Raw genomic sequence first — 57,671 nt, 5'->3', positions numbered from 1 at the left:
AGGGCGCGAGCACCCAGTCGAAGTGCGTGGACTTGCTCAGCGCCGCCATGGCGGCGGCCGGTCCGGACTCGAACCGACCGCCCCAGAGGGCGCCTTCGTTGGTGCCGTGCGCGTCGCTCATGACCTAGAGACCCAGGTCGCGCTTCGCCGCGACCTTGGAGGACAGGCCGTGGATGTTGACGAAGCCCTTGGCGTAGGACTGGTCGAAGGTGTCGCCCTCGTCGTAGGTCGCGAGGTTGAAGTCGTACAGCGACTGCGAGCTGCGACGACCGTTGACGGTGATCGCGCCGCCGTGCAGGAACAGCCGGATGTCGCCGGTGACCTTCTCCTGCGTCTTCTGGACGAAGGTGTCGAGGGCTTCCTTGAGCGGGGAGAACCAGAGGCCGTCGTAGACCAGCTCGGACCAGCGCTGCTCCATCTGCCGCTTGTAGCGACCGAGTTCACGCTCGAGGGTCACGTGCTCGAGTTCCTGGTGCGCGGTGATGAGGACCATCGCGCCCGGTGCCTCGTAGATCTCGCGGCTCTTGATGCCGACGAGACGGTCCTCGACGACGTCGAGGCGGCCGACGCCCTGCGCGCCCGCGCGGGTGTTGAGCTCCTGGATCGCCTCGAGCACGGTGACGGGCCTGCCGTCGATCGCGACCGGCTTACCGGCCTCGAAGCTGATGATCAGCTCGTCGGGGGTGTTCCAGTTCAGCGTCGGGTCCTGCGTGTAGTCGTAGACGTCCTTGGTCGGCGCGTTCCACAGGTCCTCGAGGAAGCCCGTCTCGACGGCGCGGCCCCACACGTTCTGGTCGATCGAGAACGGCGAACGCTTGCTCACGTTGATCGGGATGTTGTTCTCCTCGGCGAAGGAGATGGCCTTCTCGCGGGTCCACGCGTAGTCGCGGACCGGGGCGATGACCTCGAGGTCGGGGGCGAGGGCGCCGAAGCCGACCTCGAAGCGGACCTGGTCGTTGCCCTTGCCGGTGCAGCCGTGGGAGACGACGGTACCGCCGTGCGCACGGGCAGCCTCGACGATGTGCTTGACGATCAGCGGGCGGCTGATCGCGGACACCAGCGGGTACCGGTCCATGTAGAGGGCGTTGGCCTGGATGGTGGGCAGGCAGTACTGCTCCGCGAACTCGTCGCGAGCGTCGACCACGACCGACTCGACGGCGCCGCAGTCGAGGGCACGCTGACGCACGACCTCCATGTCCTCGCCGCCCTGGCCGAGGTCGATGGCGACGGCGACGACCTCTTTGCCGGTCTCCTTGCCGATCCAGCTGATGGCCACCGAGGTGTCAAGCCCGCCCGAGTACGCGAGTACGACGCGTTCAGCCATGGTCTGTGTGCTCCTTCAAGGTTGTAACTGTTTCTGATATTCGATTGTTCGATCGCGCGCCACCGAACCTGGGGTGTCCCACCAGGTCAGGCCAGTTTCTCGATCATCTCGGCGAGCTGGGTACCCGTCAGCGGCTCGCGGGCCACTACGAGAATGGTGTCATCCCCGGCGATGGTTCCCACAACCTCGGGTAGCGAGGCCCGGTCCAGCGCGCTCGCGAGGTACTGCGCGGCACCGGGTGGTGTCCGCAGCACGGCCAGGTTCCCGCTGGCGTCGGTCGAGACCAGCAGCTCCCCGAGGAGCCTCGACAGCCGGTCGGTGCCGCCCGAGACGCCCCGGACGGGGCTGCCGTCCTCGGGGACGACATACACGCCCGCTCCCCCGTCCGCGGCCCGCAGTTTCACCGCTCCGAGTTCTTCGAGATCCCTCGACAGCGTCGCGTGGGACACCTCGATGCCCTCGGCGGCGAGGAGTGCGGCCAGTTCGGGCTGACTACGCACCTCGGTCGACGCGAGCAGTGTGGTGATGCGCGCCTGCCTGCCCGCGCGGGTCTGTGCGACCGCGACGGCCTTCGGCGTGCCCGCCCGAGCGGTGGTCACGGCCGTGCCCGGTCCTGGTTCTCGAGCAGCCACACGAGCAGTGCCTTCTGCGCGTGCAATCGGTTCTCCGCCTCGTCCCACACCGCCGACTGGGGTCCGTCGAGCACCTCGTCGGTGACCTCTTCCCCGCGGTGGGCGGGAAGGCAGTGCAGGACGACGGCGTCCGCGGCGGCCGTGGCGAGGAGTTCGCTGTTGATCTGGAACGGCCGGAACGGTCCGACCCGGTCCAGTCCGTCGTTCTCCTGCCCCATCGACGTCCAGGTGTCGGTGACGAGCGCGTCGGCGCCCTTCGCCGCGGCCCTGGGGTCCGTGGTCAGGGTGATCGATGCTCCGGTCTCGTCGGCGCGGGCGCGGGCGGCGTCGAGGACCCACGACAGCGGCGCGAATCCCTCGGGTGCGGCGATGGTGACGTCGACGCCCGCGGTGACGCCACCGAGGAGCAGCGAGTGCGCCATGTTGTTGGCGCCGTCGCCGAGGTAGGTCAGCTTGAGTCCCTTGAGGTCGCCCTTGCGCTCCCTCAGCGTCTGCAGGTCGGCGAGGACCTGGCAGGGATGGAACTCGTCGGACAGGGCGTTGACGATGGGAACCGTTGCACCGGAAGCCATCTGCTCGAGGCGCCTCTGCCCGAACGTCCGCCACACGACGGCGTCGACGTAGCGCGAGAGCACGCGGCCGGTGTCCTGCAGCGTCTCCTCCCGTCCCAACTGGGTGCTGCGCCCGTCGACCACGACGGCGTGTCCGCCGAGTTGGGCGATGCCGACCTCGAAGGAGAACCGGGTGCGGGTCGAGTTCTTCTCGAAGATGACGCCGACCGCGCGGGGCCCGGCCAGTGTCTGCTTCGCGAAGGGGTCCTTCTTCAGCTCGGCGGCGAGATCGAGGACCTCGGCCTGCTGCGAGGGCGTCAGGTCGTCGTCCCTCAGATAGTGCTTCACGGTCATGGCGTCACTTTCCTTCCGCGGCAGCAGTGTCGAGGATCGCCGGGAGCGCCGACACGAAACCCTGCGCCTGCTCCTCGGTGATGATCAGCGGCGGCGCGAGGCGTATCACGTCCGGCGCAGCGGCGTTGACGAGGTAGCCGGCATTCCGCGCGGCGGCCTCGACGGCGGGGGCAACGGTGTCGGTCAGGACGACGCCGAGGAGCAGACCCGAGCCGCGGACGTGGTCGACCAGCGGGTGCCCGAGCGCCTCGATGCCGGCGGCGATCGACTTGCCGACGGCGTCGGCATGGCTGATCAGGTCCTCCTGCTCGACGGTCCGGAGCACGGCGAGCGCCGCGGCCGCACACACGGGATTGCCGCCGAAGGTGGTGCCGTGCTTGCCGGGTGTCAGCAGGTCGGCCGTCGCCCCGGTGGCGATGCAGGCGCCGATCGGCATCCCGCCGCCGAGACCCTTCGCGAGGGTCATCACGTCGGGCACGATGCCTGCCGCCTGGTGGGCATAGAACCAGCCCGTGCGTGCGATGCCCGTCTGGACCTCGTCGAGGACCAGGAGTGCGCCACGCTCGGCGGTGATCCGCCGGGCCTCGGCGAGATAACTCTCCGGCGGCACGACGACACCCGATTCGCCCATGATCGGTTCCAGGAAGACCGCGGCCGTGTCGGAGTCGACGGCGGCGTCGAGTGCCTCGATGTCGCCGTAGGGCACGAACTCGACCCCCGCGGGCATCGGTTCGAACGGCGCCCGCTTCTCGGGCTGTCCGGTCAGCGCGAGTGCGCCCATCGTCCGGCCGTGGAAGGCCCTCTCGGCGGCGATGATCTTCGGCCGGCCGGTGAGCCGGGCGATCTTGAACGCCGCCTCGTTGGCCTCGGTGCCGGAATTGCAGAGGAACACGCGACCGGGGTGACCCAGGTGGTGCAGCAACTGCTCCGCCAGCGCGACGGCCGGTTCGCTGGCGTACAGGTTGGACACGTGGCCGAGCGTGTTCAGCTGGGCCGTCACCGCGTCGATGATCGCGGGGTGACGGTGGCCGAGGATGTTGACGGCGATGCCGCCGAGCAGATCCAGGTACTGCTTGCCGTCGACGTCGGTGACGACGGCACCGTCCCCGGAGGCGAGCGCGACCCGCGGGACGCCGTAGTTGTTCATCAGAGCGCCGGACCAGCGCTGCTGCAGGGCCGAGGTGCCGGTCATGCGGTGCCTTCTTTCGTGGAGACCGGTGAGGGTACGGACGGGGTGACCATGGTGCCGATGCCTGCGGTGGTGAGCAGTTCGAGCAACACTGCGTGCGCCACGCGGCCGTCGATCACGTGGGCGGTCGGGACACCGCCGCGGACGGCACGCAGGCACGCCTCCATCTTCGGGACCATGCCCGCATCGAGCGACGGCAGAAGTTCTTCCAACGCGGCGATGTCGATGACCGAGGCGAGCGAGCTGCGGTCGGGCCAGTCGGTGTACAGACCCTCGACGTCGGTGAGGACGACCAACTTCTCCGCGCCGAGCGCCTCCGCCAGTGCGGCGGCCGCGGTGTCGGCGTTGATGTTGTGGACGACGCCGTCGGCATCCGGCGCGATCGTCGACACGACCGGAATGCGTCCCGCGGCAATGAGATCGAGCACGGCAGCGGGGTTGACGGTGGTGACGTCGCCGACCAGTCCGATGTCGGTGGGCTCACCGTCGACCACCACGGTGCGGCGGGTGGCGGTGAAGAGGTGCGCATCTTCCCCGGAGATGCCGACCGCGTACGGGCCGTGCGCGTTGATCAGCCCGACGAGCTCCCGCCCGACCTGACCGAAGAGCACCATCCGGACGACGTCCATCACCTCGGGGGTGGTGACGCGGAAACCACCGCGGAACTCGCCCTCCATACCGAGGCGCCCGAGCATCGCGTTGATCTGCGGCCCGCCGCCGTGCACGACGACGGGATGGATGCCGACGGTCCGCAGGAACGCCATGTCCTCCGCGAACGCCGCCTTGAGCTCGTCGTCGATCATCGCGTTGCCGCCGTACTTGACGACGACGATCTTGCCGTGGAACAGCTGCAGCCAGGGCAGCGCCTCCGCGAGGACGTACGCCTTCTGACTGGAGGTCAGGTCGAGGATGCTGTCGGTCATGACGAGTACGCCGAGTTCTCTTCGACGTACGCGTGCGAGAGGTCGGTGGTGCGGATGGAGACCTCCGCGTCGCCGACACCGAGTTCGATCCTCAGCGCGATGTCCTCACCGCTCAGGTCGACCTCGCGGGCGCCGGGCGCCCCGACACCGTCGATGCACACGGGATTCCCGTTGAACGACACCGAGATCCGGTTCGGGTCGAGTTCGATCGGCGCGACACCGACGGCGGCGAGGACTCGGCCCCAGTTGGGGTCGGATCCGAACAGCGCGGTCTTCACGAGGCTGTCGCGCGCGACGGTGCGGGCCCCGATCAGGGCGTCGGACTCGCTGGCTGCACCCGCGACGGTGACGGTGACGCGCTTGGTGACGCCCTCGGCGTCGGCCATCATCTGGTCGGCCAGGTCGTCGCAGACCGCGAGCACGGCCGCGTTGAGTTCCGCCTGCGTCGGGCTGACCCCACTCGCGCCCGACGACAGCAGCAGCACGGTGTCGTTGGTGGAGGTGGCGCCGTCGACGTCGAGCCGATCGAACGAGAGCCGGGTCGCCGCGCGCAGCGCCTCGTCGAGCTGAGCGGCGGTGGCGACGGCGTCGGTGGTGATCACCGACAGCATCGTCGCGAGTGCGGGCGCGAGCATGCCCGCGCCCTTGGCCATTCCGCCGACGTTCCACTTGTCCGCATGGTGCAGCGCGGCCTGCTTCGGCACGGTGTCGGTGGTCATGATCGCGTAGGCGGCGTCGGTGCCGCCGGTGATACCGCCCGCCAGCTCGTGCACGATCTCGGTCACGCCTGCGAGCAGCTTGTCCATCGGCAGCCGGTCACCGATCAGACCGGTCGAGCACACCGCTACCTCGCCGGCACCCGTCTCGGTGCCCCAGTCGCTGAGCGTCGCGGCGACGTGTTCCGCGGTGGCGTGCGTGTCCTGGAATCCGGGGGCGCCCGTGCAGGCGTTGGCGCCGCCGGAGTTGAGGACGACCGCGCGCAACGCACCGGCGGTGAGCACCTGCTGCGACCACAGCACCGGCGCGGCCTTGACCTTGTTGGTCGTGAACACTCCCGCGGCGGCCGTGTCGGGCCCCTCGTTGAAGACGAGCGCGAGGTCGGGCCTACCGCTGACCTTGATGCCCGCCGCGATCCCGGCGCCGCGGAACCCGGCCGGCGCGGTGACCCCCTGGGTCCGGATCAGGCGGCCACCGGCGATCTCGACTGCATGCGGCGCGGCGAATTCGGATTCGGTTGTCACGGAGCAACTCCCACGGTCGAGAGACCATCGGTCTCGGGCAGGCCAAGGGCCAGGTTCATGGACTGGACGGCACCACCGGCGGTGCCCTTGGTGAGATTGTCGATCGCTGCGATCACGACGAGCAGGCCCGCGGCCTCGTCGACGGTGACGCCGATCTGCGCGGCGTTCGACCCGACGACGGCACCGGTCTGCGGGTAGACGTTCTCGGGCAGCACGTGCACGAACGGCTCGTCCGCGTAGGCCTTCTCGTAGACCTCGCGGGCGCGCGCCACGTCGACGCTCGTCGGTGCGGTGCAGGTCGCGAGGATGCCGCGGGGCATCGGGGCGAGGACCGGCGTGAACGACACCGCGACGCGGGTGTCGGTCAACGCCGACAGGTTCTGGATGATCTCGGGGGTGTGCCGATGCACGCCGCCGACGCCGTAGGCCTTGACCGACCCCATCACCTCGGAGCCGAGGAGGTCCGCCTTCGGGGCACGACCGGCTCCGGAGGTGCCGCTGACCGCGACGACGTTGACCCGCGGCTCGACGATGCCCGCGGCGACGGCGGGCGCGAGGGCCAGGCTCGCCGCGGTCGGATAGCAGCCGGGGACCGCGATCCGGGTGGCCCCGACGAGTTTGTCGCGGTTGCCGGGCAGTTCGGGCAGTCCGTAGGGCCAGGTTCCCGCGTGGGCGCTGCCGTAGTACTTCTCCCAGTCGGCCGCGTCGGCGAGCCGGAAGTCGGCGCCGCAGTCGATGATGACGGTGCTCTCGGGCAGCGCCGTCGCGATCTCCGCGGAGTTGCCGTGCGGCAACCCGAGGAACACGACGTCGTGGCCGGCGAGGACGTCGAGAGTTGTCGGCTCGAGCACTCGGTCGGCGAGCGGGAGCAGGTGCGGGTGGAACCCGCCGAGGACGGCTCCGGCGTTACCGCCTGCCGTGAGTGCTCCGATGACGAGACGTCCGTCGCGGTACGCCGGATGTCCGAGCAGCAGGCGCAGGATCTCGCCGCCCGCATACCCGCTGGCTCCGGCAATCGCGACCCGGATCGGACCGGTGGTGGCTGCTGTGGGGACCATATGGACGATTATGCACCATCATGCAAGCCCATTCACAGTCGGGACTGTGCCGCGATCGCGCTCCCCACCCATCGTGTCAGATACCGGCGCAGGTCGTCGCCTTCGCGGGGCGGGTCACCGGGCGAGACGAAGAACGACTGCATGGTGCGCAGCACGTACTCGACCAGCTCGTCGAGCGCGTCGTCGTCGTACCCGTGCCGCGCCCAGTCCACGTCGAATCGCCGGATCATCGTCGTTCCGAAAACCCGCGCCTCGGACGAGAGCATCCCGTCGGGATGAATGTCCGCGTACGCCCCAGTCAGGAGGATGCCGAGATGAGGGGTGCGACGCACCTCCTCGAGCGTGAAGACGATGCCCTCGACCATGGCCTCGACCGGGTCACCGAGACCCGCGACGGCGCGGTCGAGTCGATCGAGGAATCCGTCGACGGAGGCGATCGCCGCGGCCCTCATCAGGGCATCCGCACTCGGGAAGTACCGGTACACGGTCTGCCGGATGACTCCGAGCGACTCGGCGACGTCGGCGATCCCGATCGCCGCTCCGGTCTGCCCGATCAGGTCGACCGCCGCGGCGACGATGCGGCGCGACGCGTCCTCGTCACTGTCGGGCGGACTGCCACCCCATCCGCGTCTGCGCGCCACCGAGCGGACGCTATCACAGCCCCAGATGACAACAACTGCAACACGTTCTACCATCTCGGCGAAAGTGATCATACACAGAATTGATTCGGCGTATGTTCACGAGAAGAGTGCGACTGCCAGCCCGAACACACCAGACCACCCCGATATGCGAGGTACGGAAAGTGACCGACCTACACCCCCGAAAGATGGATTTCGGATTCGAGGACTCCGACGTCCCGTTCAACTGGAATCCCGACAACCCGGCGTGGTCGAGCATGTCCAACGCCGTCTCGTTCCTGGCAATCGGCTTCGAGAAGATGATCGTGAAGCTGATCATGCAGGCCAAGCCCCGCATCACCGATCCCGAAGTGGCCGCGGAGGCCGTCGCGTTCATGCGCCAGGAGGGCCACCACTCCACGGCACACCGTCAGCACGTCAACGCGCTCATCCGGCGATACCCCGGCCTGCAGAACACCCTCGACGCGGTGATCGGCGAATTCGACCTCCTCACCGAGCGGACCTCCATCGAGTACCGCCTCGCGTACACCGCGGACCTGGAGGCCACGTTCACCCCGGTCTTCAAGCTGATGCTCGACAACGAGGCCACCCTGTTCCGTCCCGGTGACGACCGCGTCGCGTCGCTGTTCCTGTGGCACTTCGTCGAGGAGGTCGAGCACCGCAGTTCGGCGCTGATCATCTACAACTCCATCGTCAGTAACGAGATGTACCGGATGCGGATGGCCGCGTCGATCTTCGCGCACGTCATGAAGTCGATCCGGATCGCCTGCCAGGGCTTCAACCAGCACGTTCCCCTGTCCGAGCGGAAGGTCGACTCGATGTCGATGTTCGCCCGGCATCGGGCCAAGCAGCGGGTGCTCACCGCCTTCGCCCCGTACCTGACCAAGGGGCCGATGCCGCGGGCGTTCGACGGACTGCCGATCCGTGAGCAGCTCACCGCACTGTCGGGCGCCGTCCGCAGCCAACTGCCCGGACACAACCCCGAACACGAGAACCTGCCCGTGCTCGCCGACCAGTGGTTCACCCGCTACGACGCGGGCTACGACTGCACCCGCTGGTACACGGCCGAAGCGCCTGAGGGCCAGGGCGAGCCGGTCACCTCGGGGGCGAACTGATGGCGGCCGGCTGCCCACCCACGTTCTCTGATCTCGCAACCCGACTCGGCTTCTCCTGCGAGGAGGCCGGCGGGCTCGTCGAGTTCCGAAACCCCGCCGCGCTGGAGAACTGGACGCTGCCGGTCCTCGAGTTCACCATCGTCCTCGGGGCCGTACTCGCACTCGTCTACGCGATCCTGCGACTGCGTAGGCACGGCGATCCCACCAACCTGGTGCTGTGGTTCGGCGCCACCGCGTTCCTGTTCGTGATCGAGCCGCCCATCTACTTCCCGGCGACGTTCGGCACCGAGGAGTACCTGGGCACGATGTTCGCGCACAACGTGTTCAGCGTGGAATTCCTCTGGGGCAGGCTTCCGCTGTACATCGTCGCGATCTATCCGCTGATGGCGACCATCGCGTTCGAGATCGTCCGGATGCTCGGTGTGTTCCGCCGCTACGGCATTCTCGTGGGTGCGGCGTCCGCCGGATTCGTGCACCACGCCTTCTACGAGATCTTCGACCACCTCGGACCGCAGCTGCGCTGGTGGGAGTGGACACTCGACAACAAGGTCAACCTGCCGTTCCTCGACTCCGTCCCGATTCCGAGCGTGGTCGTGTTCGCCGCACTCTGGCCGATGTCGCTCGCGCTGTGCGTCCAGTTCTTCGTCGGCAAGCACGTCGACGCGGGCCGACACTTCTCCGGCCTGCAGCTGGTGTGGCGCACCATCGTGATCGGACTCGTCGCCTCGGTCGGGGTGTTCGTGCTCCCGCTCCCCGCGACCGTCTTCGGCATGGGCAGCGACACCGTTCGCGGCGCGATCTACCTGGCGGAACTCGCGGTGGTCTCCGGCGTCGCCATCTGGGCGATGTCCCGGCAGTGGGCCGCACTTCGCAAGGGGACGAGCACCACGCCCGCGTACTCCAACGACTTCGTTCGGTGGTACGCCGTCGCGTATCTGGCGGTCTTCGGCGCGCTCTGGGCCACCGCGCTCCCCGACTGGTTCGACGCGGTGGACGGCGTCACCGCGAACGGCGATCCGATCGGGAGTCTCTGGTACGTGATCGGCTGCTTCGTGATCGCCATCCTCTGCGTCGCGGCAGTGTTCACGGTTCCACGGACGAGTGCGGACACCGATCCGAAGGCCGACGATCTCGAGACGGCCGCCGCCTGACAGTGCCCGCGGTCGGGGCGCGAGGTCGTTCGCGCCCCGACCACCTGGTCACGACAGCACGGTCTCGCGCAGGACGTGCTTGGTGAGCTTGCCGGACGGATTGCGCGGCAACTGATCCACCAGGACGATTTCGCGCGGAATCTTGTAGCGCGCCAACTTGTCCGACAGATCGTTCCGCAGGTCGTCCAGTTCGATCGACGCCCCGTCGACCGGCACGACCACCGCGACGACGGTCTCGCCCCATTCCGGATGCGGGCGACCGATCACCGCGACGTCGAGCACGTCGGCGCGCGGCCGGATCGCCTCCTCCACCTCCTGCGAGTACACGTTCTCACCGCCGGTGATGATGACGTCCTTGGTGCGGTCGACGATGTAGATGTAGCCGTCCTCGTCGAGGCGGGCGACGTCGCCGCTGCGGTACCAGCGGCCCTCGAACGCTTCCGCAGTGGCGTCGTCGTTGTCGAGGTACCCGACCATGCGGGTGTCGCCCGCGAGCCAGATCTCCCCCGTCTCACCCGGCGCGGCGTCGCCGCCGTCCGCCCTCACCACCCGCAGGTCGACTCCGGGCATGCCGCAGCGGCCGATCGATCCCGCCTTCGCGATCTGCTCGTGCGGATACAGGGCGGTGCCGGTCGGTCCCATCTCGCTCATCCCGTACACCTGATAGAACTTCTCCGACCGATACGCCTGCTGCAGCTGCCGGGCAACCTCGGCGCCGATCGGCGCACCGCCGTAGGTCCAGCGCCGCATGGTGGAGAAGTCGAAGTCGGCTAGGTCGATGCCCGCCGCCTTGGCGGCCTGAAGCGGCGCGAGATACGCGATCGGGGCACCGAAGAACGCGGTGATCCGCTCCCGCGGAATGGCCTTGAGGAATTCGATCGGGTGATACTCGCGCATCAGCACCACGGTCCCGCCGAGGAACATGGTCGGAACGAACCACACATTCAGCGGCGCCGCATGCCAGATCGGCATCGCGATGAGCACCCGCTCCTCGCGGTCGAGGCCGAGCGTCGTCGCGATGTAGGGCGCCACCGTCGTGATCGACCGGTGGGTGTGAAGGCACCCCTTCGGCGCGCTGGTGGTACCCGACGTGTAGAGCACCTGGGCGATGTCCGACTCGTCCACGTCGACGCCGTCCCACTCCTCTGCCGCGTCGACGAGCGCGTCGAAATCGTGGTCACCGCCCCCGGCTTCCTCACTCCCGAGGTCGGTGAGTAGCCACTCCACATGCGGCGCACCGGATTCCGCGTTGGCACGCAGGTCCGCCGACACCACGCCGACCGTCGCGCCGCAGTGGCCGACGGTGTATGCGACCTCGGGCGGGGCGAGCTTGTGGTTGACCGGAACCAACGCCGCGCCGGCGCGCCACGCACCGAACGCCGCAATCGCGAATCCGGGACTGTTGTAGGTCATGACCGCCACCCGGTCGCCACGTCCCACCCCGCGAGCACGGAAGACCTCCGCGGCACGCTTCGACGCCGCGAGCAGTTCCGCGTACGTGATCCGCTCGTCCCCGTAGACGATCGCGTCCTTGTCCGGATACTTGCGCGCCGTGCTCTCCAACATCGTGGTCAGGTTCATGGATTCTCCTCGTACTCGGCGCGATGACCGGCGGATTCGGGGGACGTTGCCGTGCGGCCCGAATCGTTCTACAGTTCAGACTCGAAAGATTGAATCACGATTCATAGTATTGGGGAAGGGGTCGACCACGTGGCGTACCGGCCGACCGAGAAGACGCGAGCAGCGAAGGCCCAGCGCCGCACCGCCCTGCTCACCGAGGCCACCAGGCTCGTCGCCGAAGGCGGATTCGCCGCGGCGACCGTCAAGGCCATCGCCGAGCGATGCCAGGTCAGCGTCGGCTCGGTGTACTCGCACTTCGACGGGAACGCCGATCTGCTGGCCTCCGTGTTCCGGGCGGGCGCAGATCAGGAGCTTGCCGCCGTGCGCACCGCCGTCGCCGAGGCCGACAGCGCAGCAGACCGACTCCGCGCGCTGGTGGAAACCTTCGCGCTGCGCGCCATCCGCGGCAGACAACTCGCCTGGTCACTCCTGTTCGAGCCGGTCGATCCCCGGATCGACGCCGAGCGCCTCAACTATCGCGCCGACTACCACGCCCTCACCTCGGACATCCTTCGAGACGGGATGGAGTCGGGCGAATTCCCCCGCCAGCACCTCGCGGTCACCGCTACCGCACTCATCGGCGCGATCAGCGAAGCCCTCACCGGACGCCTCTCCCCGACCCACGCCGTCGCCACCGACGCGGACGACGCCGACACCGTCGACGCCATCCTCCGGTTCTGTCTGCACGGCGTCGGCTACGTCGACACCGAACCTCGTTCCACCACAGCACCAGTGCGCCAATCACCCCGCGAAGGAAGCGACTCATGACCGCCACCGCCCCGACAGGATTCCGCACCCACGAGGTGTTCAACCAGGCACCGCCTCGCATCAACGTCAACGAGTACGCCACCAACATCCCCCTCGTCGAGGGCGTGGCCAGGTACGACGCCGACTGGGCGAACGACGAACTCAGCGCGGTCGGCGCCCTCGTCGGAACAGAGTCCTTCCAGCACGACGCCGAGCTCGCCAACACCATCACTCCGGAGTTCCACTCCCACGACCGTTACGGCAACCGGATCGACGAGGTCGAGTTCCACCCCGCGTACCACCGGATCATCGGGGCTGCCGTCGAACACGGTGCGCACACCTCCGCGTGGGCGGACCCGAAACCGGGCGCCAACGTGGCCCGAGCCGCCTCGTTCATGCTGTTCGCCCAGGTGGAGCCCGGGCACGCGTGCCCGATCTCGATGACTCACTCCGCGGTACCGGCGATCGGACTCTCCCCCGACCTCGCCGACGTGTGGCTGCCGCGGCTGTACGGCCGCGGGTACGACGGGAATCTCGTCGCACCCGGAGACAAGCCCGGTGTACTCCTCGGCATGGCGATGACAGAGAAGCAGGGCGGATCGGACGTCCGCGCGAACACCACACGCGCCGTACCCAATTCGGACGGAACCTGGTCGCTCACCGGTCACAAGTGGTTCTGTTCGGCGCCGATGTCCGACGGATTCCTGATCCTCGCCCAGACCGACCACGGCGGAGGATCGGCACTCTCCTGCTTCCTCGTGCCGCGCGTGCTCGAGGACGGCACCCGAAACGTCTTCCGAATCCAGCGCCTCAAGGACAAGCTCGGGAACAAGTCCAACGCGTCCTCGGAGATCGAACTCGACGGAACCATCGGTCACCTGGTCGGCGAACCCGGACGTGGGGTCCGCACCATCATCGAGATGGTCGCCCGCACCCGGCTCGACTGCGTCTACGGTTCGACCGCGGGGATGCGTCAGTCGGTCGCCGAGGCACTGTGGCATGTCCGCCACCGCTCCGCGTTCGGCGCGACCCTGATCGACCAGCCCGCGATGACCGCCGTCGCCGCGGATCTCGCCCTCGAATCGGAGGCCGCCACCGCGACCGCGCTGCGACTGGCCCGCGCACACGACGACGACGCCGACGAGACCGAGAAGGCGTTCCGCCGGCTGGCGACCGCCGTCGCGAAGTACTGGATCTGCAAGCGCGGCCCCCACCACGCGTACGAATCCCTCGAATGCCTCGGCGGGAACGGGTACACCGAGGCGTTCCCCCTCGCCCGCCGCTACCGCGAGCAGCCGGTCATGGCCGTGTGGGAGGGATCGGGCAACGTCATCGCCCTCGACGTGCTCCGCGCGATGACCCGCGAACCCGAGTCCGTCGCGGCCTTCGATGCCGAACTGGCGGGCGCCCGCGGGGCGTCGACGCTGTTCGACGCCCATCACGATCGCATGCGCGCCGCACTCACCGAACTCGCGACACTCGATCCGGCCCGGGCACAACTGCGAGCACGCCCGGTGGCGGCATCGATGGCACTCGGCCTGCAGGGCGCGCTGCTGCTGAAGACCGCTCCGACGGCCGTCGCGGAGGCATTCCTGGCCGCGCGTCTCGGGGAGGACCGTGACCTCGAGTACGGCTCGCTGCCCGCAGGCACCGACTTCGCGACGATCCTCGAGCGGCACTGACGGCTGTCATCGCCTTCCTGCCGTCAGTGCTACGCGAAATGGCCCATTCCGTCGGTTGACGGGATGGGCCATTTCGGAAGAGCAGATGATGCGGACCGCGCTGACCTATCGGATCGAGCGGGTGTCCTTCTCGAACCCTTCGGGCTGGGCCCCAGAAGAGGTAGGACTGCCCTTGATGGAGAGGATGAACAGCGCGACCACGCCGAACAGGACCACAGCGATCGTGGCAATCACCACGATGTAACCGAACACGACACCAATTTCCACCATCACGACCTCCGTAGATTGTTCCGTCCACCGTACCCAGGCCGGCTCAGTCCTTTCGCAGCGACCTGCGGATCTCGGCGAGCCTCTCCTGCGCCGCCTTCTCCCTGGCCGCGAACTGCTCCTCGACGCTGCGCCCGACACCGGACTCCGCATCGAGTTCGGCGGCACCGTCCGCTGTGCCCGCGCGGGTTTCGATGCGTTCCCGGACGGCGTCGAACGTCGGAACGCCTGCGTCGGTCCACCCTGTCGGGGGCGCGACGCCCGCGGTGCTCGGCGCGACGCCCGGGGTGCTCGGCGCGACGTCCGGGGCGCTCGGCGCGACGACCCCCGGATCGTCCACCACGTGCGCGTCCAGAATCTCCGGTGCCGACGGCACCGCGGGCGGGGGCATCGGGACCACGGATTCCGGGCCGTACCCGATCTGCAACGCCGCGGCGCGCAATGCCGCCAAAGCCGGTCTTCCGGTGGCGGCAGCGGCGACCACCGCGCGAAGCTCGTCATCGGTCAGGGAACTCATCGCATCAACGACGGCCTGCGTATCGGTCACAACGGCACCTCATTCGGGTCGGTGCCTCCAGGCTAGCCCGATCGGGTGACCGCAGACGGCGAAGGCCGCCCCACCGAGCGGTGGGACGGCCCTCGCAGGCGTTCGGTCGTTCAGGCCCGCAGCGTCGCGCCGACGGCGGCACCGGCGGCCGCCACCGCCGCATCGCGCGCGGCACTCGCCTCGTCCTCGGTGAGGGTCCGATCCGCCGCGCGGAACCTCAGCGCGAAGGCAAGCGACTTGCGTCCCGCACCGACCTGCTCACCCGTGAACACGTCGAACAGGCGGATGTCCTCGAGAAGGTCGCCCGCACCGCCGCGCAGCGCCGCCTCGACCGACGCCGCCGCGACGGAGTCGTCGACGACGACCGCGACGTCCTGCAGCACCGCGGGGAACGGTGACACACGCGGAGCGGGAAGCGATTCCGCGATGGGAAGCGCATCGAGGTTCACCTCGACGGCGCAGGTACGAGCAGGCAGCCCTGCGCGTTCGAGCAGGGCGGGGTGCAGTTCGCCGGCATGACCGACGACGACACCGTCGACGAGCAGCTCGGCGCACCGGCCGGGATGCCAGGGAAGGTGCTGTGCGGCACGACGTTCGAGCGTGACGCCCGCCGCGGCAGCGATGGTGTCGGCGGCCGCGAACGCGTCGGTGGCGTCGGCTCCCCGACCCGAACCCCACGGGCCGCTCGGCTCACGCTGTCCGGTCAGGACGACGCCGACGTGCAGCGGCTGGCTCGGCAACGACGCGATCAGTTCCGCGACCTGCTCGTCCGTCGGCCTGCGATCCACCGGCAGGGCCTGCACGGCCTTCGTGTTCGGGCCCGGCTGCACGACCTGCTGCACACCGTAGAGCGCGACGTCGCGCTGACCGCGAGAGACGTTGCGGGACAGGATCTCCAGGAGACCGGGCAGCAGCGTCGTGGCCAGCTCGGGGCGATCCGACTCGAGCGGGTTGAGCACGCGACTGGTGGCCCGACGCGGATCGTCCGGGCCGAGTCCCCACACGTCGAACACTCCCGCGGGCAGGAACACCGTCGGCAGCACCTCCGCATACCCGTCGAACGCGAGCGCTTTGCCGACTGCACGGCGACGACGCTGTTGTGGCGTCAGGCCGCGCCCGGCAGGCGCAGCCGGCAGAACGGACGGGATCTTCTCCAGCCCTTCGAGCCGCAACACCTCCTCGACGAGGTCGGCGGGCTGGGTCAGGTCGGGACGCCACGTCGGCGGCGTCACCACGAGATGTCCGATCCCATCGTCGACCGACACGTCGACGGTGCACCCGACCTGGGTGAGCCGGCGCGCTGCCGTCCCGTCGGGGTAGGTCACGCCCGCCACCCTGCTCGGCAGGTCCAGGTCCATCGAGATCGGGGCGGGGGCCGCCACCGAGCCGACATCGGTGAGGACCGGCTCGACATGGCCGCCGGTGATGTCGGCGAGCAGGCCCGCCGCCCGATCGAGCGCAGCTACGGACAGCGCCGGATCGACGACCCGCTCGTACCGCTTGGACGCCTCGGAGATCAGCTTGTGCCTGCGCGAGGTCCGGAACACCGCGAGCGGATTCCAGATCGCCGCTTCCAGCAGGACCTCGGTGGTGCCGGTACCGACCTCGGTGCTCGCGCCGCCCATCACGCCCGCGAGGGAGATGACACCCGAGTCGTCACAGATCACGACGTCCTCGGCATCCAGGGTGCGCTCGACCTCGTCGAGGGTCGTCAGCGTCTCGCCCGCGGCGGCACGCCGGACCACGAGTCCGCCCGCGACCTTCGCCGCGTCGAACGCATGCAGCGGATGGCCGAGCTCGAGCATCACGTAGTTCGTCACGTCGACGGCGGGTGAGATCGGGCGGACACCCGACAGCAGCAGGCGCCGCTGCATCCACCAGGGAGTCACGGCGTTCGGGTCGACACCGGTGACCCGACGCAGCGTGAAGCGCGTGCACCCGGAATCGGGCTGCACGTCGAGCGGCCAGGCGTCGCCGGACGCCTCGAACGGCACACCGACCGCCGGGTCGACGTACTCGAGGTCGAATCCGTTGGCCAGCTCACGAGTGAGTCCGCGGGCGGAGAAGCAGTAACCGCGGTCCGGGGTGATGTTCAGTTCGATGATCGTGTCACCGAGACCGAGCAGCTCGTTGGCGTCGGTGCCGGGGTCGGCGGTTCCCGGCTCGAGAACCAGGATGCCCGAGTGGTCCTTGCCGACACCGAGTTCCGCGACCGAGCAGATCATGCCGTCGGAAACCTGCCCGTACGTCTTGCGTGACGCGATCCGGAAGTCTCCGGGCAGCACCGCACCGGGCAGTGCCGCGACGACGAGGTCACCCTCGGCGAAGTTGCGGGCGCCGCACACGATCTGACGCGGCTGCTCCTCACCGACCTCGACCTGACAGAGCCGGATCGGCTTCTTGAACTCGGTGAGCTCGGTGATCTGCAGAACTCTGCCGACGACCAGTGGTCCCGGGATCGTCGGAAGCGGATCCACCTCCTCGACCTCGAGACCAACCCGCACGAAGCCCGCATCCAGCTCCTCGGGGGTCACCTCCCACCCCGGCGTAGCCCGCTGCAGGATCTCGGTCAGCCACGATTGCGCTACTCGCACGTCTACTCAGCTCTCTCGTTCGCTCTGCTGGTTCACTCAGGCCTGGACACCGAAGGGCAGCGTGAAACGCACGTCGCCCTCGACGATGTCGCGCATGTCGGGGATGCCGTTGCGGAACTGCAGGGTCCGCTCCAGCCCCATCCCGAACGCGAACCCGCTGTACTCGTCCGGATCGATTCCGCTGGCCCGCAACACGTTCGGGTTGACCATGCCGCAGCCACCCCACTCCACCCAGCCGGCGCCACCCTTCTTGCCTGGGAACCACACGTCCACCTCGGCGGACGGCTCGGTGAACGGGAAGTAGTTGGGGCGCATACGGGTTCGCGTGTCCGGCCCGAAGAGGGCGCGCGCGAAGGCGTCGAGCGTGCCGCGCAGATGCGCCATCGTCAGGCCCTTGTCCACGGCGAGACCCTCGATCTGCGAGAACACCGGCGTGTGCGTCGCGTCGAGTTCGTCGGTGCGGAACGTACGACCCGGGCACACCACGTACACCGGCAGATCGCGCGAGAGCATCGTGCGCACCTGCACCGGTGAGGTGTGGGTGCGCAGCACCTGACGCGACCCCTCGGGCGCGATGTGGAAGGTGTCCTGCATGGTCCGCGCCGGATGGTCGGGCAGGAAGTTCAGCGCGTCGAAGTTGAAGTGCTCCGTCTCGACCTCGGGACCCTCCGCGATCTCCCACCCCATCGCCACGAACACGTCGCTGACCTGCTCGGAAATGATGGTGATGGGGTGCCGCGCACCGACCGGACGTCGACCGGCGGGAATCGTGACGTCGATCGACTCGGCCACCAGCACCGCGGCGTCACGCTCCGCCAGCAGTACCTCCCGGCGCGCGTCGTATGCGGCGCCGGCACGGGTGCGGGCCGCGTTGACCCGCTTTCCGGCGTCCGCCTTCTCCTTGCCCGGCAGTGACCCCAACGCACGGCGCACCAGGGACAGCGGCGCCTTGTCGCCGAGATGCTCGGCCTTCGCCGCCGCGAGTGCGTCGAGATCCGGCGCCGCGGCGAACGCCTGCTCGGCCGCATCCGCGGCCGCGGAGAGCGACTCCTCGGTCAGCGCCTGCGCGTCGATGGTCGGTGCACTGTCGCCCTCGTTCTTGGCCACGGCTCGTCGTACTCCTCGTCGTCGGTTCTGCAGGGCAGATTCTAGGTGGTCGGGCGAGACGCGGAATGCTGCACCCGCGCACTCGAGTACAGGCAGATCGCGGCTGCCGTCGCCAGGTTCAGGGACTCGGCGCGGCCGTGGATCGGGATCCGCACGCGATGATCGGCGCGAGCGGCCAGCGCGGGGTCGAGCCCGTGCGCCTCGTTCCCGAACAGCCATGCAGTCGGCCCGGCCAGAAGCTCGTCGGCGTCGTCGAGTTCGACCTCACCGTCGGCGGCGGTCGCGAGAACCCGGACCCCCGCGCCGGCGAGAACGTCGAGGACGGTGTCGACGTTCCGCTCCCGGGCGATCGGCAGGTGGAACACGCTGCCCGCAGACGAACGGACGCATTTGCCGTTGTGCGGGTCGACGCTGTCGCCCGCGAGGATCGCGGCATCGGCGCCCACCGCGTCCGCGACCCGGATGACGGTTCCCGCATTCCCCGGATCGGCGATCGCAACCGGCACCGCGAGCAGCTGCGGAGACTCCCCCAGCGCCTCTGAAACGGATACGTCGACCAGGCGGCACACGGCGACCAGCCCCGGCGGCGTCACGGTGTCGCCGAGCGCCTTCGCAGCTCGGTCCGTGACCGGCGACACCCGCACGCCCTGCGCGAGCGCGCGCTCGACCAGATCCGCATGTCGGACCGCGGCGTCAGCGGTGACGAACAGTTCCTCGATGCGCGTGGTGTCGAGGGCCGCGGTCACCGAGTTCGCGCCCTCTGCCAGGAACCTGCCTGCCTTGCGGCGTTCCGCTCCGCGCAGGAGCTTGACAGCAGAAACGACCCGTGGCGTCCGCTCGGTGAACGGGTCCACGGGTCGCTCCTGGATCGGCTTGCTCAGGCCGCTTCCCCGGCGGGAGCGTTCACGTCGGCAGGCAGCGCAGCCTTCGCGACGGCAACCAGGCCGGCGAACGCCTCGGCGTCGGAGACGGCGAGCTCGGCGAGGATCTTGCGGTCAACCTCGACGCCAGCGGCCTTGAGGCCCTGGATGAAGCGGTTGTAGGTGATGTCGTTCGCGCGGGCGGCAGCGTTGATACGCGAGATCCACAGCTTGCGGAAGTCACCCTTGCGCGCGCGGCGGTCACGGTAGGCGTAGGTCAGCGAGTGGAGCTGCTGCTCCTTGGCCTTGCGGTAGAGGCGCGAGCGCTGGCCGCGGTAGCCGGCAGACGCCTCGAGAACGGAACGGCGCTTCTTCTGGGCGTTGACTGCCCTTTTTACGCGTGCCACTGAAAAATCCTGTCAATCGGTCGGACGCGCGGCGGGCGCACCCGAGGGGTGGTGGAAGGTCGAATCAGATGCCGAGCAGGCGCTTGACGCGGGGAACGTCGGCCTTGTCGACCACGGCAACGCCGTCGAGGCGGCGGGTGACCTTGGTGGCCTTGTGCTCGAGCAGGTGGCGACGTCCGGCCTTCTGGCGCAGGATCTTGCCGCTGCCGGACACCTTGAATCGCTTCGAGGTGCCGCTGTGGGTCTTGTTCTTGGGCATGGAGTCCTCAGTTTCCGTTTCTTCTACTGCTGCGTACTGCGGGCTGGTCTTCGTCAGACCGCAGGCGTGTCGGGGGTCTGCGGTGCGACGGCCTCCGGGGCTGCAGGAGCCTCGGGCGCGGGCGCCGGTGCGGCCGCTGCGGGCCGTACGACGCGCTGCTGCGCCTGCTCCTGTGCCTTGACGCGGGTCTTGGCGCCCTTGTGCGGTGCCAGCACCATCGTCATGTTGCGGCCGTCCTGCTTTGCGGACGTCTCGATGAAACCGAGGTCTGCGACATCGGCGCCGAGACGCTGCAGGAGCCGGAAGCCCAGCTCGGGGCGGGACTGCTCGCGGCCACGGAACATGATCGTGACCTTGACCTTGGACCCGGCCTCGAGGAAACGAACGACGTTGCGCTTCTTCGTCTCGTAGTCGTGGTCGTCGATCTTCGGGCGGAGCTTCTGCTCCTTGATCACGGTCTGCTGCTGGTTCTTGCGCGATTCGCGCGCCTTCTGCGCGGCCTCGTACTTGAACTTGCCGTAGTCCATGATCTTGCACACCGGCGGACGCGCGTCGGGAGCGACCTCGACGAGATCGAGGTCCGCGTCCTGCGCCAAGCGGAGTGCATCTTCAACACGCACGATGCCAACCTGCTCACCACCCGGTCCGACAAGTCGAACCTCGGGTACGCGGATGCGCTCGTTGATGCGAGTCTCAGTGCTGATGGGGCCTCCTCGGTAGTGCGGCGTGGTCGTCGTGACCGCCGGCAGCCCGCCTGCCCATGTCCCCAACAAAAGAACCCCGCTGGAGAATCTCCAGTCGGGGTCCGATGTCGACCGATCAATCGACGGACTGATGCCGCCAACTCCCCGTACGGGGACCCGGACGAGCTAGCCACCCTTGAAAGGCGGCGGGCTCGAAACCCGGGCGACCGGAACCGTTGACCTGCGAATTCACTTCGCGGAACTACGGTGGGAGTCGGACTCCACTTGCTGCCCCCAACGTCGTCGGGGGCGGTCGTATATGGAAGTCTAGCAGCCATGACAGACGCATCGCATGCAGGGCAGGACGACACCGCGGAGGTTCGTGAACTGGCGGAGGTCCCCGCAGTCGAGGTGATCAGCCGGGCGGCGGTCATGCTCATGAGCTCCGCAGCGGAGAAGTTGGGACTGTCGGCGGAGGATCCGAGCGAGAGCGCTCACCTGGATCTCGACGAGGCCCGGCGCGTCATCACGGCACTTGCAGGCCTGGTCACCGCGTCGGTCGAGTACCTCGGCCCCCACGCGGGCCCCATCCGCGACGGCCTCCAGGCGCTGCAGCGCGCATTCCGTGAAGCATCGGCGCATCCCGACGAACCCGGAAAGGGGCCCGGCGAGAAGTACACCGGTCCGGTGTACTGAGCACCCCATCAATGGTGACCGATATCACATTCTGATGTCGATTTGGTTTCGCTGAAACACGGACGGCCGAGTCGAACCGTCGTGTACAAAGGGTCCGCGAATGCAGTGGTGGCGCCGCATGGATACAAGCGGTCACTGCGATCGGGGGATCGTCACCACAACCGTCGTCGGGTACCCGTCGGGCCAAACGGGGACGCGGTTGCTGATCGATTCCGGCACCCAAGCCGGCCCGTCGTCCGCGCGCGACGGTCGGATCAGCACACCATCACCAAGGAGACTTCCATGGGCATCAACCCCGGCGACATCGACGGCCTGTTCGGATCCCTCGCCAACATCGTGAACTCGCTCCTCTCGGGCGGTTCCAGCCTGCCCGTCAACGGCGGCGGCACGGGCACCGTCTAGTCCACCACGAACACCCGAAATGCCGGTGCCGCGATCACGCGGCACCGGCATTTCTCATGTCACCACGGTGGAGCCGCACCGCGATCGCGCCGCACGACCCATCCTTCGCCCCGAGTCCATTGACACGAGGTCCGGAACCCGAAGGCTCCGGACCTCGGCCGTTTCACACCTTGGCGGTGGCCTTGCGGGGCGCCCGCTTTCGCTTCGTCGGGGCGGGCGCCACGGAGAGCACCTCACGCAGGAACCGTCCCGTATAGCTTTCTGGGACTGCTGCAACATCCTCCGGTATGCCCTGTGCGACCACCGTGCCGCCGCCGGAGCCACCCTCCGGCCCCATGTCCACGATCCAATCGGCCGTCTTGATGACGTCGAGGTTGTGTTCGATCACGATGACCGTATTGCCCTTGTCGACGAGGCCGTTCACCACACCGAGCAACTTCCGGATGTCCTCGAAATGCAGGCCGGTGGTCGGCTCGTCGAGGATGTAGACGGTGCGGCCGGTCGACCGTTTCTGCAGCTCCGCTGCGAGCTTGACACGCTGCGCCTCGCCACCGGAGAGAGTCGGCGCCGGCTGACCGAGACGGACGTAGCCGAGACCGACCCGGACCAGGGTCTCGAGGTAGCGGTGGATCGAGGTGATCGGCTCGAAGAACTCCGCGGCCTCCTCGATCGACATGTCCAGGACCTCGGCGATCGTCTTGCCCTTGTAGTGCACCTCGAGGGTCTCCCGGTTGTACCGGGCGCCGTGGCACACCTCGCACGGCACGTACACGTCCGGCAGGAAGTTCATCTCGATCTTCAGCGTTCCGTCGCCCGAACACGCCTCGCAGCGTCCACCCTTGACGTTGAAGGAGAACCGGCCCGGTTGGTACCCGCGGACCTTGGCTTCCGTCGTCTGGGCGAACAGGGTGCGGATCTTGTCGAACACGCCGGTGTACGTTGCCGCGTTGGAGCGCGGCGTCCTGCCGATCGGTGACTGGTCCACCTGCACCAGCTTGTCCAGCTGGTCCAGGCCGTTGACCCGAGTGTGCCTGCCGGGAACCTGCCGGGCTCCGTTGAGCTTGTTCGCCATCACCGTCGCGAGGATGTCGTTGACGAGCGTCGACTTCCCCGACCCCGACACACCCGTCACCGCGGTCAGAACCCCCAACGGGAAGCTGACGTCGATGCCCTTGAGGTTGTGCTCCTTCGCCCCGACGACCGTGACCTGCCGCTTCTTGTCCACGGCGCGGCGCACCAACGGCACCTCGATCACGGAACGGCCGGACAGGTAGGCGCCCGTGAGCGACTCCTCGCACGTCAGCAGGTCGGCATACGGGCCGCTGTGCACGACCTGACCGCCGTGCTCGCCCGCGAGTGGGCCGATGTCGACGACCCAGTCCGACGCGCGGATGGTGTCCTCGTCGTGCTCGACCACGATCAACGTGTTGCCGAGGTCGCGGAGTCGCGTGAGCGTCTCGATCAGGCGCCTGTTGTCGCGCTGGTGCAGACCGATCGACGGTTCGTCGAGGACGTACAGAACTCCCACGAGCCCGGACCCGATCTGGGTCGCGAGTCGGATGCGCTGCGCCTCGCCGCCCGAGAGGGTGCCCGCGGCCCGCGACAGCGACAGGTACTCGAGCCCGACGTCGAGCAGGAAGCCGAGACGAGCCTGCACCTCCTTGAGGACCTGCCCGGCAATCGCCTCCTCGCGTTTGCCCAGGGTGAGGGAGTCGAGGAACCGAGCGCACTCGGCGATCGACAACTCCGCGACGTCCGCGATCGACTTCTCCCCGTACTCCCCTGCCTCGATCGTCACCGACAGGATCTCGGGCCGAAGGCGTGCCCCCTGACAGGCCGGGCACGGCACGTCCCGCATGTACCCGTCGTACCGCTCCTTCATCTGCTCGGACTCGGTCTGCTCGAGCCTGCGATGCAGGAACGGCATGACTCCTTCGAACTCCGCGTAGTAGGAGCGGGTTCGCCCGTAGCGGTTCTTGTACTTGACGTGGACCTGGTGCTCACTGCCCTCGAGGACGGCACGGCGCGCCTTCGCGGGCAACTCCCGCCACGGTGCGTCGACGTCGAATCCCATCGCGTCCGCAAGTCCCGACAGCAGGCGACCGAAGTACTCGGAGGTCTGCCCCATCGACCACGGCGCGATCGCGCCGTCCGCGAGGCTCAGCTCCGGGTCCGGCACCACCAGGTCGGGGTCGACCTCCTTGCGCATCCCGAGGCCGGTGCACTCCGGGCACGCACCGTACGGCGAGTTGAACGAGAAGGAGCGCGGCTCCAGGTCGTCGATCGCGAGCGGATGCCCGTTCGGGCAGGCCAGGTTCTCCGAGAAACGCCGTTCCCGGTCGGGTGCGTCGTCGTCGCGGTCGACGAAGTCGAGGACGACGATGCCGTCGGCGAGTCGTAGCGCGGTCTCCACCGAATCGGTCAGGCGTTGCTTCGAACTCGCCTTCACCGTCAGACGGTCGACCACGACCTCGATGTCGTGCTTCTCCTGCTTCTTCAGCTTCGGCGGATCGGTGAGCTGGTGCACCACCCCGTCGATGCGGACGCGGGCGTACCCCTGGGTGTTGAGCTGCTCGAACAGGTCGACGAACTCACCCTTGCGGGTACGGACCACCGGCGCCAGAACCTGGAACCGGGTTCCCTCCTCCATCGCGAGGACCTGGTCGACGATCTGCTGGGGAGATTGCTTCGCGATCCGCTCCCCGCAGGTCGGACAGTGCGGTGTGCCGGCGCGAGCGTAGAGAAGGCGCAGATAGTCGTACACCTCGGTGATGGTGCCGACGGTGGATCGAGGATTGCGGTTCGTCGACTTCTGGTCGATCGACACGGCGGGAGACAGGCCCTCGATGAAGTCGACATCGGGCTTGTCCATCTGGCCCAGGAACTGCCGCGCGTAGGCGGACAGGGACTCGACGTACCGGCGCTGCCCCTCCGCGAAGATGGTGTCGAAGGCGAGCGACGACTTGCCCGAGCCCGACAATCCGGTGAAAACGATCAGGCTGTCCCGGGGCAGGTCGATGTCGATTCCCCGAAGGTTGTGCTCACGCGCCCCTTGCACGATCAGGCGGTCCGCCACACGCTGTCCTTTCTCGCGCCACACCGCCGGTCCCGTGTTCGCCGGTTCGGAGTTCTCGGCCGCCATCCATCGTAGGCCGAGGGTCCGACACGTTTTCGCCACGAGAGCGCCGTCGACCCGTCACGGTGCCCGCCGCGACGGTAGCCTCCCCTCATGGAGCGGCAGCAGATGCGAATCGACGACCACTACACCGGTGTACTCACCCAGGGCGGCGATCCGCAGCGACGGACCATCGCGGACGCGACGATCACGAAGATCTCGGTCGGCCCGATGGACAACAACGCCTACCTCGTCGTCGACGCGGGCACGGGGGAATCGTTGCTGATCGACGCGGCGAACGAGGCGGACCGTCTGCGCGGACTGATCGAGACCGCGGCCCCACATCTCGGGTCCATCGTCACGACGCACCAGCACGCCGATCACTGGCTCGCGCTGGCGGAGATCGCCGCCGCGACCGGCGCACCCACCATCGCGCATCCGCTCGACGCGCCCGCCCTTCCCGTTGTTCCCAAGCTCACCGTCACCGATGGTGACCTGGTCGAGGTGGGCAGACTCGCACTCGAGGTCATTCACCTCTCCGGTCACACCGAGGGCTCGATCGCGCTCGCCCTCACCGACCCCGCCACCGGTCAGGTTCACCTGTTCACCGGGGACTCCCTGTTCCCCGGCGGCGTCGGCAAGACTGCCGACCCACAGATGTTCGACTCGCTCTACCGCGATGTGACCACGAAATTGTTCGAACGATTCCCGGACGACACCGTCGTCTATCCCGGACACGGCCGGGACACCACACTCGGCGACGAACGCCCGTTCCTCGCCGAGTGGCAGGAGCGCGGCTGGTGACCTGACCAGGCCACGCGCCGCGTGGCAGAGGAGAGGGGCGTGCGATGACCGACCCGATCACGGAGTTGGACGAGCGTTACAGCGAACCGGGTGCATTCCCGGTCAGCTGGGAGTGGGCCCGCGACCTGGTCCGGGACGCCGAGATCTACTGGCTCAGCACTGTGCGACCCGACGGCCGTCCCCACGTCACTCCCCTCATCGGCGTCTGGGTCGACGACGCCTGGCACTTCTGCACGGGAGCGGGCGAGCGGAAGGCCGCGAATCTGGACGGGAATCCGGCCGTCGCCGTGACCACCGGCGCAAACGTGTACGCGCAGGGATTCGACATGGTCCTCGAAGGCACCGCGGCGGTCGTGTCCGACAACGACCTGTTGCATCGTCTCGCGGACGCCTACGTCGCGAAGTACGGGAGGCAGTGGCGCTTCGAGGTGACCGCCGGGGGGTTCAAGGGTGGCGGCGGGCTCGCTCGGGTGTATCGGGTGGCCCCGGTGACCGGGTTCGGGTTCGGGAAGGGTCCGTTCAGCCAGACCCGATGGCGTTTCTCATCTCCGGGATCAGGCGCTTCCGCACCGGCCGACGGCGGCGACTAGACTCGCTGGGCACTTTTCGCCCTGACGATTTTCGCCGAGGAGTATCACTTGCCCGACGAGGCAGCCACCGGCCCCGACAGCACGACCGCCGATGAGCGGGAGCACGAGCAGCAGTACGTGACGCTGCTGTACGACCGTCTCGACGGGCTTCGCCGGTACGCGCAGTCCCGGCTGGCCGCAGTGCTCCTGAACACCGGGGGAACCCCGCAGGCGCGCAGCGAGCGTGAGTCGTTCACGCAGATGTACACCGAGGACATCGCCAAGTACGACGCCGCGGAGAACGGGCTGTGCTTCGGCCGGATCGACCTCGACCCCGACGCGCTCGGGCCGGGCGCGGCGGAAGGCGACGCCCGCCGCTACGTCGGCCGGGTCGGCATCCTCGATGAGGACCACGACTACGAGCCGCTCCTGTTGGACTGGCGCGCGCCGCTCGCGCGCCCGTTCTACCTGGCGACCACGGCGTCTCCCGAGGGGGTGACGCGGCGCAGGCACATCCGGACGCGGAGCCGCAAGGTGACCGGCATAGGTGACGAGTACCTCGACCTCGAGGCCGCACAACGCGCCGGTGTCGCGGGGGACGCGAGCGGCGTCGCGGGTGAGAGCGCCCTGCTCACCGCACTGAACGCGGCCCGAACCGGACACATGGCCGACATCGTCGAGACCATCCAGTCGGAGCAGGACGCGATCATCCGGTCGAACCACAAGTCCGTGATGGTGGTTCAGGGCGGTCCGGGAACGGGGAAGACCGCCGTCGCCCTGCACCGCGCCGCGTACCTGCTGTACACGTACCGGCAGCAACTGGCGAAGTCGGGCGTCCTGATCGTCGGGCCGAACGCCACGTTCCTCGACTACATCGGCCAGGTGCTGCCGTCATTGGGCGAAACGGGCGTCCTGCTGTCCACGGTCGGCGACATGTACCCGGGTGTAACTGCCACGCAACAGGATTCGCTGGAAACCGGCGAGATCAAGGGGTCACTCGACATGGTCGAGGTCCTCAAGACGGCGGTACGGGACAGACAGTCGGTTCCGACGAAGCCGGTGACAGTCCCCTTCGACACCTACACCGTCACACTCGACCGACGGATCGTCACGCGGGCCAGGGGTCGGGCCCGCTCGTCGCGCCGCCCGCACAACCTCGCGCGTCCGCTGTTCGTGTCCGCGGCGGTGGAGGCATTGGCCGACCAGTTCGCCGCGAACCTCGGCGCCAACGTGCTCGGCGGCTCGAACCTGCTCAGTCGGGACGACGTCGCGGACATTCGCGACGAGATGCGCCAGGATGCCACCCTGATGTCCGCGATCAACGAGCACTGGCCGCGGCTGACCCCGCAGCAGGTGCTCACCGACCTGCTGCAGTCGCCCGAACGGCTCGAGGCGGCGGCACCCCGGCTCACACCCGGACAGCGAAAGCTTCTGTACCGGGACCGTCACACCGGATTCAGCGCGGCGGACGCGCCCCTGCTCGACGAACTGGCCGAGCTTCTCGGAGTGGACGATGCCGCGGAACGCGATCGAGCGGACCGGGAGTGGCGGGCGCAGATCGAGGACGCGCAGGGCGCACTGGACATCCTCACCGGATCCGCGCCGCAGGATCTCGAGGACGAGCTCGACCCCGAGATCCTCATGGCCTACGACCTCGTCGACGCGAGCCAGCTGGCGCGGCGGCACGAGATGCGTCAGCAGCTGACCGCGGCCGAGCGAGCTGCCGCCGACCGGACGTGGACATTCGGGCACGTGATCGTCGACGAGGCGCAGGAACTCTCGGAGATGGCGTGGCGAATGCTGATGCGGCGCATTCCCAATCGGTGGATGACCCTGGTGGGAGACACCGCACAGACGGGCGACCCGGCAGGAAGCTCGTCCTGGAAGTCGGTACTCGAACCGTATGTCGCGAACCGCTGGAAGCTGACGGAACTGACGGTGAACTACCGCACGCCGTCGGAGATCATGGCAGTGGCGCAGGACGTCCTCGCGGCGATCGATCCGAACCAGTCGGTTCCGCGATCGGTGCGCGACTCCGGAACGATGCCGTGGGCGCGCCGCGTCGCGCCTGCCGATGTGGCTGCGCAAGTGCGCAAGTGTGTGGCTGCCGAGAGCGGACCCGGCCTGGTCGCGGTGATCACGAGCGAGGACTCCGTCGCCGACTACCGGGATCTGCACGGCGAGTCGGTGAGCGTGTTGTCGGTTCGTGAGGCGAAGGGTCTGGAGTTCGATTCGGTGCTCGTCGTCGAACCCGCCGAGATCGTCGGCGACTCACCTCGAGGGTTGAACGACCTCTACGTGGCACTGACCCGCGCGACGCAACGCCTCGGCGTCGTCCACTGCGAACCGCTGCCGGACGTCCTCTCGAAGTTGACCGACGGGGGGTAGAGCGCGAGTCTGCCGGTGTCGACACGCGAATGTCGACACCGGCAGAGGTTCAGCGCACCGTGTGGACGATCAGGACGTCGCAGGTGGACTTGCGTGCGGCGTCGGACGGAACCGAACCGAGGAGCCGCCCGGTGAGGGTGTTCAGACCCCGGTTGCCGATGACGAGCAGATCGGCTTCGACCTCGTCGACCAGTGTCAGCAGCGAATCCACCGGCGCGCCGACGATGGCACGCTCGACGACGTTCACCGAGCCGACCGCGTGTGCCCGCTCCCGCGCGGTCCGCAGAATCTCGTCCGTGGGCGCGGATCCGGTGATCTGGTAGGCATCCTCACGCAGGGCGTCCTGCGCGGATTCGATGTCCTTGGGGTCCGCCGGGTAGTAGGCGCACGCGATGACGAGCTTCGCTCCGGCATCGCCGGCCAGTGCCGCAGCCTTGTCCACCGCTTTCAGCGACGAATCCGAGCCATCGGTCCCCACAACGATGGTGCGGTAGGCACTCATTCTTCCTCCGGTTTCTCACACGCCGGTATCGGCGCAACTGTCCTGCCGGGCATGGCACCCAACCCCGTTGGATGCCCGGCCACTCGTGGCAACCCTAGTCGGATACCCGTCCCGTGCGGGGGAATTGCGCGCCAAGCCACAGCGGCTGTGTCTGGCAGGATTGGATCTCATGCGCGTCCGCCGCCCCCGCAGACTCGCCGCCGCAGTCGTGGCGGCGACGGTCGCGGTCGTGGCCGTCGGTGTGGGTACGACGCTGTCGGGTTCGTCCGAGGACACCGGAATCGTCACCCAGGACCTCACGCTGCCGGTCCCGGAGTCTCCCGGAACGGACGCCCGGGTGCAGATCGACGCCCGCCTCCACCTGCCGCAGCGGACGCCCGCACCGGCCGTCCTGCTCGCGCACGGTTTCGGCGGTTCCAAGGACACCCTCGAGGCGCAGGCGAACACTCTCGCTGCCGACGGATTCGTCGTCCTCGCGTACAGCGCGCGGGGGTTCGGATCCAGCACGGGCACCATCTCACTGAACGATCCCGACCGCGAGATCGCCGACGCCCGTGCGCTTGTCGACTGGCTGGCCGACCGTCCCGAGGTGACGCTGGATGCGGAGGGTGATCCCCGGGTCGGCGTCACGGGTGCGTCGTACGGCGGTGCGTTGTCGTTGATGCTCGCCGGGACCGATCCCCGGGTGGACGCGGTTGCTGCCGCGATCACCTGGAACGACCTGGGCCAGGCGCTGTTTCCCAACTACGGTGCCGCGCCGCCCGCACCCACACCCGCGGCCGCGGGGTACTCGGGTCCCGGCGTCCTCAAACGCGGGTGGGCGGGAATCTTCTTCGGCGCCGGGGTGTCGGGCGCCGACACTGCGGGTACCGATTCCGGACCGTGCGGCCGGTTCGATCCGGCGATCTGCCTCGCCTACGCTCCCGCCGCCGAAACGGGAACGCCCACACCGGAATTGCTGGACCTGCTCCGGTCACACTCCCCCGTGTCGGTCGCGGATCGAATCACCGCGCCGACCCTCTTGTTGCAGGGCGAGCAGGACACCCTCTTCGGCCTGGACCAGGCTGACGCGACGGCCCGCCAGATCGCCGCGGCAGGCACCCCGGTTCGGATGCGCTGGTTCCCCGCCGGCCACGACTCCGGCGGCGATTCGGACGGCAGCAGGTCCGCCGCCGCACGGTTCCTCACCGAGCAATTGCACTCGGAGCAGCTGCCCTCCGCCGCCGGCGGCCCCGACCAGAGCACGCCGTTCGTCTTCACCGTTCCCGGTGCGACCGGAAGTGACAACCCGTCCTATCGGCGCAGAACCGCCCCGGACTATCCCGGCCTGACACCGACCTCCGGGGCCACACCGCAGGAACGATTGACCCTGTCGGGCCCCCCGCAAACCGTGGATCGACCCCCCGGAGCGACACCCGCGGCGATCTCGTCCGTCCCGGGACTGGGTGCCGCGGCGAACCTCATCGGAGCCGCGGGTGTGGCGACCGACCTCGTCTCGGATCCCCCGGGGCAAACCGCCCGGTTCGCCACCGAGCCGCTACGCGACGCACTCACCATCACGGGCACGTCCACGGTCTCCCTCACCGTCACGACGACGGCCGCCACGGGCGACGCCGTGCTGTACGCCAAGCTCTACGACGTCACACCCCAGGGACGCCACCTCCTTCCCGGAGGCGCGGTGTCCGCAGTCAGGCTTGCGGATACCCTTCCTGGACAATCGATTCCGCTGACCGTCAGCCTGCCGGCCGTCGCCTACCAGGTCGCCGAGGGCCATCACCTCGAGCTCGCGGTCACCACGACCGATCAGGCGTACGCAACGCCGCTGACGCCCGCCCGCTTCACGATCGCCCTCGCGGACACCACGCTGGCGGTGCCCAGCGTCGACGCCACGTCGTCGACCCGCGCGCTGCCGCTGGCGCCACTCGTGGGCATCGGCGCGCTCGCGGTCGCCGTGGCGGCGCTGATCGGGATCGGTGTGCTGCGATCCCGACGCCGCGCCGTCGTCGACGCCGACCCGAACCTCGTCGACACCCCCCTCGTGGTGACCGGCCTCCGCAAGTCCTACGACAACGGGTTCCGCGCGGTCGACGGCGTCGACTTCACGGTGCGCCGCGGTGAGGTGATGGGACTCCTCGGCCCCAACGGGGCGGGAAAGACCACAACGCTGCGGATGCTGATGGGCCTGATCACCCCGACCGACGGCGAAATTCGGGTGTTCGGACACCGCGTGACGCCGGGCGCGCCGGTCCTGTCCCGGCTCGGATCGTTCGTCGAGGGGTCCGGCCTGCTCCCGCACCTGAGCGGACTCGACAATCTGCGCCTGTACTGGCAGTCCACGGGCAGGCCCACGGCCGAGTCCCGGATGGACGACGCTCTCGCCATCGCCGACCTCGGCGACGCGGTACACCGCAAGGTCCGGTCGTACAGCCAGGGCATGCGCCAGCGTCTCGCGCTCGCCCAGGCAATGCTGGGGCTCCCGGACCTGCTGGTGCTCGACGAGCCGACGAACGGCCTCGACCCGCCTCAGATCGCCACGATGCGCAAGGTACTGGTGGACTACGCCCGCGACGGACGGACCGTCCTCGTGTCGAGCCATCTCCTCGCCGAGGTCGAACAGACCTGCACGGCGGTCGTGGTGATGAATCACGGACGGGTGATCGCATCGGGAACCGTCGAGGAGTTCACGTCCGCTCAGGGCACGACCGACGTCCGCGTCGACGATGCCGCCGCCGCGGAGACGGCCCTCAACGACGCCGCCGGGATGGCCGTGCACCGCCTGGATGACGAACACATCCGCGTGGATCTCGGCGACACCGACCCCGCGGAGATGGTGCGCGTCCTCGTCGAGGCGGGTGTCGCCGTTCGGCAGGTCGCCCGGACGACCCGGCTCGAAGAGGTGTTCCTGCGACTGGTCCACACCGCCGATCATCGGGAATCGGCGACCGATCGGGAAGGAGAAGTGCCGTGACGGGCGAGTCGACGATTCCCGCGGACGGCCGGGCCGCCGGATACCGCGCGCGCCGGACCCTGCCACTGCGAACCGAACTGGTTCGGCAGTGCAAGCGGCGCCGGACGCAGGTCGCGCTGGCGTTCGTGACGGCGTTGCCGCTGATCCTCGTCGCGGCGTTCGCGATCGGCGGCGGTGGTGCGGAATCCGGTACCGCCGACCTGATCGAACTCGCGACGCGGGGCGGGGTGAACTTCACGGTCTTCACCCTGCTGATGTCCGTCGGGTTCCTCCTGATCGTGGTGGTCGCCCTCTTCTTCGGCGACTCCGTCGCCAGCGAGGCATCCTGGTCCTCGCTCCGATATCTGCTCGCGATTCCGGTGCCCCGCACTCGGCTGCTGCAGCAGAAGGCGATCGTGTCGGCAATGCTGTCGGTGGCCGCGCTCGTGCTGCTGGTGACCGTCGCGTTGGCGGTGGGCACGGTGGCCTACGGCGCCGAACCCCTCGTGACACCGTTCGGCGATTCGCTCGGCTACGGCGACGCGATCGGCAGACTCGCGCTGGCGCTCACCTACATCGCCGTGAACCTGATCTGGGTGGCGGGCCTGGCGCTGCTGCTGTCGGTGCTCACCGACGCCCCACTCGGCGCCGTCGGCGGCACGGTGATGGCGTCGATCCTCGTGCAGATCCTCGACCAGATCACCGCGCTCGACCACTGGCGCGACTACCTCCCCGGGCACTTCTCGTTCGCGTGGACACGCTTCCTCGCTCCGACGATCGACTGGCACGACACGGTGATCGGCTCGTTCTCCGCGCTCGCCTACGGAACGGCGTTCGCGGTCGCGGCGTGGATCGTGTTCGCCCGCAAGGACGTCACCAGCTGACCCGGGCCGGACAGCCCGTCACTACTTGAGCCCGGCCGCGTCCATCCCACGCAGTTCCTTCTTCAGGTCGGCGATCTCGTCGCGGAGTCGTCCGGCCAGCTCGAACTGGAGGTCACGGGCCGCGTTCATCATCTGGTCGGTGAGCTCCTTCACCAGGTCCGCGAGCTCGGCCCGCGGCATCGACTTCACGTCGCGCCCCTCGTACACGCCTGCACTGACGGCACGACCCGCCTCACCCTGCGCGCGACGACCGCGGCTGGCGTTGCGGCCGGAACCGCCGATCTCGACGTCGGTGTCGTCGGCCTCCTCGTAGACCTGGTCGAGGATGTCGGCGATCTTCTTGCGCAGCGGCTGCGGATCGACGCCCATCTCGGCGTTGTACGCAATCTGCTTCTCGCGGCGACGCTCCGTTTCCTCGATCGCACGGGCCATCGAGTCGGTGATCTTGTCGGCGTACATGTGCACCTGGCCGGACACGTTGCGGGCGGCACGACCGATCGTCTGGATCAGGCTGGTCGTACTGCGCAGGAATCCTTCCTTGTCGGCATCGAGGATCGCGACGAGGGAGACCTCAGGAAGGTCGAGGCCCTCGCGAAGCAGGTTGATGCCGACCAGGACGTCGTACTCGCCGAGCCGCAGCTGACGCAGCAACTCGACGCGACGCAGGGTGTCGATGTCCGAGTGCAGGTACCGCACACGGATGCCGAGTTCGAGGAGGTAGTCCGTGAGGTCCTCGGACATCTTCTTGGTCAGTGTGGTGACCAGGACACGTTCGTCGCGTTGGGTGCGCTCCCGGATCTCGTGGACCAGGTCGTCGATCTGCCCCTTCGTCGGCTTCACCACGACCTCGGGGTCGACGAGCCCGGTCGGGCGAATCACCTGTTCGACGAACTCACCGCCCGCCCGGCCCAGCTCGTACGGGCCGGGTGTCGCGGACAGGTACACCGTCTGCCCGATCCGATTCGCGAACTCCTCCCAGGTGAGCGGCCGGTTGTCGGTGGCCGAGGGGAGACGGAAGCCGTACTCCACGAGATTGCGCTTGCGGGACATGTCGCCCTCGTACATCGCGCCGATCTGCGGCACGGTCACGTGCGACTCGTCGATGACGAGCAGGAAGTCCTCGGGGAAGTAGTCGATCAGGGTCGCGGGCGCCGAACCCGCGGGACGGCCGTCGATGTGCCGCGAATAGTTCTCGATTCCCGAGCAGAAGCCGACCTGCTTGATCATCTCGAGGTCGTAATTGGTGCGCATCCGCAGCCGCTGCGCCTCCAGCAGCTTGCCCCGATTCTCCAGGTCGGTGAGGCGCTCCTCGAGCTCCGCCTCGATGTCGCGCACCGCGCGCTCCATCCGTTCCGGCCCCGCGACGTAGTGGGTGGCCGGGAAGATGCGCAGCGAGTCGACCTGCCGGACGACGTCACCGGTCAACGGGTGCAGGTAGTACAGGGCCTCGATCTCGTCGCCGAAGAACTCGATCCGCACGGCGAGTTCCTCGTACGACGGAATGATCTCCACGGTGTCCCCGCGAACCCGGAACGAGCCCCGCGTGAACGCGACGTCGTTGCGGTTGTACTGCACGTCGACGAGCAGGCGCAGGAGTGCGTCCCTCGGAACCTCGACACCGACCTCGAGCTCGATCGACCGGTCCAGGTAGGACTGCGGCGTGCCGAGACCGTAGATGCACGACACCGACGCGACCACGACCACGTCGCGCCGCGACAGCAGACTCGACGTCGCCGAGTGCCGCAGGCGCTCGACGTCGTCGTTGATCGACGAGTCCTTCTCGATGTAGGTGTCCGTCTGCGCGATGTACGCCTCGGGTTGGTAGTAGTCGTAGTACGAGACGAAGTACTCGACCGCGTTGTTGGGGAGCATCTCGCGCAGTTCGTTGGCCAGCTGCGCGGCGAGGGTCTTGTTCGGCGCCATCACGAGCGTCGGACGCTGCACCTGCTCGATCAACCACGCCGTCGTCGCGGACTTGCCGGTGCCCGTCGCACCAAGGAGCACGATGTCCTTGTCACCGTCGTTCAGCCGTCTCGTGAGCTCGGCGATCGCCTGCGGCTGATCGCCTGCAGGCTGATGCTCGCTGACGACCTCGAACCGACCGTCGGACCGTTCGACGTCGCCGACCGGCCGAAACTCGGAGTGCGCCACCACTGGATGCTCGGATGCAAACGCCATGCGCTCCAGGGTAGGCGCAGGGACCGACAAGGTCCGGTGATGCGAGGTGTCGCACATCGGCCTGAGCGGTAGGTTCCCAGCCATGCACGTTCATCCGCCGAAGAAGGAGGCCTTCGACCTGTCGGACCTCACCAACACCGATCCGAAGGGTTTCGTGCGGCCCGTCGAGCACTACCGGCGTGAACCGTGGGGGCTCTACATGGCCCGGCACTCCGACCATCCGCACTTCCACTACCTGGAATCGTGGCTGTTGCCCGATCTCGGGTTGCGCGCGTCGATCTTCCATTACCACCCGTATCACGCCCGCGACCAGGACCGATACGTCGACATCGGAGAGTTCGTCCCGGGCGAACCGGTGTGGCGGTCCGTGGACCACTACCTCGACCTGGTGGTCCGCACCGGGCGCGACACCGAACTGCTCGACGTCGACGAACTCCTCGCCGCCCACACCGCCGGGCATCTCGATGCGGCGACCGCCGAGAGGGCGATCGCGACGGCGACACGGGCCGTCGACGGGATCGCGACCCACGGCCACGACCTCGACGCCTGGCTGGCGTCGGAGGGAATGCCGGTCAACTGGCGGTGACGGCGCCCTCCCCCAGCGCCGGCGTCACCGCGCGTCGGGGGTCCAGCCGGTCCGGTCGATCCACTGCTCGACCCTCGTGTAGGCGCCGTCGAACCACGGCGTCTTCGCCTCCAGGTAGCGCTCGGTCGCGACCGCGACGTCCGATTCGCCTGCCGCGCTCTGCGCAGCGCTGCGCTTGATCGCCAGATAGTCGGCCTGCTCGGTCTCGTTCGCACGGAGCCAGTCACGGAAGGCCAATGCAAACCGTTGCCCCGGCCACCCGTCGACCCGAATGTGTACATTGGCGGGTCGGCCGGGATCCGCAGACCCGTGGAAACGCTTGTCCCACAACGACGGGTCGGCCTCGCCTCCGATTCCGTACGCGGGCTTCGGGTCGTCGGCCGTCACGGCGTCTACACGCGGGAAGCCGGCCTCTGCCAGACGATCCGCAAGAGCGTCCGCGACATCGAGGCTGGTGACGGTGATCTGGAGGTCGATCACGTCCTTCGCATCGAGACCGGGCACTGCCGTGGAACCGACGTGGTCGACGCGCAGCGCGTCTCCTGCGCACACGAACCTGAGTCGATCGGCGAGCCGCCGCCCCTGCTCCGCCCAGGCCGGGTCGGCCTCGACCAGGACCGGCAGTGCGCGCACCACAACCGAATTCGCGATGTTGTCCGCGTAGGACTGCAACCGATCCCACAGCGCCGTCACGACCGAGTCGAGTTCGCCCTGCGGCCCACTGTTGTCGAGCCACACATCGGCAGCGGCGCGGCGTTGTTCGTCGGTGGCCTGGGACGCGATCCGGGCACGCGCATCGTCCTCGGGCATGCCCCGCAACTCGACCAGTCGGCGAACCCGTTCGGCCTCGTCGACGTACACGATGACGACCAGATTGAACATCGCACCCATCCGCCCCTCGACCAGGAGCGGGATGTCCTGCAGGACCACGGAATCCGTAGGCGCGGCATCCACCAGAGCGGCCGTTCGCGCCCCGATCAGGGGATGTAGGATTCCGTTGAGTCGACCGCGGGCCGCGTCGTCGCCGAACGCCTTGGCAGCCAGGGCGGCTCGGTCGAGTTTCCCGTCGGGCAGCAGGATCTCCGGACCGAACTCGTCAGCGAGCGCGGCGAGTCCGGGGGTGCCCGGTTCCACGACCTCACGCGCAATCAGGTCCGCGTCGACGACGACGGCCCCGAGATCGCCGAGGATCCGTGACACGGTGGACTTTCCAGCTCCAATGCCTCCAGTGAGGCCGATTCGCAACACGCCCCACAGTCTGTCATCAAACACGCCCGCTGCACATCCGCCCCAAATCACCAGGTATCACACGTTCGTCGGCTATCTTCGAGCAGACGTGCCAGGCCACCCACTTCGAGATGAAGGAACACCATGAGCACCACTTCTCCCCAGCCTGGTCGGCACCGTCTTGGCATGGTCGACGGGGTGCATTGCATCCTGATCCCCGAGGTGGCGCTCGCCCTGCAGGAACACCGTCGTAACTGGTTCACTCAGATGCTCAGTCCGGCGCGGCACAGCTTCGCGTCGATGCGCAAGCGCACTGCTGAGATGCACAGCTCGTGGGCCGCCGGTGCGGCCACCGCGAACTGACACCCCGGCCACACCGACTCCACACGACAGCGACCCCACCCGGAGATCCGGGTGGGGTCGCTGTCGTCGGCGCCCCTGCGGGATGCGGCACCGGCTCTCCGGTTCTACCGTGAACACATGACTGTCACAGCCGATGACCTGCGCACACTGCTGTCCAGCACCGAACCCGGCGCCACATTGGTGCTGGAGGAAGGCAAGACCAAGATCTATTCGCGGGACCAGGCCGCGAAGCTCTCGTCCTGGGTGGTCACCACGCTCGACGACCTGCGCCACGATCTCCCGGACGCCGACAATCCCACCGCCCACGACCTGGACGAACGTGCCGCGATGCTCGACTCCACGATCGCGAGCCAGGGCGGTTGAGATCCTCGGTCACCATGTTCCCCGACCACGCCGAAGGCCCCGGTCCTGCATGTGCAGGACCGGGGCCTTCGTAGTTCACACCCGATTACGGGTGATCATGTCAGGCGTTGCCGGACAGCTTCTCGCGGAGCGCGGCGAGCTGGGCGTCGCTTGCCAGCGAGCCGCCGGCCTCGGCGGCCGCAGCAGGCTGACCCTCAGCAGCACCGGACTCGGAGGAGTAGTTGGTGCCCGACGCACCGGCCGCAGCCTCGGCAGCCTCGTCGGCAGCCATCTTCTCCATCTGAGCGGTGTGCATCTTGTGGCGACGCTCGGCCTCGGCGTACCGGGACTCCCACTCTTCACGCTGCTTGTCGAAGCCCTCGAGCCATTCGTTGGTCTCGGGATCGAAGCCCTCGGGGAAGATGTAGTTGCCCTGGTCGTCGTAGCTGTCGGCCATGCCGTACTTCGACGGATCGAACTCGGCGTTGTAGTCCTCGTTCGCCTGCTTGAGCGACAGCGAGATCCGGCGACGCTCCAGGTCGATGTCGATGACCTTGACCATCGCGTCGTCGCCGACGGCAACAACCTGGTCCGGGACCTCGACGTGGCGCTCGGCCAGCTCGGAGATGTGAACCAGGCCCTCGATGCCCTCCTCGACACGCACGAACGCGCCGAACGGAACGAGCTTGGTGACCTTGCCCGGAACGATCTGACCGATCGCGTGGGTGCGGGCGAACTGACGCCACGGGTCCTCCTGCGTCGCCTTCAGCGACAGGGAGACACGCTCGCGGTCCAGGTCGACGTCGAGAACCTCGACGGTGACCTCGTTGCCGACCTCGACAACCTCGGACGGGTGGTCGATGTGCTTCCAGGACAGCTCGGAGACGTGCACCAGGCCGTCGACACCGCCGAGATCGACGAACGCGCCGAAGTTGACGATGGAGGACACGACGCCCTTGCGGACCTGGCCCTTCTGGAGCTGGTGCAGGAACTCGCTGCGGACCTCGGACTGGGTCTGCTCGAGCCATGCACGACGCGACAGGACCACGTTGTTGCGGTTCTTGTCGAGCTCGATGATCTTGGCCTCGATCTCCTTGCCGACGTACGGCTGGAGGTCGCGGACGCGACGCATCTCGACGAGCGATGCGGGAAGGAAGCCGCGCAGGCCGATGTCGAGGATCAGGCCGCCCTTGACGACCTCGATGACGGTGCCCTTGACGGCCTCGTCCTTCTCCTTGAGCTCCTCGATGGTGCCCCAGGCACGCTCGTACTGAGCGCGCTTCTTCGACAGGATCAGGCGACCTTCCTTGTCCTCCTTGGTGAGGACCAGGGCTTCGACCTCATCGCCCACGGAGACGACCTCGTTGGGGTCGACGTCGTGCTTGATGGAGAGCTCGCGGGAAGGAATGACGCCTTCGGTCTTGTAACCGATGTCGAGCAGGACCTCGTCGCGATCAACCTTGACGATGGTGCCTTCGACGATGTCGCCATCGTTGAAGTACTTGATCGTGGCGTCGATGGCGGCGAGGAAGTCCTCGGCGGAGCCGATGTCGTTGACGGCTACCTGCGGCGAGGTGACGGTTGTGGAGGGCATTAGGTGAATTGCTCCGGAGGGATTGGTTCGGTTGATGGTGTTCTGTCAGACTCACGACCGCCCACCGCCGACTCCCAGGAGGAGTTGCACGGCGGACACTCGCGAGTGACAGGGTACGCGACCGTAAGGGAGCTGGGCAAACCCGGGTGGCACTCGACGCGGCGACGGCGATACCGTGCTCAACGCCATGACGCAGCATCACGAAGATCCCCAGGACGCACCCGACCGGCACGCCGCCGCCAACGCGACGCTCGGCACCACCGGATTCAGCAGGGCCAGGGTGGACACCGCGCAGAGCGAGCGCGCGAGCCGCGCCTGGTGGGACGCCGACGCGGACGACTATCACCGTACCCACGGCCAGTTCCTCGGGGTGGACTCCGACCACGGCGAGTTCGTCTGGTGCCCGGAGGGGCTGCACGAGGGGGACGTGAAACTGCTCGGCGACGTCTCGGGACTCGACGTCCTGGAGATCGGATGCGGATCGGCTCCGTGCGCCCGGTGGCTCGCAGGCCAGGGTGCGCGTCCCGTCGGCCTCGACATCTCCCGGGGCATGCTCGACCGCGGCCTGGCCGCGATGGAGCGCGGCGGACCCCGCGTTCCGCTCGTCCAGGCCGGCGCGGAGTCGCTGCCGTTCGCCGACGCGAGCTTCGACGTCGCGTGTTCGGCGTTCGGCGCGGTGCCCTTCGTCGCGGACTCCGCACTGGTGATGCGGGAGGTCGCGCGCGTACTGCGTCCGGGCGGCCGGTGGGTGTTCGCGGTGAACCACCCGATGCGGTGGATCTTCCCCGACGACCCGGGTCCGGCCGGGCTGACGGCCACCATCCCCTACTTCGATCGCACCCCGTACGTCGAGGTCGACGAATCCGGCACTCCCACCTACGTCGAACACCACCGCACGATCGGCGACCGGGTCCGCGAGATCGTTGCGGCGGGTCTCGAACTGCGTGACGTGGTCGAACCCGACTGGCCCGAGTGGCTGGACCGGGAGTGGGGCCAGTGGAGTCCGCTTCGCGGGCAACTGTTCCCCGGTACCGCGATCTTCGTCTGCCACAAGCCGGCCTGACCCCGACCCTTCACTCGCGTCGCCGGGGGGACCTCCCCGCTTCGTCGAGTGCGCGGCGCAACGCGTACTCGAGTTGTGCGTTGACGCTGCGCAGGTCGTCGGCCGCCCACTTCGCGATCGCGTCGTAGACGGCCGGGTCCAGCCGCAGCAGGACCTTCTTCCGTTCCGTGCGCCGACCCGGTTCGGTCATGTCAGGCGTACAGGGTGCCGGCGTTGACCACCGGCTGGGTGGCCTTGTCCCCGCACAGGACGACGAGGAGGTTCGACACCATCGCCGCGCGGCGCTCGTCGTCGAGGTCGACCACCGACTGCTCCGCGAGCTGGTCGAGCGCCATACCGACCATCCCGACAGCGCCTTCGACGATCATCGCCCGCGCAGCGACGACCTGCGCCGCCTGCTGCCGGACCAGCATTGCCTGCGCGATCTCCGGCGCATAGGCGAGGTGAGTGATGCGGGCCTCGACGATCTCGATGCCCGCCAGCTCGGTGCGCTCACCCAGTTCGCTCGTCAGTTCCGCGGCGACCTGCGCGCCGTCGCGCAGGCTCGTGGTGTCCGCCGCGTCGGAGTCGACGGGCACGATGGTGGTGTCGTACGGGTGGGTGGTCGCGAGGTGCCGCACCGCGGTCTCCGACTGGATGGCGACGTACTCCTCGTAGTCGTCGACCGCGAAGATGGCCTTGCCGCTGTCGACCACCTTGTAGACGACGACGGCGGCGATCTCGACGGGATTGCCCACGGCGTCGTTGACCTTGAGCTTCGAGGTCTCGAAGTTCCGCACCCGCAGCGTGACGCGACGCTTGACCGTCAGCGGCACCACCCACTTGAACCCGTCGTCGGCGACGGTTCCGAAGTACCGGCCGAAGAACTGGATCACCCGCGCCTCATTGGGGTTGATGACCACGAATCCCGTTGCAAGGCAGAGGATCACCAGGCCCAGGAGCCCCGCAACAACCCAGAAGGCGATGCGCTGCGCCATCGCGATGTCGAGAAACACCCCCGCCAGTGCCAGTCCGGCGGCGACCAACGTCCCGACCGTCACCACCAACAGCATCACGAACCCGTTCAGCCGAAATGCCCTGCGCTCCATTGCACCAACCCTTGCTATCGAAGTGATATCACTAAGGTATCACTGACACTGACCGAATGTGACGTTCGGTCAGACGGGGCAGGGATGGGCGACCGGATCGGGCCGGTCAGAGGAGCTTCGAGAGGAAGGCCTTGGTGCGCTCGTGCTGCGGGTTGGCGAGCAGAGCGCGGGGCTCCCCCGACTCCACGACGACACCGCCGTCCATGAACACCAGCTGGTCGGCGACCTCGCGGGCGAAGCCCATCTCGTGGGTCACGACGACCATCGTCATGCCCTCCTTGGCGAGGTTCTGCATGACGGTGAGCACCTCACCGACGAGCTCCGGATCGAGCGCGGACGTCGGTTCGTCGAACAGCATCAACTTCGGGTCCATCGCGAGGGCCCGGGCGATGGCGACGCGCTGCTGCTGGCCGCCCGACAGTTGCGCCGGGTACGCATCGGCCTTCTCGGCGAGCCCGACCTGGTCGAGCAAGTCCATTGCCCGCGTCACCGCGTCCTTGCGCTTCACCTTCTTCACCTGGGTAGGTGCTTCGACGACGTTCTCGAGCGCGGTGCGATGCGGGAACAGGTTGAAGTGCTGGAACACCATGCCGATGTCGCGGCGCTGCTTCGCCGCGGCCCGCGGGTGCAGTTCGTAGAGCTTGCCGTTCTTCTCCTGGTAGCCGACGAGGTCGCCGTCGACGTAAAGCCTGCCCGCGCTGACCTGTTCGAGGTGGTTGATGCACCGCAGGAACGTCGACTTGCCGGACCCCGACGGCCCGACGAGGCAGAGCACCTGCCCGCGGTCGATCTCGAGTGTCACTCCGCGCAGCACCTTGAGCGCGCCGTAGCTCTTGCAGACCCGGTCTGCCTTGACCATCGGAGTCGTCGACGGAGCAGTCATCGGTCATCCTCCCTGTCCGCCGGCAGGACCCGTCGGCGGCTTGTTCTGGGCGTCGGCGAGTGCCTGAAGCTGTCGGGCGGTGAGCACCCGCGACAACCCCTTCGAGTAGTGCCGTTCGAGGTAGTACTGCCCGATCATGAGGATGCTGGTGATAACCAGGTACCAGGTCGCCGCGACGAGGAGCAGCGGGATCGGTTGGAAGTTGGCTCCCGAGATGTCGCGCGCCCGGCCGTACAGCTCGCCGGTGTACGGCACCGCCAGGACGAGTGACGTGGTTTTCAGCATGCTGATCAGCTCGTTGCCGGTCGGCGGAATGATCACGCGCATCGCTTGCGGGAGGACCGTGCGGCGCATCGTCTGCGACCACGACATTCCGAGCGCCGTCGACGCCTCCGTCTGACCCTCGTTGACGGAACCGACACCGGCGCGGACGATTTCGGCCATGTACGCGGCCTCGTTGAGACCCAACCCGATCACCGCGAACAGGAACGGCGCCTGCAGGTCCTGGAGGTCGAACTCCACGAACTGCGGCCCGAAAGGGATGCCGAGGAACACGGTCTGATAGATGGCCGGGAACAGACCCCAGAACACCAACTGCACGTACACAGGCGTGCCGCGGAAGATCCAGAGATACAGCCAGGCGGCCGTTCGCAGCACCGGATTCGGTGACAGTCGCATCACGGCGAGGACGACACCGAGCACCACCGCGATGATCATGGAGAGGACCGTCAGCTCGATGGTCCGTACCGCGCCTTCGGTGATCCGCGCGTCGAAGAGATACTGCCCGTACACGTCCCACGCGAATGCCTCGTTGGTGGCGGCGCCGTATATGAAGAGCGCGGCGAGCACCACGACGACCGTGCCCGCGATCCAGCGACCGGGGTGACGAAGCGGCACCGCCTGGATCGGTTCGGGTTCGCCCGTGTGCTCGGACACCGTTTCCTGCGCCATCGCGTCCACCTTCCGGTCGTGTGGTGTCAGCTCGTCGCGCCGTTGAACTGCGCAGTGGTCACGGTTCCCTCACCGACGCCCCAGTTGTCGGCGATCTGCTGGTACGCGCTGGTGTCGATGAGGTGTTGCAGTGCCGCCATCAATGCCGGGGCCAGCGGTGAGCCCTTCTTCAGCGGCCATCCGTACGGTGCCGAGTCGAAGATGTCGCCCGCGTCCTCGAGCCTGCCGCCGCTGCGCTTGATCGCGTAGGCGGTGACGGGTGAGTCCGCCGACATCGCGTCGATGCGGCCGAGGATCAGCGCGTTGGAGACGTCGTCCTGGCTGTCGTACTTGACCTTGACGATCGGATCCTTGCCCGCCGCGACGCAGGCGTCGCTCTTCGCCGGGACCTCGTCGATGTCCTCGTAGGTGGTCGTCTGCACCCCGACGCGCAGCCCGCAGGCGTTGTTGGGATCCACCGGCTCACCGGTGCGCTGCGCCCACTGCACACCCGCCTGGTAGTAGTCGACGAAGTCCACCGACTGCTGGCGTTCCACGGTGTCCGTGAACGACGACATGCCGAGGTCGAAGGTGCCTGCCTGGACGGCCGGGATGATCTTGTCGAAGTCGGCCTGGTTGAACTCGGCTCGCAACCCGAGCACGGAGGCGACCGCATCCATCAGGTCCACGTCGAAACCGACGATCTCGCCGTTCTCGTCCTTGAACTCGTTGGGCGCGTAGGGCACGTTGACGCCGATCCGGAGCCGCCCCGAATCCGCGACGGCGGGCGGCAGCTTCGCGGCGATCTCCTCGACTCGGTCGACGTGAACGGTGTCGGGCGGAACGAGGCCCTCACTGTTGTGGACACAGGCCGAGGCCGCGAGGGTGACCGCGGCCAGCACACCGAAAAGCCGGACACGCCTGGATGGTCGACGCACCCACCTCGCAACTTCGACCGGCAAGAGTCGCACCCTTCGCAGCGTACTGGCAGCCGAGTCACCGGCGCAGGATTCGCGCCCCCACCGTTTCCGTGAATTCGGCGGTCGACGCCAGCCCGCCGAGATCGGCCGTCGCGACTCCGGCGGCCAAGGTGTCCGCCACGGCGCGTCGAATGCGGTCGGCGGCACGAGTGAGCCCGACCTCGCCGCGACGGTCGGACAGCCAATCGAGCAGCATCGCCGCCGACAGCATCAGTGCCGTCGGGTTGGCTCGATTGCGGCCCGCGATGTCCGGTGCGGCGCCGTGGGCGGCCTGCGCCATCGCCTGGGTCTCCGACGAGTTGAGGGACGGCGCCGTACCGAGCGAACCGGAGAGTTCGCCTGCCAGATCGGACAGGATGTCGCCGAACATGTTCTCGGTGACGACGACGTCGAAGTCGCCGCCGCGGCGCACGAGGTGCGCAGCCATCGCGTCGACGTGTTCGGCGTCGACCCGGATTCTCGGATAGCCGGCGGCGACATCTGTGACGGCGTCGAGGAACAGTCCCGTCGTCAGGGGCAGCACGTTGGTCTTGTGGACGACGGTGACGCGCCCCCGGCGCTGCGTGGCGAGGCGACACGCCGCGTGGGCGATGCGTTCGCAGGCCCGCCGAGTGAACACCGCGACCGCCATCGCGACGTCCGGCGTCGGCATGAACTCGCCGCTGCCGGTGTGCATGTTCCGGTCCGCATAGAAGCCCTCGGTGTTCTCCCGCACGATCACCAGGTCCATGTCGGGGACCGTGGACCGGACACCGGCGTGGGCGCGAGCAGGCCGGATGTTGGCGAACAGGTCGAATCGCTTCCGGATCACACCACCGGGAGTGAGGTCCCCACGGAAGGGTTCGGGGTACGCCGCGCTGTCGTGTGGGCCGAGTACCCAGCCGGCCAGCCCCTCCAGCGCCGTCAGGGTCTCGTCCGGGATCGGCGTGCCGTGACTGTCGATCGCGTCGAATCCGATCGGCAGCAGGACCCAGTCGATCGGCTCGTGTCCGACCGCGGCCACGGCGGTGTCGACGACTCGCCGCGTGGCGGGGACGATTTCGTGGCCGATCCCGTCTCCGACCAGCAGGCCCAGTCGCAGCGGCGTGGGGGCTCGCCCGGAATCGGGGGTCGTTGCGCTCGATGGGGTCACCCGACAATCATTGCTCAGCATGGTGCAGTCCGTTGAACTGCTGCTCGACTCCGCCCTCGACACCGCCGTCCGACGGGAGTGGCGGCGCCTGTCCGACGCCGCACTGCCCAGTCAGGACATCGTCCGCAAGTCGACGAATCGCCCCCACGTGACCCTCGCGGTCGCGCAGCACATCGACCCGGAAACCGAACTGCTGCTGCAACAGCAGTTGTCGCCGCCGGACCTGCGAATCTCACTCGGCGGCCTGGTCGTGTTCGGGGGGCACCGAAAGACCCTGGCGTACCTGGTGATTCCAACCGCCGGGCTGCTGGCGTTGCAGCGCAGCGTTTTTCGGGTGTTACACGGATGCCCGGGAGTTCCCTCCCACATCCATCCGGGCGACTGGACCCCGCACATCACACTCGCGCGGCGCGTGTTCTCCGACGAGATCGGCCCCGCCGTGAACCTGGTCAGCCCCGCGCACACGACGGGGAAGGCCGCGGGTGTGCGCCGCTGGGACGGCGACGCGAGGCGCGAGTGGCTCATCTCCTGACCGCGGCCGCGCGGCGCCCGGTGTGACCACACGAGGACGGTCGGGAAGAATCGGCGTCGACGGCGTGTTGAACGACGCAACAGCAGCCACGAGGTTGCACCGAGCCCGGTACCCGCCGGCGGCGAGAGGATTCGAATGGCCACGCAGACCCTGACCCAGCAGAACTTCGACGAGATCGTGACCGGCAACGACGTCGTACTGGTCGACTTCTGGGCCTCGTGGTGCGGTCCGTGCCGCCAGTTCGCCCCGACCTTCGAATCGTCTTCCGAGTCGCATCCCGACGTGGTGCACGGCAAGGTCGACACCGAGGCCGAGCAGGGCCTCGCGGCGGCCGCGAACATCCGGTCGATCCCGACGATCATGGCGTTCCGCGAGGGCATCCTCGTGTTCTCCCAGCCGGGTGCCCTGCCCGCGGCCGCGCTCGAGGACCTGGTGACGCAGGTCAAGGCCCTCGACATGGACGAGGTCCGCAAGCAGATCGAAGCCCAGCAGGAGGCGTAGCGATGTCGCCGGGTCGGCTGTGCCGGCCCGGCGCTACAGCGCCAACGCCGATTCGCTGGTTCCGTCGGGCACCCCGCGCCGACGGAACCACTCGGTTCCGAACGCGGCGGCCAGCAGCTCCCCCGGCAGCTCGAGGAACGGACCGAAATCACCGACCTGGGTGGCGTGCGCGACCATCGCCGCACGCTTCGCCTCGACGTGACCGGTGACGTCCACGACCGTCGTGATCTGTTCCTCGGGCAGGCCGAGGGTGTCGACATCCGGCGGCTGCGCACCATCCGACCAGGCCGGGTTCGCCGCGATCATCCGCTTCATGTGGTCCCGGTTGACCGCCGCCTCGTACACCCGCTCCACGCCCGCGAGTTCGGTCGCCCGGACGCCGACCCGGTGCACCTGGATGTGGTCGGGGTGCCCGTAGCCGCCGTTCTCGTCGTAGATCGTGACGACGTCCGCGTTCTCGGCCGTGAGCACCTCCGCCAGGCGCCCCGCCGCGATCTCGACATCGACGTTGCAGAACGCATCCGGGTGGGTGTTGTCGTCCGTACCCGCCATTCCCGAGTCCCGGTAGTGCAGCGGCACCACCCGGTGCACACCGAGCGCCGCCGCCGACGCCTCGAGTTCCGCGAGGCGGCGCCGGGCCAGGCTCTCACCGGGCGCGAGCAGCCCGTCCGGAACCTCGCCGAGGGCGCCGTCGGTCGCGGTGACGAGCACGACGCGGTGCCCGGCGTCGGACGCCTGACGGATCACCCCGCCGGTGATGAACACCTCGTCGTCGGGGTGAGCATGGAAGCAGACCAGGACACCCATCAGTGCGCCGCCGCATCCCAGCTGCGACCGACTCCGACGGAGACGTCGAGCGGAACGGACAGTTCGATGGCGCCCGCCATCTTCTCCCGCACGAGGGCCTCGACGGCGTCCCGCTCGTCGGAGGCGATCTCGAGCACCAGTTCGTCGTGCACCTGGAGCAGCATCCGGGACCGCAGACCGGAGTCGGTCAGCGCGGCCTGGACGTCGATCATCGCGACCTTGATGATGTCGGCGGCGGTGCCCTGGATGGGTGCGTTCAGTGCCGCGCGTTCGGCGACCTCCCGGCGCTGCCGGTTGTCGGAGTTCAGGTCCGGCAAGTAGCGGCGCCGCCCGTACAGGGTGGACGTGTAGCCGTCCTTGCGGGCTTTCTCCACCACCTCGTGCAGGTAGTCGCGCACGCCGCCGAACCGGGCGAAGTATGCGTCCATCTGCTCCTTCGCCTCCTCGGTGGAGATCTTGAGCTGAGCCGCGAGCCCGTACGCGCTGAGCCCGTAGGCCAGGCCGTACGACATCGCCTTCACGCGGCGACGCAGTTCGGGGGTGACCTCCTCGATCGGCACACCGAACGCCCGCGACCCGACGAAGCTGTGCAGGTCCTCGCCGGTGTTGAACGCCTCGATCAGCCCCTCGTCCTTCGACAGGTGCGCCATGATCCGCATCTCGATCTGGCTGTAGTCGGCGGTCATCAGCGACTCGGAACCGGCGCCGACGACGAAAGCGTCGCGGATCTGGCGGCCCGCGTCGGTGCGGACCGGGATGTTCTGCAGGTTCGGCTCGGTGGACGAGAGCCTGCCTGTCGCGGCGACGGTCTGGTTGAAGGTGGTGTGGATACGGCCGTCGTCGGCCACCGACTTGAGCAGACCGTCGACGGTGATCTTGAGTCGGGTGGCGTCGCGGTGCGCGAGCAGGTGCTCGAGGAACGGATGCTGCGTCTTCTCGAACAGCGACTCCAGCGCCGCGGCGTCGGTGGTGTACCCCGTCTTCGTCTTCTTGGTCTTCGGCATGTCGAGCTTGTCGAACAGGATCACCTGCAACTGCTTCGGTGAGCCGAGGTTGATCTGTTCACCGATCACCTCGTAGGCGGCGTTCGCGGCGTCCGCCACACGGGCCGCGAACGTCGACTGGAGCTCGTCCAGGTGGTCGGTGTCGACGGCGATGCCTGCGGCTTCGATCTCGGCGAGTACCTCGAGCAGCGGCAACTCCAGGTCGGTCAGCAGCCGCGCCGACTCGATGGCCGCCAGTTCGGTGTCGAAGGCGTCGGCGAGATCGAGGACGGCGCGAGCACGCAGGATCTCGGATTCCGCGGCCTTCGACTCGAGTTCGTCCTCGGCGTCGAGGAGCGAGAGCTGCGCGTCACCGGAGTCCTCGACACGCAACTCCCGCTTGAGGTACCGCAACGACAGGTCGTCGAGGTTGAACGTGCGCTGGCCGGGCCGCACCAGGTACGCCGCCAGCGCGGTGTCGCTGGTGAGACCGCGCAGCGTCCAGCCCCGGCCGCGCAGCGCGTGAATGGCCGACTTGGCTTCGTGCAGCGCCTTGGGCGCGGCGGCGTCGGCCAGCCACGCGGCGAGCTCGTTCTCGTCGTCCTCGGTGACCGTCGCGGTCACGATGTACGCGCCCTCGCCGTCCGCGGCGGCGATCGCGACAGACGTCGCATCGCCCCCGAACGGGCTGCCGGGGCCGACGACCGCCAGCGCCGCACGGGCGCCGTCGCGGACGTGCGCGGCGAGCCAGGCGCCGACCTCGCCGGGAGCAAGGGGGCCACCGCGCACCTCGAAGCCCTCTTCGGCTTCGGGCTCGGCGGAGGACAGCGTGTCGAAGAGCCGGTCCCGCAGGACCCGGAACTCGAGGTCGTCGAACAGCGAATGGATCCGGTCGCGGTCCCACGGCGCGAGCGCGAGCTGGTCCGGGGTGTACGGCAGCGGCACGTCCCGCACCATCTCGGTGAGCTGACGGTTCATCACCACTGCCGCCAGGTTGGCGCGCAGCGAGTCGCCGACCTTGCCGCGCACCTCGTCGACGCGGTCCACCAGCTCGGTGAACGAGCCGAACTCGCGGATCCACTTCGCGGCCGTCTTCTCCCCCACGCCCGGGATGCCGGGCAGGTTGTCGGACGGATCGCCGCGCAGCGCCGCGTAGTCGGGGTACTGCCGCGGGGTGAGCCCGTACTTCTCCTCGACGGCGGCCGGGGTGAACCGGGTCAGGTCGGAGACGCCCTTGCGGGGGTACAGCACCGTCACGTCGTCGGTGACGAGTTGCAGCGCGTCCCGGTCCCCGGTGCACACCAGCACCCGGAATCCCTCTGCCGTGGCCTGGGTGGTGAGCGTGGCGATGATGTCGTCGGCCTCGAACCCGGCCTCGGCCATCACCGGGATGCCCATCGCGCCGAGCACCTCCTTGGTGATCTCGACCTGACCCTTGAACTCGTCCGGTGTCGCGCTGCGGTTCGCCTTGTACTCGGGGAACGCCTCGGCGCGGAACGTCTGCCTGGACACGTCGAACGCGGCGGCGACGTGCGTCGGCTGCTCGTCGCGCAACAGGTTGATGAGCATCGACGTGAACCCGTAGACGGCATTCGTGGTCTGCCCGCTGTGGGTCTTGAAGTTCTCCGCGGGCAGCGCGAAGAACGCGCGGTATGCCAGCGAGTGCCCGTCGAGGAGCAGCAGCGTCGGCTTGTCGCCGGTGCCTGCGGGTGCGGTGTCGGATGAGGGGGACGTTGTCGGGCTCACCGCAGTGAGTCTAGGGAGGTGCCCCGACAGGTTCGCAACATCGCACTCACCCGACGCCCAGATACGCATGCTTGATCGCGGGATCCGCGAGCAGTTCCGGCCCGGTGCCGGTGCGTGTGATCTCACCGGTTTCGAGAATGTAGGCGCGGTCGGTGCGGCGCAGCGCCTGCTGCGCGTTCTGTTCGACGAGCAGGATGGTGGTGCCCTGGGCGTTGATCTCGGCGATGATCCGGAAGATCTGTGCGATCACCATCGGCGCCAGCCCCATCGAGGGCTCGTCCATCATGAGCAGCCGCGGCCGTGCCATCAACGCCCGCCCGATCGCGAGCATCTGCTGTTCGCCACCGGACATGGTGCCGCCGACCTGGCTGCGACGTTCGGCGAGGCGGGGGAACAACTCGAACACCCAGTCGAGGCGCTCCGCGTACTCCCCCTTCGACGCGAACGTCCGTGCATAGCAACCCATGTCGAGGTTCTCCTGCACGGTCATGCCGGGGAAGACGCCGCGCCCCTCCGGCACCTGCACCATCCCGAGATTCACCCGATCGTGAGCCTTGACGTGACTGATGTCGTTGCTGTCGAAGACGATCCGTCCGCCACCGAGCGGCAGCAGTCCGGACAGCGCACGCATCGTCGTGGACTTTCCCGCCCCGTTCGCGCCGAGCAGGGTGACCAGCTCGCCGCGGCGGACCTGCAGCGAGATGCCGTGCAGCGCACGAATCCGGCCGTAGCCCACGACCATGTCGCTCACCTCGAGCAGCGGAGTGTCAGGCTGATTCATCGTCGGGCACCCCCAGGTAGGCGGCGATCACGGCCGGGTTCTCCCGGATCGCGGCGGGAACGTCGTCGGCGATCTTGCGACCGAACTCGAGGACCACGATCCGGTCGGTCACCCCCATCACCAGGCGCATGTCGTGCTCGATCAGCAGGACGGTGAAGCCGTCGTCGCGGATCTTGCGGATCAGGTCCATCAGCGCGGCCTTCTCGCTGGGATTGAACCCGGCGGCCGGTTCGTCGAGGCAGAGCAGTTTCGGTTCGGTGGCCAGGGCGCGGGCGATCTCCAGTCGGCGCTGATCACCGTACGAGAGGTTCCGCGCCTTCTCGACCGCCTTCGGCGCGATGCCGACGAACTCGAGCAGCGCCATTCCACGTTCGACGGCGTCGTGCTCCTCACGCCGATGCCGAGCGGTGCGGAAGATCGCGCCGGGTACCGATGTCCGATGTCGGGCGTCGGTACCGACGACGACGTTCTCCAGCGCCGTCATCTCCCCGAACAGTCGGATGTTCTGGAAGGTCCGGGCGATGCCGAGGCGGGTGATCTCGTTGCGCTTGGTCTTCCCGAGCGGACGACCGTCGAAGGTCACGGTGCCACCGGACGGCTTGTATACACCGGTGATCGCGTTGAAGCACGTGGTCTTGCCCGCACCGTTCGGTCCGATCAGGCCCAGGATCTCGCCGCGCCGGATCTCGAAACTCACGTCGTCGAGCGCGACCAGTCCGCCGAACTTCACCGTGAGTCCGTCGGTCCGCAGGAGCGCCTCACCCTCGTCGACCCGGATTTCACGTTGCGGTGCAACGGCATCCGCGACCGCATCCGGATCGGCGAGCGCCGGATCGAGCGCGGCGACGTCGACGACGCCCGCCGTCGGCACGTCCGTCTCCGGCGGAAGTTCGACGGCAAGGTCCTCGTTGTCGAACAGCGCGTCGCCCGCGCCAGGTCCCGAAGTCATCGTCCACCTCCGCCCACGGGTTCCGGAGTCGACTCGGGATCACCCGTGCTGGGCGGGTCCGGGGTGTCGACCGGTGTGCGCACCGCCTGGTACACCTGTCGACCGTACGCCAGCAGCTTCTGCCGAGCCGGGAACAGACCCTGCGGCCGGAAGATCATGAGCACCACGAGCGCAAGGCCGAAGAACAGGTACTTGTAGTCACCGAGCGACTGGTCGCCGACCTGGACCGACATCACTCGGTTGGGCAGGTACACGATGATGAATGCGCCGACGATGACGCCGAGCTTGTTGCCCTGTCCGCCGATGACCACGGCGCACAGGAACAGCATCGAGTTGATGACGTTGAACCCGGTCGGGTTGATGAACTGCACCTGGCCCGCATAGAGCGCGCCCGACAGGCCGCCGATCGCGGCACCGATCGTGAACGCCCAGAGCTTGAACTTGAACGTCGGCACGCCCATGATCTCGGCGGCGTCCTCGTCCTCCCGGATCGCGACCCAGGCGCGGCCGACGCGGCTGCGTTCGAGGTTGCCCACGATCAGCAGCACGACGATGACCATTGCCATGCCGACCCAGAACCACCACACCCCGGAGTTGACGTTGCCGCCGGTGTTGCCCGCGGAGAACACGCCGTAGGGCTTCTCCTCGGACTCGCCGAGGTGCGGATACGCGATCTGGGACAGTCCCTGGCCGCCGTTGGTGACGTCGGTGAGGTTGTCGGCGAGCAGGCGGACGATCTCACCGAAGCCGAGGGTGACGATGGCGAGGTAGTCGCCGCGGAGGCGCAGCGTCGGTGTTCCGAGCAGCAGGCCGGTGAACGCGGTGATCGCCACCGCGATGGGCAGGCACGACAGCCACGCCCAGTCCGTGGAGAAGAACACGTTGGCGCCCATCTTGTTCCACGGGCTGTTCGGGCTGGTCAGCAACCCGACCGTATAGGCGCCGACCGCATAGAAGCCGACGTATCCGAGGTCGAGCAGACCGGCCTGCCCGACGACGACGTTCAGGCCGATCGCGATGAGCGCGACCATCGCGAACTGTGCCATCACGCCGCCGAAGTCGGTGCCGGGGGTGTCGAGCAGGGGTGGTCGCCACACGGGAAGGATCGCGATCAGCGCGATCAGCGGCACCCCCATCAGCCACTGCATCGGCCGCGTCAGCGCGTTCCACCAGCCGCGGATCGCATCCCCGACGCCGCGGCCACGCGCCTCGTCGGCGCCGGCATGCCGCGCGCTCATACCCGAACCTTCCCGAGACTTTCGCCGAGTATTCCGGTGGGCCGGAACATCAACACCGCGATGAGCAGCACGAACGCGACGACGTCACGCCACTCGGTGCCGAAGACGACCTGACCGTAGTTCTCCATCACGCCGAGGAGCAGTCCACCGATGAGTGCACCGCGCAGGTTGCCGATTCCACCGAGCACGGCGGCGCAGAATGCCTTGATGCCGAGGATGAAGCCGCCGTTGTAGATGATCCCGGACGGGATCTTCAGCGCGTACAGCAGCGCGGCGGCGCCGGCGAGCAGGCCGCCGATGAGGAAGGTCAGCATGATGACCCGTTCCCGCGAGACACCCATCAGGGTCGCCGTGTCCGGGTCCTGGGCGACGGCTCGGATGCCGCGTCCGAACTTGCTGCGGTTGATCAGCATGTCGGTGGCTGCGGTGAGCAGCAACGCCGCGACGATGATCACGATCGTCACGTTCGTGACGGTGGCGCCGAAGACGGTGAACACCTCGACCGGCTGCACCAGTTTGATCGGCTGCTGGGCGTTGGTGCCACCGAGCCCCGGCCAGATCCTCGGCAGCACGTAGTGGACGAATTCCTGGAGAACGAAGGACATTCCGATCGCGGTGATGAGGAAGACGAGCGGTTTGGCGCCGCGTTTTCGGAGCGGACGGTAGGCCACGCGCTCGAGTCCGACGGCGGCGCCACCCGACACGGCCATGCCGAAGAGCATGGCCAGCCCGAGGTAGACAACGGTCATCGCGACACCCTCGTTGTACACGTTGCCGCTCGGCGCGAAACCGAGCAGCATCAGCGCAACGTACTGGCCGAACAGTCCGAGCATGAAGATCTCGGAATGCGCGAAGTTGATCAGTCGCAGCACTCCGTAGACCAGGGTGTACCCGATCGCGACGAGTGCGTAGATCGCACCGTAGCTGAGACCGTCAACGGTCAACTGCCAGAAGCTCTTCGTCAGCCCTTCGATGTTGAAGTCGATGTTGTCGGCGAGGACGTCGACGCCGCCTGCGTACAGGGCCGTGGAGTCGACGAGGGCGGTCGCGATCATCGCGGTCTCTCGTTCATTGGTGTGGAGGTCGGTGATGAGCCGTCACGCGGCCGGGCACCGTTCACCGGGGCCCGGCCGCGGACGGTCAGTTGACCTCGTAGATCTGGACGAGGGCGTTCGACAGTTCGCCCTGCGGGTTCCACTGGTACCTCTTGCCCACACCCTGGCCGTCGTAGTTGCGGACGAACTCGAGCATGCCCGCACGATCCTTCACACCGGAGTCGATCGCGGTGAGCATGATCGTGGCGAGGTCGTATCCCTCCACGGAGTAGACGCCGGGCGCCTGTCCGCTGGACGCCTCGTATGCCTCGGCGAGCGCCTCGGGGGCGGGGATGCACGGGCAGGTGAGGATCGCGTCCTTGGCCGATTCACCCGCCTGCTTCACGAACTCGGGATCGTTGGTGCCGTCACCCGACGCGAAGAGCGCGGTGACGCCGCCTTCGCGCAGCTGGGTCACGAACGGCGCGGCCTCCGCGTAGTAGCCGGAGTACCAGACCGCGTCCGGTTCTTCGGCCTTGATCTGGGAGACGGTGGCCGCGAAGTCCTTCTGCCCGGTCTTCACACTCGCCGAGCATGCGGCGTCCGCTGCCGAGCCGAGGTTCTCGGTCACCACCTTCGCGAGGCCGACGCCGTAGTCCGAGTCGTCCTGGACGACGCAGACCTTCTTGGCGTCCAGGGTGCCGGTCAGGTATTTCGCGACGACGGCGCCCTGACTGTTGTCGTTGCCGAGGCCACGGAAGAAAGTGGTCCAGCCGTTCTCCGTGAGGGTCGGGTTGGTGGCGGACGCGGTGAGGAACGGCAGTCCGGCCTGGTTGAAGATCGCGCCCGTTGCCTTGGTCTCACCGGAGAACGCCGGTCCGAGCAGTGCGATCACCGACTGGTCGCTGACGATGTTCGGGGCGACCTGGGTGGCCTTCTGGGGGTCGCCCTCGGTGTCGAACTGAACGATATCGACCTGGCAGTTCGGGTTGTTCTCGTTGTGCTTGTCGACGGCGAGCTTCGCGCCGTTGAGGATGTTCTGGCCGAGCGCGGCGTTCGCTCCCGTGAGGGCACCGGCCATGGCGATGGACACGCCCTCACAGGTGGCATTGCCACTTCCGGCGGGATCGGCGGCGTCCGTGACGTCCGTGGCGGCGACCTCCGCGCCCGCGGTGTCGAGCAGAACCTGCGGCGTGATGCTCAGCCCACCGGCCGATGCGCTGGTGCCACCACCGCTCGACCCCTCGTCGGTCGACTTGCTACTACACCCCGCCACGGCAAGGGTCACTGCGACCCCCAGAACCAACGCGCCTTGCACTGCACGACGATGCACGGTCCACCTCCGATGTCTGCACTACCCGGACGGTCGCATGTGCCGACCGAGCCGGCTTCGGAGTGAACATAGCGTCGCGAGTATCGCTGTGCACCACTATGAATCGACGTGGCGCGATTCGTGTTTCGAGCGTTACAGGCGCGACGAAGATGTCACGCCGGCCGACGGCACCGCTGGAACGTGCCCGGATCAGGTCGAACAGCAGCGCACCTCACCGCCGGCGGGTGACCGGACCGCGCGTCCGGAAACACGCCGGTAGCGCAGTGTTCACGGTGTGCCGAGGGTTTCCAGGATCACTTCGGCAACGACCTTCATGGTGGTGCGCCGGTCCATCGCGGCGCGCTGGATCCACTTGAACGCCTCGGGCTCGGTCAACGACTGGGAGGTCATGAGCATGCTCTTGGCACGCTCGACGAGCTTGCGCGTCTCGATCTGGTCGGTGAGGCCTGCGACCTCCTGTTCCAGTGCGGCGATCTCGGCGAATCTGCTGGCCGCCAGCTCGACCGCGGGGACGAGGTCCGCCTTGGAGAAGGGTTTGACCAGATATGCCATCGCTCCCGCGTCGCGCGCCCGTTCGACGAGTTCACGCTGACTGAACGCCGTCAGGATCACCACCGGCGCAATGCGTTTCGCCGCGATCTCCGACGCCGCGTCGATGCCGTCGCGCCGCGGCATCTTCACATCCATGATGACCAGGTCCGGCTTGTGTTCCTCGGCGAGTTCGACGGCCCGCTGCCCGTCCTCGGCCTCGCCGACGACGTCGTACCCCTCCTCGCGGAGCATCTCCACGAGGTCCATCCGAATGAGGGTCTCGTCTTCCGCTACCACGACACGTCGCGGTGCGGGGCGGCCTTCCTGCCCTGCGGGGTCGTTCATCCTCGGCCACTCCTCTCCCCGCGTGGAGCGGGAACACGACACGCGTCGACAGCATTCGCCCGCCATCGTGTCACCCTTCGGCGACCGCTCGTACGGTACCGGTGTTTGACGCTCGCCCCGGATCATCTACAGTCGGTATCCGCACCAGCCCTCGTATCCCAATTGGCAGAGGAAACGGATTCAAAACCCGTGCAGTGTGAGTTCGAGTCTCACCGAGGGCACCAGTTCGATGCAGGTCAGAGGGTTGACATTGGTTCCGAACCCCGTTTTGGTTCCACCAGTGGTTCTTACGGCTCGAATCTACGTTCCCAGCAGGGCCGCGAACGTGTCCGCCGCCGCGGCCTGCATCCCCGGCAGTACGTGCTGATAGACGCGCATCGTCGTCATCACGTCGGTGTGCCCCAGCCGCTCGGACACCACCTTCACGGGCTGGCCGGCCCGCAGCAACGCAGTGGCGTGCGTGTGCCGAATGTCGTGGACACGCACCACTGGCAACGCATCCTCACCGAGGGCATCGATAGCGGCCCCCAGATGCCGCACAAAGCGCGCACTGAGAGTGTCCGGGTCCATGTGCCCACCATCGAGTGCGCCGAACACGTAGGCGTCCCTGTGGGCCAGTGCGAGCCCGACGCCGGCGCGAGCCTTCCGCCACTCTCGCAGCACTTCCACGGTCCCCGCGTCGATGTTCACGACACGAGGTTTCCCGGTCTTCGTCGGGCCGATGCCGACCGTGCGCCCGCCGTCGATGTGTACCCCTACCGACCGCCCGACGCTGATCGTTTGCCCGTCTAGATCGACGTCAGACCACCGCAGCCCCACCAGCTCCCCGCGTCGCATCCCCGTGTACAGCAGCACGTGCCACGCCTGCCAGGTGTCCCGGTTCTCGCGGGTCCAGGTGAGGAATGCCGCCGCCTGTTCGGTCGTCCAAGCAGTCATCTCGGGGGCGCGTGCTTCGGTGGCGGTGGGCGGCTTCGCTTTGGTGGCAGGATTGACCACCAACAGACCATCAGAGACAGCCTGTTTCATGGCCGCTGAGACGATGGTGTGGACGTAGCGGACGGTCCGTGCCGACAAGCCCTGTGTTCCAGCCTTCTCGCCCCGCCTGAATCCCTTGGCTTCGAGTTCGCGGTACATGGCAGAGAGTCGTGTCCCGGTGAGCTGGTCGAGCCGCACGTCGCCGATGTAGGGGGTGACGTGAAGTCGGATTGTCCGGCGGTAGTTGGCGATGGTGCCAGGCCGCAGGCGTAGGCCGTTGAGCCACTGTTCGAG

General features: G+C 68.0%; 54 protein-coding genes and 1 tRNA gene (2 of these 55 running past the window's edge). 17 read left to right on the top strand and 38 right to left on the bottom strand.

Annotated features, from left to right (window positions below; genetic code table 11):
* From argH to FFS72_RS08330, 9 genes are all read right to left on the bottom strand, one after another.
* Window positions 1–121, bottom strand: partial view of an argininosuccinate lyase gene (argH, locus tag FFS72_RS08370; RefSeq protein ID WP_137873491.1) — the start only. Its footprint begins 1,304 nt before the window's first position; only the first 121 of its 1,425 coding nucleotides appear in the window; its start codon is at window positions 119–121; the stop codon falls past the left edge of the window.
* 3 nt (window positions 122–124) lie between these two features.
* A complete protein-coding gene (locus FFS72_RS08365) occupies window positions 125–1,324 on the bottom strand; it encodes an argininosuccinate synthase (protein WP_050065190.1) in 1,200 nt (399 codons plus the stop codon).
* A gap of 86 nt (window positions 1,325–1,410) precedes the next feature.
* On the bottom strand, window positions 1,411–1,923 hold the full coding sequence (locus tag FFS72_RS08360; RefSeq protein WP_137873490.1) for an arginine repressor: 513 nt from the start codon (window positions 1,921–1,923) through the stop codon (window positions 1,411–1,413).
* Complete coding sequence (gene argF / locus FFS72_RS08355) at window positions 1,920–2,861, bottom strand: ornithine carbamoyltransferase (protein ID WP_137873489.1); 942 nt, start codon at window positions 2,859–2,861, stop codon at window positions 1,920–1,922. Before argF ends, FFS72_RS08360 begins: the two co-directional genes overlap by 4 nt.
* A gap of 4 nt (window positions 2,862–2,865) precedes the next feature.
* Window positions 2,866–4,053, bottom strand: a complete 1,188-nt coding sequence (locus FFS72_RS08350; protein WP_137873488.1) for an acetylornithine transaminase — start codon at window positions 4,051–4,053, stop codon at window positions 2,866–2,868.
* Entirely contained in the window at window positions 4,050–4,973 is a 924-nt protein-coding gene (gene argB / locus FFS72_RS08345; RefSeq protein WP_137873487.1) for an acetylglutamate kinase, read from the bottom strand. Before argB ends, FFS72_RS08350 begins: the two co-directional genes overlap by 4 nt.
* Window positions 4,970–6,214 carry a bifunctional glutamate N-acetyltransferase/amino-acid acetyltransferase ArgJ gene (gene argJ / locus FFS72_RS08340; protein ID WP_050065185.1) on the bottom strand — a complete coding sequence of 415 codons (1,245 nt, stop codon included), beginning with the start codon at window positions 6,212–6,214 and terminating at the stop codon, window positions 4,970–4,972. Before argJ ends, argB begins: the two co-directional genes overlap by 4 nt.
* Window positions 6,211–7,272 (bottom strand): N-acetyl-gamma-glutamyl-phosphate reductase, encoded by a 1,062-nt coding sequence (gene argC, locus FFS72_RS08335; protein ID WP_137873486.1) that lies wholly within the window; start codon window positions 7,270–7,272, stop codon window positions 6,211–6,213. The genes argJ and argC overlap by 4 nt, the downstream gene beginning before the upstream one ends.
* A gap of 32 nt (window positions 7,273–7,304) precedes the next feature.
* Window positions 7,305–7,913, bottom strand: coding sequence for a TetR/AcrR family transcriptional regulator (locus FFS72_RS08330; protein WP_137873485.1), 609 nt, complete (start codon window positions 7,911–7,913; stop codon window positions 7,305–7,307).
* Window positions 7,914–8,074: 161 nt separating this feature from the next.
* Between FFS72_RS08330 and FFS72_RS08325 the strand changes: the two genes are divergently transcribed.
* Both FFS72_RS08325 and FFS72_RS08320 read left to right on the top strand, forming a co-directional pair.
* Window positions 8,075–9,025, top strand: a complete 951-nt coding sequence (locus tag FFS72_RS08325) for a metal-dependent hydrolase (protein ID WP_137873484.1) — start codon at window positions 8,075–8,077, stop codon at window positions 9,023–9,025.
* A complete protein-coding gene (locus tag FFS72_RS08320) occupies window positions 9,025–10,176 on the top strand; it encodes a hypothetical protein (RefSeq protein ID WP_137873483.1) in 1,152 nt (383 codons plus the stop codon). Before FFS72_RS08325 ends, FFS72_RS08320 begins: the two co-directional genes overlap by 1 nt.
* Before the next feature lie 48 nt (window positions 10,177–10,224).
* On the opposite strand, the gene FFS72_RS08315 is transcribed toward FFS72_RS08320, so the two are convergent.
* Window positions 10,225–11,757, bottom strand: a complete 1,533-nt coding sequence (locus tag FFS72_RS08315) for a class I adenylate-forming enzyme family protein (RefSeq protein ID WP_137873482.1) — start codon at window positions 11,755–11,757, stop codon at window positions 10,225–10,227.
* Between the two features lie 129 nt (window positions 11,758–11,886).
* Between FFS72_RS08315 and FFS72_RS08310 the strand changes: the two genes are divergently transcribed.
* Together FFS72_RS08310 and FFS72_RS08305 are read left to right on the top strand one after the other, a co-directional pair.
* On the top strand, window positions 11,887–12,564 hold the full coding sequence (locus FFS72_RS08310) for a TetR/AcrR family transcriptional regulator (protein WP_137873481.1): 678 nt from the start codon (window positions 11,887–11,889) through the stop codon (window positions 12,562–12,564).
* Window positions 12,561–14,225, top strand: a complete 1,665-nt coding sequence (locus FFS72_RS08305) for an acyl-CoA dehydrogenase family protein (protein WP_137873480.1) — start codon at window positions 12,561–12,563, stop codon at window positions 14,223–14,225. The genes FFS72_RS08310 and FFS72_RS08305 overlap by 4 nt, the downstream gene beginning before the upstream one ends.
* Before the next feature lie 105 nt (window positions 14,226–14,330).
* On the opposite strand, the gene FFS72_RS08300 is transcribed toward FFS72_RS08305, so the two are convergent.
* The 8 genes from FFS72_RS08300 to infC all read right to left on the bottom strand — a co-directional run bounded on the left by FFS72_RS08300 (window position 14,331) and on the right by infC (window position 21,015).
* Entirely contained in the window at window positions 14,331–14,495 is a 165-nt protein-coding gene (locus FFS72_RS08300; RefSeq protein ID WP_137873479.1) for an adenylate cyclase, read from the bottom strand.
* Window positions 14,496–14,538: 43 nt separating this feature from the next.
* A complete protein-coding gene (locus tag FFS72_RS08295) occupies window positions 14,539–15,039 on the bottom strand; it encodes a PspA/IM30 family protein (RefSeq protein ID WP_137873478.1) in 501 nt (166 codons plus the stop codon).
* A 110-nt stretch (window positions 15,040–15,149) separates the two neighbouring features.
* A complete protein-coding gene (gene pheT, locus FFS72_RS08290; protein ID WP_137873477.1) occupies window positions 15,150–17,633 on the bottom strand; it encodes a phenylalanine--tRNA ligase subunit beta in 2,484 nt (827 codons plus the stop codon).
* A gap of 36 nt (window positions 17,634–17,669) precedes the next feature.
* Window positions 17,670–18,740, bottom strand: a complete 1,071-nt coding sequence (pheS, locus tag FFS72_RS08285; protein ID WP_137873476.1) for a phenylalanine--tRNA ligase subunit alpha — start codon at window positions 18,738–18,740, stop codon at window positions 17,670–17,672.
* A gap of 41 nt (window positions 18,741–18,781) precedes the next feature.
* Window positions 18,782–19,594: a TrmH family RNA methyltransferase gene (locus tag FFS72_RS08280; RefSeq protein WP_137873475.1), complete on the bottom strand. Its 813-nt coding sequence runs from the start codon at window positions 19,592–19,594 to the stop codon at window positions 18,782–18,784.
* A gap of 23 nt (window positions 19,595–19,617) precedes the next feature.
* A complete protein-coding gene (gene rplT / locus FFS72_RS08275) occupies window positions 19,618–20,007 on the bottom strand; it encodes a 50S ribosomal protein L20 (protein ID WP_050065175.1) in 390 nt (129 codons plus the stop codon).
* 64 nt (window positions 20,008–20,071) lie between these two features.
* Window positions 20,072–20,266, bottom strand: coding sequence for a 50S ribosomal protein L35 (gene rpmI, locus FFS72_RS08270; protein WP_050065174.1), 195 nt, complete (start codon window positions 20,264–20,266; stop codon window positions 20,072–20,074).
* A 53-nt stretch (window positions 20,267–20,319) separates the two neighbouring features.
* Window positions 20,320–21,015: a translation initiation factor IF-3 gene (gene infC, locus FFS72_RS08265; protein WP_137873523.1), complete on the bottom strand. Its 696-nt coding sequence runs from the start codon at window positions 21,013–21,015 to the stop codon at window positions 20,320–20,322.
* Window positions 21,016–21,285: 270 nt separating this feature from the next.
* On the opposite strand from infC, the gene FFS72_RS08260 reads away from it, so the two are divergent.
* Window positions 21,286–21,645: a DUF1844 domain-containing protein gene (locus FFS72_RS08260; protein WP_050065172.1), complete on the top strand. Its 360-nt coding sequence runs from the start codon at window positions 21,286–21,288 to the stop codon at window positions 21,643–21,645.
* A 565-nt stretch (window positions 21,646–22,210) separates the two neighbouring features.
* Here the strand turns inward: FFS72_RS08260 and uvrA are convergent.
* Entirely contained in the window at window positions 22,211–25,123 is a 2,913-nt protein-coding gene (uvrA, locus tag FFS72_RS08255) for an excinuclease ABC subunit UvrA (protein WP_137873474.1), read from the bottom strand.
* Between the two features lie 153 nt (window positions 25,124–25,276).
* Between uvrA and FFS72_RS08250 the strand changes: the two genes are divergently transcribed.
* From FFS72_RS08250 to FFS72_RS08240, 3 genes are read left to right on the top strand one after another with little or no spacing between them, the layout of a single operon-like run.
* The gene (locus FFS72_RS08250; RefSeq protein ID WP_137873473.1) at window positions 25,277–25,966 is read left to right on the top strand and encodes an MBL fold metallo-hydrolase; all 690 of its coding nucleotides are present in this window, start codon (window positions 25,277–25,279) and stop codon (window positions 25,964–25,966) included.
* A 44-nt stretch (window positions 25,967–26,010) separates the two neighbouring features.
* Complete coding sequence (locus FFS72_RS08245) at window positions 26,011–26,556, top strand: pyridoxamine 5'-phosphate oxidase family protein (protein WP_137873472.1); 546 nt, start codon at window positions 26,011–26,013, stop codon at window positions 26,554–26,556.
* A gap of 48 nt (window positions 26,557–26,604) precedes the next feature.
* Window positions 26,605–28,923 (top strand): HelD family protein, encoded by a 2,319-nt coding sequence (locus FFS72_RS08240; RefSeq protein WP_137873471.1) that lies wholly within the window; start codon window positions 26,605–26,607, stop codon window positions 28,921–28,923.
* A gap of 49 nt (window positions 28,924–28,972) precedes the next feature.
* Here FFS72_RS08240 and FFS72_RS08235 read toward each other — a convergent pair whose 3' ends face one another.
* Entirely contained in the window at window positions 28,973–29,425 is a 453-nt protein-coding gene (locus FFS72_RS08235) for a universal stress protein (protein ID WP_137873470.1), read from the bottom strand.
* A 169-nt stretch (window positions 29,426–29,594) separates the two neighbouring features.
* Between FFS72_RS08235 and FFS72_RS08230 the strand changes: the two genes are divergently transcribed.
* Both FFS72_RS08230 and FFS72_RS08225 read left to right on the top strand, forming a co-directional pair.
* Window positions 29,595–32,393 carry an alpha/beta fold hydrolase gene (locus FFS72_RS08230; RefSeq protein WP_137873469.1) on the top strand — a complete coding sequence of 933 codons (2,799 nt, stop codon included), beginning with the start codon at window positions 29,595–29,597 and terminating at the stop codon, window positions 32,391–32,393.
* Window positions 32,390–33,256, top strand: a complete 867-nt coding sequence (locus FFS72_RS08225; protein WP_137873468.1) for an ABC transporter permease — start codon at window positions 32,390–32,392, stop codon at window positions 33,254–33,256. The genes FFS72_RS08230 and FFS72_RS08225 overlap by 4 nt, the downstream gene beginning before the upstream one ends.
* Before the next feature lie 21 nt (window positions 33,257–33,277).
* Here FFS72_RS08225 and uvrB read toward each other — a convergent pair whose 3' ends face one another.
* Window positions 33,278–35,434, bottom strand: a complete 2,157-nt coding sequence (gene uvrB / locus FFS72_RS08220; protein ID WP_137873467.1) for an excinuclease ABC subunit UvrB — start codon at window positions 35,432–35,434, stop codon at window positions 33,278–33,280.
* An 82-nt stretch (window positions 35,435–35,516) separates the two neighbouring features.
* On the opposite strand from uvrB, the gene FFS72_RS08215 reads away from it, so the two are divergent.
* On the top strand, window positions 35,517–36,020 hold the full coding sequence (locus FFS72_RS08215; protein WP_249353188.1) for a ribonuclease FAU-1 family protein: 504 nt from the start codon (window positions 35,517–35,519) through the stop codon (window positions 36,018–36,020).
* Window positions 36,021–36,044: 24 nt separating this feature from the next.
* On the opposite strand, the gene coaE is transcribed toward FFS72_RS08215, so the two are convergent.
* A complete protein-coding gene (coaE, locus tag FFS72_RS08210; protein WP_137873466.1) occupies window positions 36,045–37,268 on the bottom strand; it encodes a dephospho-CoA kinase in 1,224 nt (407 codons plus the stop codon).
* A 123-nt stretch (window positions 37,269–37,391) separates the two neighbouring features.
* Here coaE and FFS72_RS08205 point away from each other — a divergent pair, with 123 nt between their 5' ends.
* Both FFS72_RS08205 and FFS72_RS08200 read left to right on the top strand, forming a co-directional pair.
* Window positions 37,392–37,610 (top strand): hypothetical protein, encoded by a 219-nt coding sequence (locus FFS72_RS08205; RefSeq protein ID WP_137873465.1) that lies wholly within the window; start codon window positions 37,392–37,394, stop codon window positions 37,608–37,610.
* 117 nt (window positions 37,611–37,727) lie between these two features.
* Window positions 37,728–37,973 carry a hypothetical protein gene (locus FFS72_RS08200; protein ID WP_137873464.1) on the top strand — a complete coding sequence of 82 codons (246 nt, stop codon included), beginning with the start codon at window positions 37,728–37,730 and terminating at the stop codon, window positions 37,971–37,973.
* 100 nt (window positions 37,974–38,073) lie between these two features.
* Here the strand turns inward: FFS72_RS08200 and rpsA are convergent, their stop codons facing one another.
* Window positions 38,074–39,546, bottom strand: coding sequence for a 30S ribosomal protein S1 (rpsA, locus tag FFS72_RS08195; protein ID WP_137873463.1), 1,473 nt, complete (start codon window positions 39,544–39,546; stop codon window positions 38,074–38,076).
* Between the two features lie 187 nt (window positions 39,547–39,733).
* Here rpsA and FFS72_RS08190 point away from each other — a divergent pair, with 187 nt between their 5' ends.
* The gene (locus FFS72_RS08190; protein WP_137873462.1) at window positions 39,734–40,609 is read left to right on the top strand and encodes a class I SAM-dependent methyltransferase; all 876 of its coding nucleotides are present in this window, start codon (window positions 39,734–39,736) and stop codon (window positions 40,607–40,609) included.
* Between the two features lie 10 nt (window positions 40,610–40,619).
* On the opposite strand, the gene FFS72_RS08185 is transcribed toward FFS72_RS08190, so the two are convergent.
* The 6 genes from FFS72_RS08185 to FFS72_RS08160 form a co-directional block, all read right to left on the bottom strand.
* Window positions 40,620–40,799, bottom strand: coding sequence for a type II toxin-antitoxin system antitoxin (locus FFS72_RS08185; protein WP_137873461.1), 180 nt, complete (start codon window positions 40,797–40,799; stop codon window positions 40,620–40,622).
* Between the two features lies 1 nt (window position 40,800).
* A complete protein-coding gene (locus tag FFS72_RS08180) occupies window positions 40,801–41,697 on the bottom strand; it encodes an SPFH domain-containing protein (RefSeq protein ID WP_137873460.1) in 897 nt (298 codons plus the stop codon).
* Window positions 41,698–41,803: 106 nt separating this feature from the next.
* Entirely contained in the window at window positions 41,804–42,556 is a 753-nt protein-coding gene (locus FFS72_RS08175) for an amino acid ABC transporter ATP-binding protein (RefSeq protein WP_137873521.1), read from the bottom strand.
* A 27-nt stretch (window positions 42,557–42,583) separates the two neighbouring features.
* Complete coding sequence (locus FFS72_RS08170; protein ID WP_137873459.1) at window positions 42,584–43,531, bottom strand: amino acid ABC transporter permease; 948 nt, start codon at window positions 43,529–43,531, stop codon at window positions 42,584–42,586.
* Between the two features lie 26 nt (window positions 43,532–43,557).
* Window positions 43,558–44,448, bottom strand: a complete 891-nt coding sequence (locus FFS72_RS08165; RefSeq protein ID WP_137873458.1) for an ABC transporter substrate-binding protein — start codon at window positions 44,446–44,448, stop codon at window positions 43,558–43,560.
* A gap of 58 nt (window positions 44,449–44,506) precedes the next feature.
* A complete protein-coding gene (locus tag FFS72_RS08160; RefSeq protein WP_249353187.1) occupies window positions 44,507–45,622 on the bottom strand; it encodes an isocitrate/isopropylmalate dehydrogenase family protein in 1,116 nt (371 codons plus the stop codon).
* 19 nt (window positions 45,623–45,641) lie between these two features.
* Here FFS72_RS08160 and FFS72_RS08155 point away from each other — a divergent pair, with 19 nt between their 5' ends.
* On the top strand, window positions 45,642–46,154 hold the full coding sequence (locus tag FFS72_RS08155; protein WP_137873456.1) for a 2'-5' RNA ligase family protein: 513 nt from the start codon (window positions 45,642–45,644) through the stop codon (window positions 46,152–46,154).
* A 135-nt stretch (window positions 46,155–46,289) separates the two neighbouring features.
* Entirely contained in the window at window positions 46,290–46,655 is a 366-nt protein-coding gene (gene trxA, locus FFS72_RS08150) for a thioredoxin (protein ID WP_050065156.1), read from the top strand.
* 33 nt (window positions 46,656–46,688) lie between these two features.
* On the opposite strand, the gene FFS72_RS08145 is transcribed toward trxA, so the two are convergent.
* From FFS72_RS08145 to FFS72_RS08110, 8 genes are all read right to left on the bottom strand, one after another.
* Window positions 46,689–47,462, bottom strand: coding sequence for a PIG-L family deacetylase (locus tag FFS72_RS08145; RefSeq protein ID WP_137873455.1), 774 nt, complete (start codon window positions 47,460–47,462; stop codon window positions 46,689–46,691).
* A complete protein-coding gene (polA, locus tag FFS72_RS08140) occupies window positions 47,462–50,191 on the bottom strand; it encodes a DNA polymerase I (RefSeq protein ID WP_137873454.1) in 2,730 nt (909 codons plus the stop codon). Before polA ends, FFS72_RS08145 begins: the two co-directional genes overlap by 1 nt.
* 46 nt (window positions 50,192–50,237) lie before the next feature.
* Window positions 50,238–50,972: an ABC transporter ATP-binding protein gene (locus FFS72_RS08135; protein ID WP_137873453.1), complete on the bottom strand. Its 735-nt coding sequence runs from the start codon at window positions 50,970–50,972 to the stop codon at window positions 50,238–50,240.
* Entirely contained in the window at window positions 50,959–51,921 is a 963-nt protein-coding gene (locus tag FFS72_RS08130) for an ABC transporter ATP-binding protein (protein WP_137873452.1), read from the bottom strand. Before FFS72_RS08130 ends, FFS72_RS08135 begins: the two co-directional genes overlap by 14 nt.
* Window positions 51,918–53,159, bottom strand: coding sequence for a branched-chain amino acid ABC transporter permease (locus tag FFS72_RS08125; protein WP_137873451.1), 1,242 nt, complete (start codon window positions 53,157–53,159; stop codon window positions 51,918–51,920). The genes FFS72_RS08130 and FFS72_RS08125 overlap by 4 nt, the downstream gene beginning before the upstream one ends.
* On the bottom strand, window positions 53,156–54,214 hold the full coding sequence (locus tag FFS72_RS08120; protein WP_137873450.1) for a branched-chain amino acid ABC transporter permease: 1,059 nt from the start codon (window positions 54,212–54,214) through the stop codon (window positions 53,156–53,158). Before FFS72_RS08120 ends, FFS72_RS08125 begins: the two co-directional genes overlap by 4 nt.
* Window positions 54,215–54,299: 85 nt before the next feature.
* Window positions 54,300–55,526 carry a branched-chain amino acid ABC transporter substrate-binding protein gene (locus FFS72_RS08115; protein ID WP_137873449.1) on the bottom strand — a complete coding sequence of 409 codons (1,227 nt, stop codon included), beginning with the start codon at window positions 55,524–55,526 and terminating at the stop codon, window positions 54,300–54,302.
* Window positions 55,527–55,793: 267 nt separating this feature from the next.
* Window positions 55,794–56,402: an ANTAR domain-containing response regulator gene (locus tag FFS72_RS08110; protein ID WP_137873448.1), complete on the bottom strand. Its 609-nt coding sequence runs from the start codon at window positions 56,400–56,402 to the stop codon at window positions 55,794–55,796.
* A 147-nt stretch (window positions 56,403–56,549) separates the two neighbouring features.
* Here FFS72_RS08110 and FFS72_RS08105 point away from each other — a divergent pair.
* Window positions 56,550–56,626 (top strand) — tRNA-Leu (locus tag FFS72_RS08105).
* 76 nt (window positions 56,627–56,702) lie between these two features.
* Here the strand turns inward: FFS72_RS08105 and FFS72_RS08100 are convergent.
* Window positions 56,703–57,671, bottom strand: partial view of a site-specific integrase gene (locus FFS72_RS08100; RefSeq protein ID WP_137873447.1) — the 3' portion only. It continues 303 nt past the right edge of the window; only the last 969 of its 1,272 coding nucleotides appear in the window; the start codon falls outside the window, past its right edge; its stop codon occupies window positions 56,703–56,705.

This window comes from Rhodococcus sp. Q, assembly GCF_005503035.1.
GTDB lineage: Bacteria > Actinomycetota > Actinomycetes > Mycobacteriales > Mycobacteriaceae > Rhodococcus_G.
Note: the sequence above shows the minus strand (reverse complement) of the source record. Positions and strands in the feature narration are given on the sequence as shown.

Bases quoted from the DNA above. Each gene is read 5' to 3' on its own strand.
- FFS72_RS08185 (WP_137873461.1), bottom strand. From the start codon at position 40,799: ATGACCGAACCGGGTCGGCGCACGGAACGGAAGAAGGTCCTGCTGCGG.
- FFS72_RS08235 (WP_137873470.1), bottom strand. From the start codon at position 29,425: ATGAGTGCCTACCGCACCATCGTTGTGGGGACCGATGGCTCGGATTCG.
- FFS72_RS08200 (WP_137873464.1), top strand. From the start codon at position 37,728: ATGACTGTCACAGCCGATGACCTGCGCACACTGCTGTCCAGCACCGAA.
- FFS72_RS08125 (WP_137873451.1), bottom strand. From the start codon at position 53,159: ATGAGCGCGCGGCATGCCGGCGCCGACGAGGCGCGTGGCCGCGGCGTC.
- FFS72_RS08305 (WP_137873480.1), top strand. From the start codon at position 12,561: ATGACCGCCACCGCCCCGACAGGATTCCGCACCCACGAGGTGTTCAAC.
- FFS72_RS08120 (WP_137873450.1), bottom strand. From the start codon at position 54,214: ATGATCGCGACCGCCCTCGTCGACTCCACGGCCCTGTACGCAGGCGGC.
- FFS72_RS08155 (WP_137873456.1), top strand. From the start codon at position 45,642: ATGGTGCAGTCCGTTGAACTGCTGCTCGACTCCGCCCTCGACACCGCC.
- trxA (WP_050065156.1), top strand. From the start codon at position 46,290: ATGGCCACGCAGACCCTGACCCAGCAGAACTTCGACGAGATCGTGACC.
- FFS72_RS08350 (WP_137873488.1), bottom strand. From the start codon at position 4,053: ATGACCGGCACCTCGGCCCTGCAGCAGCGCTGGTCCGGCGCTCTGATG.
- FFS72_RS08145 (WP_137873455.1), bottom strand. From the start codon at position 47,462: ATGGGTGTCCTGGTCTGCTTCCATGCTCACCCCGACGACGAGGTGTTC.
- FFS72_RS08205 (WP_137873465.1), top strand. From the start codon at position 37,392: ATGAGCACCACTTCTCCCCAGCCTGGTCGGCACCGTCTTGGCATGGTC.
- FFS72_RS08175 (WP_137873521.1), bottom strand. From the start codon at position 42,556: ATGGTCAAGGCAGACCGGGTCTGCAAGAGCTACGGCGCGCTCAAGGTG.
- uvrB (WP_137873467.1), bottom strand. From the start codon at position 35,434: ATGGCGTTTGCATCCGAGCATCCAGTGGTGGCGCACTCCGAGTTTCGG.
- FFS72_RS08250 (WP_137873473.1), top strand. From the start codon at position 25,277: ATGGAGCGGCAGCAGATGCGAATCGACGACCACTACACCGGTGTACTC.
- FFS72_RS08180 (WP_137873460.1), bottom strand. From the start codon at position 41,697: ATGGAGCGCAGGGCATTTCGGCTGAACGGGTTCGTGATGCTGTTGGTG.
- FFS72_RS08130 (WP_137873452.1), bottom strand. From the start codon at position 51,921: ATGACTTCGGGACCTGGCGCGGGCGACGCGCTGTTCGACAACGAGGAC.
- FFS72_RS08365 (WP_050065190.1), bottom strand. From the start codon at position 1,324: ATGGCTGAACGCGTCGTACTCGCGTACTCGGGCGGGCTTGACACCTCG.
- FFS72_RS08300 (WP_137873479.1), bottom strand. From the start codon at position 14,495: ATGGTGGAAATTGGTGTCGTGTTCGGTTACATCGTGGTGATTGCCACG.
- FFS72_RS08320 (WP_137873483.1), top strand. From the start codon at position 9,025: ATGGCGGCCGGCTGCCCACCCACGTTCTCTGATCTCGCAACCCGACTC.
- FFS72_RS08190 (WP_137873462.1), top strand. From the start codon at position 39,734: ATGACGCAGCATCACGAAGATCCCCAGGACGCACCCGACCGGCACGCC.
- FFS72_RS08135 (WP_137873453.1), bottom strand. From the start codon at position 50,972: ATGAATCAGCCTGACACTCCGCTGCTCGAGGTGAGCGACATGGTCGTG.
- argC (WP_137873486.1), bottom strand. From the start codon at position 7,272: ATGGTCCCCACAGCAGCCACCACCGGTCCGATCCGGGTCGCGATTGCC.
- FFS72_RS08260 (WP_050065172.1), top strand. From the start codon at position 21,286: ATGACAGACGCATCGCATGCAGGGCAGGACGACACCGCGGAGGTTCGT.
- rpmI (WP_050065174.1), bottom strand. From the start codon at position 20,266: ATGCCCAAGAACAAGACCCACAGCGGCACCTCGAAGCGATTCAAGGTG.
- argB (WP_137873487.1), bottom strand. From the start codon at position 4,973: ATGACCGACAGCATCCTCGACCTGACCTCCAGTCAGAAGGCGTACGTC.
- FFS72_RS08230 (WP_137873469.1), top strand. From the start codon at position 29,595: ATGCGCGTCCGCCGCCCCCGCAGACTCGCCGCCGCAGTCGTGGCGGCG.
- FFS72_RS08215 (WP_249353188.1), top strand. From the start codon at position 35,517: ATGCACGTTCATCCGCCGAAGAAGGAGGCCTTCGACCTGTCGGACCTC.
- FFS72_RS08170 (WP_137873459.1), bottom strand. From the start codon at position 43,531: ATGGCGCAGGAAACGGTGTCCGAGCACACGGGCGAACCCGAACCGATC.
- rpsA (WP_137873463.1), bottom strand. From the start codon at position 39,546: ATGCCCTCCACAACCGTCACCTCGCCGCAGGTAGCCGTCAACGACATC.
- argF (WP_137873489.1), bottom strand. From the start codon at position 2,861: ATGACCGTGAAGCACTATCTGAGGGACGACGACCTGACGCCCTCGCAG.
- FFS72_RS08245 (WP_137873472.1), top strand. From the start codon at position 26,011: ATGACCGACCCGATCACGGAGTTGGACGAGCGTTACAGCGAACCGGGT.
- FFS72_RS08315 (WP_137873482.1), bottom strand. From the start codon at position 11,757: ATGAACCTGACCACGATGTTGGAGAGCACGGCGCGCAAGTATCCGGAC.
- FFS72_RS08110 (WP_137873448.1), bottom strand. From the start codon at position 56,402: ATGAACGACCCCGCAGGGCAGGAAGGCCGCCCCGCACCGCGACGTGTC.